The 57,671-nt window shown below is 44.3% G+C and carries 56 protein-coding genes (1 of these 56 running past the window's edge); 30 read left to right on the top strand and 26 right to left on the bottom strand.

What is annotated here, in order from left to right:
- The 9 genes from ACFQ4A_RS07685 to ACFQ4A_RS07645 form a co-directional block, all read left to right on the top strand.
- A protein-coding gene (locus tag ACFQ4A_RS07685; protein WP_382399246.1) for a hypothetical protein crosses the window boundary here: on the top strand, positions 1 to 204 show its final stretch. The gene continues 1,158 nt to the left of window position 1, outside the view; the window shows 204 of its 1,362 coding nt (coding positions 1,159-1,362); its start codon lies off the left edge, out of view; it ends in the stop codon at positions 202 to 204.
- A gap of 337 nt (positions 205 to 541) precedes the next feature.
- Positions 542 to 655, top strand: a complete 114-nt coding sequence (locus ACFQ4A_RS07680; protein ID WP_382399244.1) for an AbrB/MazE/SpoVT family DNA-binding domain-containing protein — start codon at positions 542 to 544, stop codon at positions 653 to 655.
- 281 nt (positions 656 to 936) lie between these two features.
- The gene (locus ACFQ4A_RS07675; RefSeq protein WP_382399218.1) at positions 937 to 2,208 is read left to right on the top strand and encodes an L-lactate MFS transporter; all 1,272 of its coding nucleotides are present in this window, start codon (positions 937 to 939) and stop codon (positions 2,206 to 2,208) included.
- Between the two features lie 197 nt (positions 2,209 to 2,405).
- Positions 2,406 to 5,357: a formate dehydrogenase subunit alpha gene (fdhF, locus tag ACFQ4A_RS07670; protein ID WP_382399216.1), complete on the top strand. Its 2,952-nt coding sequence runs from the start codon at positions 2,406 to 2,408 to the stop codon at positions 5,355 to 5,357.
- Positions 5,350 to 5,817 (top strand): DUF1641 domain-containing protein, encoded by a 468-nt coding sequence (locus tag ACFQ4A_RS07665; protein WP_382399214.1) that lies wholly within the window; start codon positions 5,350 to 5,352, stop codon positions 5,815 to 5,817. Before fdhF ends, ACFQ4A_RS07665 begins: the two co-directional genes overlap by 8 nt.
- Positions 5,818 to 6,021: 204 nt before the next feature.
- Positions 6,022 to 7,767: a carbon starvation CstA family protein gene (locus ACFQ4A_RS07660; RefSeq protein ID WP_382399212.1), complete on the top strand. Its 1,746-nt coding sequence runs from the start codon at positions 6,022 to 6,024 to the stop codon at positions 7,765 to 7,767.
- 148 nt (positions 7,768 to 7,915) lie between these two features.
- Positions 7,916 to 8,173 (top strand): cory-CC-star protein, encoded by a 258-nt coding sequence (locus ACFQ4A_RS07655; RefSeq protein WP_382399210.1) that lies wholly within the window; start codon positions 7,916 to 7,918, stop codon positions 8,171 to 8,173.
- A gap of 64 nt (positions 8,174 to 8,237) precedes the next feature.
- A complete protein-coding gene (locus tag ACFQ4A_RS07650; RefSeq protein ID WP_382399208.1) occupies positions 8,238 to 9,197 on the top strand; it encodes an ArsA family ATPase in 960 nt (319 codons plus the stop codon).
- Positions 9,178 to 10,161: a zinc-binding dehydrogenase gene (locus tag ACFQ4A_RS07645; protein ID WP_382399206.1), complete on the top strand. Its 984-nt coding sequence runs from the start codon at positions 9,178 to 9,180 to the stop codon at positions 10,159 to 10,161. Before ACFQ4A_RS07650 ends, ACFQ4A_RS07645 begins: the two co-directional genes overlap by 20 nt.
- 725 nt (positions 10,162 to 10,886) lie before the next feature.
- Here the strand turns inward: ACFQ4A_RS07645 and ACFQ4A_RS07640 are convergent.
- From ACFQ4A_RS07640 to ACFQ4A_RS07610, 7 genes are all read right to left on the bottom strand, one after another.
- On the bottom strand, positions 10,887 to 11,744 hold the full coding sequence (locus ACFQ4A_RS07640) for a DUF421 domain-containing protein (protein WP_382399204.1): 858 nt from the start codon (positions 11,742 to 11,744) through the stop codon (positions 10,887 to 10,889).
- Positions 11,745 to 11,823: 79 nt separating this feature from the next.
- Positions 11,824 to 12,027: a DUF1657 domain-containing protein gene (locus tag ACFQ4A_RS07635; RefSeq protein ID WP_382399202.1), complete on the bottom strand. Its 204-nt coding sequence runs from the start codon at positions 12,025 to 12,027 to the stop codon at positions 11,824 to 11,826.
- 8 nt (positions 12,028 to 12,035) lie between these two features.
- The gene (gene spoVAE, locus ACFQ4A_RS07630; protein WP_382399200.1) at positions 12,036 to 12,386 is read right to left on the bottom strand and encodes a stage V sporulation protein AE; all 351 of its coding nucleotides are present in this window, start codon (positions 12,384 to 12,386) and stop codon (positions 12,036 to 12,038) included.
- A complete protein-coding gene (spoVAD, locus tag ACFQ4A_RS07625; RefSeq protein ID WP_382399198.1) occupies positions 12,383 to 13,399 on the bottom strand; it encodes a stage V sporulation protein AD in 1,017 nt (338 codons plus the stop codon). Before spoVAD ends, spoVAE begins: the two co-directional genes overlap by 4 nt.
- Positions 13,399 to 13,878: a stage V sporulation protein AC gene (spoVAC, locus tag ACFQ4A_RS07620; protein ID WP_382399196.1), complete on the bottom strand. Its 480-nt coding sequence runs from the start codon at positions 13,876 to 13,878 to the stop codon at positions 13,399 to 13,401. Before spoVAC ends, spoVAD begins: the two co-directional genes overlap by 1 nt.
- A 19-nt stretch (positions 13,879 to 13,897) precedes the next feature.
- Positions 13,898 to 14,353 (bottom strand): YhcN/YlaJ family sporulation lipoprotein, encoded by a 456-nt coding sequence (locus ACFQ4A_RS07615; RefSeq protein WP_382399194.1) that lies wholly within the window; start codon positions 14,351 to 14,353, stop codon positions 13,898 to 13,900.
- A gap of 56 nt (positions 14,354 to 14,409) precedes the next feature.
- Positions 14,410 to 14,616 (bottom strand): DUF1657 domain-containing protein, encoded by a 207-nt coding sequence (locus ACFQ4A_RS07610; protein ID WP_382399192.1) that lies wholly within the window; start codon positions 14,614 to 14,616, stop codon positions 14,410 to 14,412.
- A gap of 269 nt (positions 14,617 to 14,885) precedes the next feature.
- On the opposite strand from ACFQ4A_RS07610, the gene ACFQ4A_RS07605 reads away from it, so the two are divergent.
- Entirely contained in the window at positions 14,886 to 15,335 is a 450-nt protein-coding gene (locus ACFQ4A_RS07605; protein ID WP_382399190.1) for a hypothetical protein, read from the top strand.
- A 42-nt stretch (positions 15,336 to 15,377) separates the two neighbouring features.
- Here ACFQ4A_RS07605 and ACFQ4A_RS07600 read toward each other — a convergent pair whose 3' ends face one another.
- Entirely contained in the window at positions 15,378 to 16,106 is a 729-nt protein-coding gene (locus ACFQ4A_RS07600; protein WP_382399188.1) for a hypothetical protein, read from the bottom strand.
- Positions 16,107 to 16,303: 197 nt separating this feature from the next.
- Between ACFQ4A_RS07600 and ACFQ4A_RS07595 the strand changes: the two genes are divergently transcribed.
- The 5 genes from ACFQ4A_RS07595 (at position 16,304) to ACFQ4A_RS07575 (ending at position 23,052) form a co-directional block, all read left to right on the top strand.
- A complete protein-coding gene (locus ACFQ4A_RS07595; RefSeq protein WP_382399186.1) occupies positions 16,304 to 17,584 on the top strand; it encodes a molybdopterin molybdotransferase MoeA in 1,281 nt (426 codons plus the stop codon).
- A gap of 26 nt (positions 17,585 to 17,610) precedes the next feature.
- On the top strand, positions 17,611 to 18,636 hold the full coding sequence (gene moaA, locus ACFQ4A_RS07590) for a GTP 3',8-cyclase MoaA (protein WP_382399184.1): 1,026 nt from the start codon (positions 17,611 to 17,613) through the stop codon (positions 18,634 to 18,636).
- 31 nt (positions 18,637 to 18,667) lie between these two features.
- Positions 18,668 to 19,090 (top strand): YwpF family protein, encoded by a 423-nt coding sequence (locus tag ACFQ4A_RS07585; protein WP_382399182.1) that lies wholly within the window; start codon positions 18,668 to 18,670, stop codon positions 19,088 to 19,090.
- A 619-nt stretch (positions 19,091 to 19,709) separates the two neighbouring features.
- Complete coding sequence (locus ACFQ4A_RS07580; protein ID WP_382399180.1) at positions 19,710 to 21,071, top strand: TrkH family potassium uptake protein; 1,362 nt, start codon at positions 19,710 to 19,712, stop codon at positions 21,069 to 21,071.
- 25 nt (positions 21,072 to 21,096) lie between these two features.
- Positions 21,097 to 23,052, top strand: a complete 1,956-nt coding sequence (locus tag ACFQ4A_RS07575) for a putative bifunctional diguanylate cyclase/phosphodiesterase (protein ID WP_382399178.1) — start codon at positions 21,097 to 21,099, stop codon at positions 23,050 to 23,052.
- Between the two features lie 93 nt (positions 23,053 to 23,145).
- Here ACFQ4A_RS07575 and ACFQ4A_RS07570 read toward each other — a convergent pair whose 3' ends face one another.
- The 4 genes from ACFQ4A_RS07570 to ACFQ4A_RS07555 all read right to left on the bottom strand — a co-directional run bounded on the left by ACFQ4A_RS07570 (position 23,146) and on the right by ACFQ4A_RS07555 (position 26,802).
- Entirely contained in the window at positions 23,146 to 24,285 is a 1,140-nt protein-coding gene (locus ACFQ4A_RS07570) for a S1C family serine protease (RefSeq protein ID WP_382399176.1), read from the bottom strand.
- Positions 24,286 to 24,312: 27 nt separating this feature from the next.
- Entirely contained in the window at positions 24,313 to 25,476 is a 1,164-nt protein-coding gene (locus tag ACFQ4A_RS07565) for a zinc ribbon domain-containing protein (RefSeq protein ID WP_382399174.1), read from the bottom strand.
- A gap of 391 nt (positions 25,477 to 25,867) precedes the next feature.
- On the bottom strand, positions 25,868 to 26,377 hold the full coding sequence (gene lepB, locus ACFQ4A_RS07560) for a signal peptidase I (protein ID WP_382399242.1): 510 nt from the start codon (positions 26,375 to 26,377) through the stop codon (positions 25,868 to 25,870).
- A gap of 68 nt (positions 26,378 to 26,445) precedes the next feature.
- Positions 26,446 to 26,802: a PilZ domain-containing protein gene (locus ACFQ4A_RS07555; RefSeq protein WP_382399172.1), complete on the bottom strand. Its 357-nt coding sequence runs from the start codon at positions 26,800 to 26,802 to the stop codon at positions 26,446 to 26,448.
- A gap of 142 nt (positions 26,803 to 26,944) precedes the next feature.
- Here ACFQ4A_RS07555 and ACFQ4A_RS07550 point away from each other — a divergent pair, with 142 nt between their 5' ends.
- Positions 26,945 to 27,103 carry a Spo0E family sporulation regulatory protein-aspartic acid phosphatase gene (locus tag ACFQ4A_RS07550; RefSeq protein WP_382399170.1) on the top strand — a complete coding sequence of 53 codons (159 nt, stop codon included), beginning with the start codon at positions 26,945 to 26,947 and terminating at the stop codon, positions 27,101 to 27,103.
- A gap of 512 nt (positions 27,104 to 27,615) precedes the next feature.
- The gene (locus tag ACFQ4A_RS07545) at positions 27,616 to 27,768 is read left to right on the top strand and encodes an FbpB family small basic protein (RefSeq protein ID WP_382399168.1); all 153 of its coding nucleotides are present in this window, start codon (positions 27,616 to 27,618) and stop codon (positions 27,766 to 27,768) included.
- A 91-nt stretch (positions 27,769 to 27,859) separates the two neighbouring features.
- Here the strand turns inward: ACFQ4A_RS07545 and ric are convergent, their stop codons facing one another.
- On the bottom strand, positions 27,860 to 28,552 hold the full coding sequence (ric, locus tag ACFQ4A_RS07540) for an iron-sulfur cluster repair di-iron protein (protein ID WP_382399166.1): 693 nt from the start codon (positions 28,550 to 28,552) through the stop codon (positions 27,860 to 27,862).
- Between the two features lie 127 nt (positions 28,553 to 28,679).
- The gene (locus tag ACFQ4A_RS07535) at positions 28,680 to 29,567 is read right to left on the bottom strand and encodes a DMT family transporter (RefSeq protein WP_382399164.1); all 888 of its coding nucleotides are present in this window, start codon (positions 29,565 to 29,567) and stop codon (positions 28,680 to 28,682) included.
- A gap of 114 nt (positions 29,568 to 29,681) precedes the next feature.
- Between ACFQ4A_RS07535 and ACFQ4A_RS07530 the strand changes: the two genes are divergently transcribed.
- A complete protein-coding gene (locus ACFQ4A_RS07530) occupies positions 29,682 to 30,005 on the top strand; it encodes a hypothetical protein (RefSeq protein ID WP_382399162.1) in 324 nt (107 codons plus the stop codon).
- A 291-nt stretch (positions 30,006 to 30,296) separates the two neighbouring features.
- On the opposite strand, the gene ACFQ4A_RS07525 is transcribed toward ACFQ4A_RS07530, so the two are convergent.
- The 3 genes from ACFQ4A_RS07525 to ACFQ4A_RS07515 all read right to left on the bottom strand — a co-directional run bounded on the left by ACFQ4A_RS07525 (position 30,297) and on the right by ACFQ4A_RS07515 (position 32,567).
- Positions 30,297 to 30,785, bottom strand: coding sequence for a YkyB family protein (locus tag ACFQ4A_RS07525; RefSeq protein WP_382399160.1), 489 nt, complete (start codon positions 30,783 to 30,785; stop codon positions 30,297 to 30,299).
- A gap of 235 nt (positions 30,786 to 31,020) precedes the next feature.
- A complete protein-coding gene (locus ACFQ4A_RS07520; protein ID WP_382399158.1) occupies positions 31,021 to 31,599 on the bottom strand; it encodes an SCO family protein in 579 nt (192 codons plus the stop codon).
- Between the two features lie 95 nt (positions 31,600 to 31,694).
- Positions 31,695 to 32,567 (bottom strand): metallophosphoesterase, encoded by an 873-nt coding sequence (locus ACFQ4A_RS07515; RefSeq protein ID WP_382399156.1) that lies wholly within the window; start codon positions 32,565 to 32,567, stop codon positions 31,695 to 31,697.
- A gap of 169 nt (positions 32,568 to 32,736) precedes the next feature.
- On the opposite strand from ACFQ4A_RS07515, the gene fadH reads away from it, so the two are divergent.
- From fadH to ACFQ4A_RS07500, 3 genes are all read left to right on the top strand, one after another.
- Positions 32,737 to 33,504, top strand: a complete 768-nt coding sequence (gene fadH, locus ACFQ4A_RS07510; RefSeq protein WP_382399154.1) for a 2,4-dienoyl-CoA reductase — start codon at positions 32,737 to 32,739, stop codon at positions 33,502 to 33,504.
- Between the two features lie 371 nt (positions 33,505 to 33,875).
- A complete protein-coding gene (gene cbpB, locus ACFQ4A_RS07505) occupies positions 33,876 to 34,325 on the top strand; it encodes a cyclic-di-AMP-binding protein CbpB (protein WP_382399152.1) in 450 nt (149 codons plus the stop codon).
- 335 nt (positions 34,326 to 34,660) lie between these two features.
- Positions 34,661 to 34,912, top strand: coding sequence for a YkuS family protein (locus tag ACFQ4A_RS07500; protein ID WP_382399150.1), 252 nt, complete (start codon positions 34,661 to 34,663; stop codon positions 34,910 to 34,912).
- Between the two features lie 75 nt (positions 34,913 to 34,987).
- Here ACFQ4A_RS07500 and ACFQ4A_RS07495 read toward each other — a convergent pair whose 3' ends face one another.
- Positions 34,988 to 35,818 carry a mechanosensitive ion channel family protein gene (locus ACFQ4A_RS07495; protein WP_382399148.1) on the bottom strand — a complete coding sequence of 277 codons (831 nt, stop codon included), beginning with the start codon at positions 35,816 to 35,818 and terminating at the stop codon, positions 34,988 to 34,990.
- Between the two features lie 205 nt (positions 35,819 to 36,023).
- Here ACFQ4A_RS07495 and ACFQ4A_RS07490 point away from each other — a divergent pair, with 205 nt between their 5' ends.
- The 3 genes from ACFQ4A_RS07490 (at position 36,024) to ACFQ4A_RS07480 (ending at position 40,252) form a co-directional block, all read left to right on the top strand.
- Complete coding sequence (locus ACFQ4A_RS07490; protein WP_382399146.1) at positions 36,024 to 36,473, top strand: TlpA family protein disulfide reductase; 450 nt, start codon at positions 36,024 to 36,026, stop codon at positions 36,471 to 36,473.
- A 173-nt stretch (positions 36,474 to 36,646) separates the two neighbouring features.
- Positions 36,647 to 38,395, top strand: coding sequence for an ABC transporter ATP-binding protein (locus ACFQ4A_RS07485; RefSeq protein WP_382399144.1), 1,749 nt, complete (start codon positions 36,647 to 36,649; stop codon positions 38,393 to 38,395).
- A gap of 15 nt (positions 38,396 to 38,410) precedes the next feature.
- Positions 38,411 to 40,252 carry an ABC transporter ATP-binding protein gene (locus ACFQ4A_RS07480; protein WP_382399142.1) on the top strand — a complete coding sequence of 614 codons (1,842 nt, stop codon included), beginning with the start codon at positions 38,411 to 38,413 and terminating at the stop codon, positions 40,250 to 40,252.
- Between the two features lie 76 nt (positions 40,253 to 40,328).
- On the opposite strand, the gene cydC is transcribed toward ACFQ4A_RS07480, so the two are convergent.
- Genes cydC through ACFQ4A_RS07460 form a run of 4 tightly spaced genes read right to left on the bottom strand, consistent with a single transcriptional unit; the run spans position 40,329 to position 46,171 of the window.
- Positions 40,329 to 42,047 carry a thiol reductant ABC exporter subunit CydC gene (gene cydC, locus ACFQ4A_RS07475; RefSeq protein ID WP_382399140.1) on the bottom strand — a complete coding sequence of 573 codons (1,719 nt, stop codon included), beginning with the start codon at positions 42,045 to 42,047 and terminating at the stop codon, positions 40,329 to 40,331.
- Positions 42,044 to 43,777, bottom strand: a complete 1,734-nt coding sequence (gene cydD / locus ACFQ4A_RS07470; RefSeq protein WP_382399138.1) for a thiol reductant ABC exporter subunit CydD — start codon at positions 43,775 to 43,777, stop codon at positions 42,044 to 42,046. The genes cydC and cydD overlap by 4 nt, the downstream gene beginning before the upstream one ends.
- 34 nt (positions 43,778 to 43,811) lie before the next feature.
- On the bottom strand, positions 43,812 to 44,825 hold the full coding sequence (locus ACFQ4A_RS07465; protein ID WP_382399136.1) for a cytochrome d ubiquinol oxidase subunit II: 1,014 nt from the start codon (positions 44,823 to 44,825) through the stop codon (positions 43,812 to 43,814).
- Entirely contained in the window at positions 44,822 to 46,171 is a 1,350-nt protein-coding gene (locus ACFQ4A_RS07460) for a cytochrome ubiquinol oxidase subunit I (protein WP_382399134.1), read from the bottom strand. Before ACFQ4A_RS07460 ends, ACFQ4A_RS07465 begins: the two co-directional genes overlap by 4 nt.
- Positions 46,172 to 46,419: 248 nt before the next feature.
- Here ACFQ4A_RS07460 and ACFQ4A_RS07455 point away from each other — a divergent pair, with 248 nt between their 5' ends.
- Positions 46,420 to 47,085: a potassium channel family protein gene (locus tag ACFQ4A_RS07455; RefSeq protein WP_382399132.1), complete on the top strand. Its 666-nt coding sequence runs from the start codon at positions 46,420 to 46,422 to the stop codon at positions 47,083 to 47,085.
- A 287-nt stretch (positions 47,086 to 47,372) separates the two neighbouring features.
- On the opposite strand, the gene rnjA is transcribed toward ACFQ4A_RS07455, so the two are convergent.
- The 3 genes from rnjA to def form a co-directional block, all read right to left on the bottom strand.
- Entirely contained in the window at positions 47,373 to 49,040 is a 1,668-nt protein-coding gene (rnjA, locus tag ACFQ4A_RS07450; RefSeq protein ID WP_382399130.1) for a ribonuclease J1, read from the bottom strand.
- Positions 49,041 to 49,043: 3 nt separating this feature from the next.
- Positions 49,044 to 49,253, bottom strand: a complete 210-nt coding sequence (locus ACFQ4A_RS07445; RefSeq protein WP_382399128.1) for a DNA-dependent RNA polymerase subunit epsilon — start codon at positions 49,251 to 49,253, stop codon at positions 49,044 to 49,046.
- Positions 49,254 to 49,923: 670 nt separating this feature from the next.
- The gene (gene def, locus ACFQ4A_RS07440) at positions 49,924 to 50,475 is read right to left on the bottom strand and encodes a peptide deformylase (protein WP_382399126.1); all 552 of its coding nucleotides are present in this window, start codon (positions 50,473 to 50,475) and stop codon (positions 49,924 to 49,926) included.
- Between the two features lie 165 nt (positions 50,476 to 50,640).
- Here def and ACFQ4A_RS07435 point away from each other — a divergent pair, with 165 nt between their 5' ends.
- The 5 genes from ACFQ4A_RS07435 to lpdA all read left to right on the top strand — a co-directional run bounded on the left by ACFQ4A_RS07435 (position 50,641) and on the right by lpdA (position 56,635).
- A complete protein-coding gene (locus ACFQ4A_RS07435) occupies positions 50,641 to 51,381 on the top strand; it encodes a YkyA family protein (RefSeq protein WP_382399125.1) in 741 nt (246 codons plus the stop codon).
- A 459-nt stretch (positions 51,382 to 51,840) separates the two neighbouring features.
- Positions 51,841 to 52,923, top strand: a complete 1,083-nt coding sequence (gene pdhA, locus ACFQ4A_RS07430) for a pyruvate dehydrogenase (acetyl-transferring) E1 component subunit alpha (RefSeq protein WP_382399124.1) — start codon at positions 51,841 to 51,843, stop codon at positions 52,921 to 52,923.
- A 3-nt stretch (positions 52,924 to 52,926) separates the two neighbouring features.
- Positions 52,927 to 53,904 (top strand): alpha-ketoacid dehydrogenase subunit beta, encoded by a 978-nt coding sequence (locus ACFQ4A_RS07425; RefSeq protein WP_382399123.1) that lies wholly within the window; start codon positions 52,927 to 52,929, stop codon positions 53,902 to 53,904.
- 22 nt (positions 53,905 to 53,926) lie between these two features.
- On the top strand, positions 53,927 to 55,225 hold the full coding sequence (locus tag ACFQ4A_RS07420) for a dihydrolipoamide acetyltransferase family protein (protein WP_382399121.1): 1,299 nt from the start codon (positions 53,927 to 53,929) through the stop codon (positions 55,223 to 55,225).
- Positions 55,226 to 55,228: 3 nt separating this feature from the next.
- A complete protein-coding gene (gene lpdA, locus ACFQ4A_RS07415; protein ID WP_382399119.1) occupies positions 55,229 to 56,635 on the top strand; it encodes a dihydrolipoyl dehydrogenase in 1,407 nt (468 codons plus the stop codon).
- Between the two features lie 800 nt (positions 56,636 to 57,435).
- Here the strand turns inward: lpdA and ACFQ4A_RS07410 are convergent.
- A partial coding sequence (locus ACFQ4A_RS07410) for a hypothetical protein (protein WP_382399117.1) occupies positions 57,436 to 57,671 on the bottom strand: 236 nt, incomplete at its 5' end.

Here is a 57,671-nt window from a genome sequence, read left to right as displayed (position 1 = left end):
TCGTCCGTTGATGCCGGAACACTCGCTGCAATCGGGCAAATGGGGTCTATCTGGACCGGCGGCGGAACGATTGTTGCGTGGTCATCATTGATTGCCATTGCCGGTTTTTGCGGTGTATCCGTCATGGATCTGGTGCGGAAAAACTTTTTACCAGTCATACTCGGCCTGTTCATGGCCGCTTTACTTGCGCTGGTTATATTCTAAAAAAATATTAAGGTACCGGCTAAAACGGTTATTGATGGAATAGGTGAACCAGCAACGACACAAAAAATCATTGTTGAGGGAGCCAACGCATGGCAGGGTAAATTGTATTAAAAACTAAACCATCAAAATAGGCATTCCTTTTTAGGGAATGTCTTTTTAATGGATCGCCGGCTGTGTCAAAGATCGCAAAAGAGGCATTCATTTTGATCAATTTTCGCAAAATGGATTCTTCTTTTGCTTGACTTAATTAATGGTACTTACATACACTTTTAGTAAAGAAAAAAACAAGTAAGGCGTGAGATAATGAACCAAAGTCAGTGAAACCCAAGAGGCTTATATAACTCAAGATCAATATTCAACACTTTCAAGTAAAGGTCAAGTGACCATTCCCTCAGAAATCAGGGAGATTTTAAATGCGGAGCAGGGGGATCAACTTGGTAAAGAGGAGTAGTATGGCGTTTTTAGTTGATACGAATGTTATAATACGTTTCCACACCAATGTTGAAAAGGTCTCGCATTCAGTCCTTAACTCACCCCATAAATGTTGAAGTTTAAAAAGAATTAATTGACAACTTTTAACTATTTATGATACATTAACCCTTAAATAATTCCGAAAATATGATTTATTTTGACAATAGTTGAGATTATCATATGTACACAGTGTCATTTCCAGATGACATATTATGTAAATGCTTACATGATATGTTAAAGGCATTTATTAGGAGGGGCAAAATGGAGAAAGTCAAAAATCGTTGGCTGATTGCTTTGTCGGGCGTTGGAATACATATTTGTATCGGATCTGCGTATGCTTGGAGTGTATTCACAAATCCGATGGCTGATGCGTTTGGCTGGAGCACAAGCCAGATTTCATTAGCATTCAGTATTGCGATCTTTCTGCTGGGATTTTCTGCGGCTTTTATGGGCAAATTTGTTGAGAAACGAGGGCCGCGTATTTCCGGTATGTTATCCGCCTTGTTTTTTGGCGTTGGCGTAATGGGTACAGGACTTGCAACGGCTTTTGAATCACTGCCTTTAATGTACTTTTTTTATGGTATCGTTGGCGGAATCGGACTCGGCATTGGCTATATAGCACCAGTATCAACGCTTGTAAAGTGGTTCCCTGATCATCGGGGTCTAGCCACAGGACTTGCGATTATGGGCTTTGGATTTGCATCGCTAATTAGTGGTCCTGCTGGAGAGGCTTTAGTCAGTTCAGTTGGTATTTCAAACACATTTTATATTTTGGGGGCAAGCTATCTGATTATTATGATGGCTGCATCACAATATCTGGCTCCGCCTCCCGAGGGCTGGAAGCCTAAAGCAATGCAGGATGAAAAATCTGACAAACCAAAGGAAGAAAAAGAGGATCTTTCACAAATGACAGCCAATGAGGCCATTAAGACAAAGCCTTTTTGGATGTTATGGACGATGTTGTTTCTTAACGTTACTACAGGTATTGCGATCATCTCTGTCGCATCCCCAATAGGACAGGAAATAACCGGCATGACAGCTGTTACGGCAGCCACGATGGTAGGGGTAATGGGACTTTTCAATGGTGCAGGCAGACTTGGATGGGCGACGATTTCAGATTATATTGGTAGACCGAATGTGTATACCATATTTTTTATTATAGGGATTATTTCATACTTTTTGCTGCCGGTTATAACATCCGTGATTTTATTTCAAATTCTTGTCTATGCAATCGTTTCGTGCTACGGAGGCGGATTTTCGTCCGTTCCGGCTTATATTGGGGATCTTTTCGGGACAAAGCAGCTGGGTGCGATACACGGCTATATTTTAACTGCCTGGGCAGTTGCTGGTGTGGTTGGTCCCATGCTGCTGTCATTAATCTATGATAATACAAACAGCTATCAGCTCGTCCTGATTATATTTGGCGGAATGCATGTTATTTCACTATTAATTTCACTTTGGATTAGGGTGATTATGCGGGAAATGAAAGAAGAAAAATTAAATGTAAAAAATACACAGGCTTCAAATTTTTAAAATCGGCGATGACCATAACTGAGCAGAATGTCATTTGCCCGATTCCGAAAATTTCAGGAATTTAATTTGTTTTTGCTTTTTCTTTTCCTTTAGTGTGTTATAATATTTAAAAAACATAAAATATAGATTAACTGGTTGGATTTAGGGTATAAATCATTTATGTAGGTTTTCATTATATTTTTCAGGGGGGGAGTAACATGCAGGATCAGGAACATGTAGTGGTTACCATTAATGGGGAAGAATACCTGGCAGCACCTGGTCAGAATTTGCTGGATTTGATTAATACAACGGGAAAATTTGTCCCGCAAATCTGTTATAATGAAGCACTTGGCCCTGTACAGACATGTGATACGTGCATGGTTATGGTTGACGGGGGGTTTATGCGTGCCTGTGGAACAACAGTGAAGGCCGGTATGGACGTAAATACCGAGCTGGAAATTGTCAATGCAACGCAAAAGGAGGCACTTGATCGGATCCTAGAAAATCATGAATTGTACTGTACCGTTTGTGATTACAATAACGGATCCTGTGAAATTCATAATACGGTTGCGGAATTCGGACTGGAGCATCAATCCCGTCCGTTTGAACCAAAGCCTTATGAGATTGACGATTCGAGTCCATTTTATCGCTATGATCCCGACCAGTGCATTTTGTGCGGACGCTGTGTGGAAGTTTGCCAGGATGTTCAGGTCAATGAAACATTGCTGATCGACTGGGAACGCGAACAGCCGCGTGTTGTCTGGGATAACGATGTTCCAATCGATGAATCATCATGCGTCAGCTGTGGGCAATGTGCCACCGTTTGTCCATGCAATGCGTTAATGGAAACATCGATGGTTGGGGAAGCCGGTTTCATGACCGATCAAGAACCAGGATTATTGCGCTCAATGATAGATGTGACCAAGAAGGCGGAAACAGGCTACGGGGCGTTAATGGCTGTCTCCGATACCGAAGCTTCAATGCGGGAAGAACGTATTGAAAAGACAAAAACCGTTTGTACATATTGTGGTGTTGGTTGCACGTTTGATGTGTGGACGAAAGACCGGAAAATCCTGAAAGTGGAGCCGCAGCAGGAGTCGCCAGCGAACGGCATATCGACCTGCATTAAAGGCAAGTTCGGCTGGGACTATGTGAATTCAGAGGAACGTCTAACGAAACCGCTCATTAGGGACGGAGAATCGTTTGTCGAAGTTGAATGGGATGAGGCGCTGGATTATACGGCCAGACGCTTTTCCGAAATTAAAGCAGAGAATGGCGCTGACGCGTTAGGATTTATTGCGTCCTCCAAAGCGACAAATGAAGAATCATACGCCATGCAAAAATTGGCCCGTCAAGTAATCGGAACCAATAACGTTGATAACTGTTCACGCTATTGCCAGTCACCGGCGACAAAGGGGCTTTTCCGGACGGTCGGACATGGCGGTGATTCCGGGTCCATCGATGATATTGCCGAAGCTGATATGGTCATCACCGTTGGATCAAATACAGCCGAGTCCCATCCCGTGCTCGCATCAAGAATTAAACGTTCACAAAAATTATTCGGGCAAAAGCTCTATGTCTTTGATTTGCGGAAGCATGAAATGGGGCAACGTGCTGATAAATTCTTCCAGCCGAAAAGCGGCACAGACCTGGTATGGCTATCAGCGGTAACAAAATATATTATTGATCAGGGCTGGGAAGACCGAGATTTCATTGACAAATGGGTGAATGGTTTTGCTGATTACAAACAATCCCTGGAAAAATTTACCCTTGATTATGCAGAAGACTTAACCGGTATTTCAAAAGATGAATTAGTTAGTATTGCCGAACAAATTGCCAGTGTTGATAAAGTTGTGATTTGCTGGGCGATGGGGGTAACACAGCACCAGCTTGGTAGCGATACGAGTACCGCCATTTCCAATTTACTACTGATTACTGGCAACTACATGCGGAATGGTACAGGTGCCTATCCATTGCGCGGCCATAATAACGTCCAAGGCTGCAGTGACTTTGGGAGCATGCCGAATTACTTTCCGGGTTATGAGAAAGTGGCGGATGATGACGTGCGCAAACGCTATGAAAATGCATGGGGTGTGGAAATCCCACCTGAACCCGGTAAGGATAACCATGAAATGATCGGTGCCATTCATGAAGGGGATCTTCGCGGGTTGTATGTACTTGGTGAGGATACGGGTATTGTGGATGCCAATATCAATTACGTGACAGCCGCTTTTGACAAACTTGATTTTTTCGTCGTCCAGGATCTGTTTTTAACCGAAACAGCGAAGCACGCTGATGTCATTCTGCCCGCTGTTCCAAGTTTGGAAAAAGAAGGGACGTTCACGAATACAGAGCGACGTTTCCAGCGGTTGTACAAAGCACTTGACCCGGTTGGTGAATCGCGTCCGGATTGGGCGATTATAACTGATCTGGCCGGGAGAATGGGGTACAAATGGGAATATGACAGCCCATCGGATATCATGGATGAATCGGCTTCACTTGCGCCGTTATTCGCCGGTGTCAGCTATGATAGATTGACAGATTATAATAGTCTGCAATGGCCGGTTGCAGCAGACGGTACAGACACACCACTATTGTTCGTTGACGGGTTTCCGTTTGACGATAACAAAGCAAGGCTGTACCCGCTGGATTATGAACTTGTGTATGACACAAACGATGAATATGACTTGCATGTGAATAATGGCAGAGTGCTGGAACATTTCCATGAAGGCAATATGACCTATAAATCAAAAGCGATTACCAGTAAAATGCCGACTGCGTTTATTGAAGTGTCTCCTGAACTAGCGAAGGAACGGGGTATTAATGAAGGAGCTGAGGTGAAGCTGATATCGGAAGCGGGCGAGGTTACCGGAACGGTGCATATTACCGACAGGGTAAGCGGCCGGGAGTTGTATTTGCCGCTGAATGATAATGGTAAAACAGCCGTTAATTATTTAACCGATAATACCGTTGATAAAGATACTGACACACCAGCCTTCAAGGAAATAGCTGTCAAAATGGAAATCATCAAGAAAAAAGGCAGAAGCCCGCTCCCGCCCAATAATTACCGGCGGGGTGATCCACAGCCGCAAATCGGTGTTCAGCCGGAGCGGAAATGGCGTCGGGACGATTATATTTTTCCGGGGAGTCAGGTGAAGCAAAATGGCTGAGAAAATATCACACATCAAGCGGGTGGAAGTCCCTGAAGAAAGCTTACACGAACAGAATCTGAGCGAGGTTGCCAAAGCGGTCAGCGACAATAAGGACGCCATTTTAAAGGGGATTGGTCTTCTGGACACACTCAATCAAAGTGGTACACTAGATATGATAGATGCTCTTGTCAAACACCGGGAACAAGCATTGGGTAATGTGATGCGGGAGATCAATCAACCGCAATACGCCACAATCCTTGAGAATCTGCCCAGATTGCTCTTTTTGCTCGGCGAACTGGATTTGGAGGAAATTGAGCAGTTTACCACACGATTGCAGCATGGTGTAAAAGAGGCAGCTGCGGCAGAGGATGCGGATAAAACGTCTTATATGGACCTGATCAAAGCGTTAAAAAACCCCGAGATTAATCGGAGTATTACGATGCTGCTGGAGTTTTTGCGCGGCATGGGAAGAGAATAGGTGTGAAAGGCCTCCGACAACTGATGTGCCAGTTATCGGAGGTTTTTTTCATGCTATAAAACAGACTTATAATTCTTAATATTTACATTTGACTGCCTTTGGAGTAGAATAGAGTTGTACTATTCAGAAAATACCATACATAGATTTTTACTGGGGACGTTTTATTGTAAAACGTCCCAAACTAAAACAAAAGGAGGCTGTAACATGAATGGTATTGTGGTAGCGGTCATTGGGCTGCTTATATTTGCATTGGGTTATCGCTATTATTCAAAATTTGTTGCCGAAAAAATATTTCGCCTTGACCCTAACTATGTCACACCGGCGCACCGCTACAAAGACGATGTCGATTTTGTACCGACAAACAAATTTGTCTTATGGGGGCATCACTTTACATCTGTTGCTGGTGCTGCACCGATCATGGGGCCCGCTGTAGCTGTCTATTGGGGCTGGCTTCCCGCGCTTTTGTGGGTTATATTGGGAACTGTATTCGCTGCCGGCGTTCATGACTTTGGCACATTGGCCCTGTCAGTCCGAAATAAAGGGCAATCGATCGGGACATTGGCCAATAAACTGATCGGACAGCGAGCAAAGATTCTGTTTTTATTTATTATCCTGATTCTTGTATTGATGGTTAACGCTGTCTTTTCTTGGGTTATAGCCAATCTGTTCATTTCTTTTCCGTCAAGTGTACTGCCGGTGTTTATCCAAATACCGCTCGCCATTTGGATTGGTTATGCCGTCTATAAGCGCAAAACAAAGATGCTTGTTCCGTCCTTGATTGCGCTTGGTGTCATGTATTTTGCGGCGATTCTTGCTAGCCGGGTCGACTTTTTACAGATTGATTTAGTGCGATATTTCGGCGGTGAAGGCAGTACCGGGCTATTCGGGCTCGGCGCCGTTAATAGTGCTTTTCTGATTTGGATTGTTATATTAATGGTTTATGTCTATTTCGCTTCGACATTACCGGTCTGGAAGCTACTCCAGCCACGTGATTTCATTAATTCGCACCAACTTGTTGTCGGGCTGGCTATTCTGTATTTGGGACTCTTATTTACCAATCCGGAAATCACCGCACCCGTCACCAATCCAGGAGCTGACACGTCATGGTTCCCGCTTCTGTTCATAACGGTCGCCTGTGGGGCGATATCGGGATTTCACGGTCTGGTAGCAAGCGGAACATCGTCAAAACAGCTCAATAAGGAAACGGATGCCCGTTTTGTCGGTTACTTTGGAGCGGTTGGTGAAGGTACACTTGCATTGGTATCCATTCTTGCAGTGGTAACTTTCTTTGGAACCAAAAATGAATTTTTGGGCGCGTACAGCAGTTTTACAACAGCTAACGAAATCGGGTTGAATACGTTCGTGGAAGGTGCAGGTGCGTTGGCGTCTGGACTGGCCATCCCGCCTGACATCGCTGCTACCATTGTGTCGATCATTGTAGTCAGTTTTGCCGCCACCTCATTGGACACGTCCGTCCGTCTGATGCGCTATATTATTTCGGAACTGGGGATTGAATATAACGTGCCGGCATTTTCCAAAATGCATGTCGCAACATCTGTCGCTGTTATTTCAAGTGCCATTTTGGTGTTACTCCCGGAAGGATCGAGAGGTTTTGGGTCAGGTGGCTATCTGCTTTGGCCGTTATTTGGCACGTCGAACCAGCTGCTGGCAGGGATCAGTCTTCTGCTCGTTTCCATCTGGCTGAAAAAACGGGGAAGCAACTATCTGATAACGCTCATTCCAATGATCTTCCTCATGTTTATGACATTGTGGGCAATGTTCAAACAGGTCTTGTTTGAATGGTCGTGGTTTGGCAGTGATCCGGCAACCCTGTTGTTTGTGCTTGGATCCATCATATTTGTGTTCGCGGTATGGATCGTCTTGACCGCTTTCAGTACATTAACGCGCACGATGGATATGCCGGATGATTTGGATGAGAACTTTAAATAATAATGAGAAAATCATGGTGGTTCGGACTTTTTGGGAAACTGACTATTAGCGTGAAGAAATAAGCCAGATTGCCGTGGGTCCAGTCGGTATACTGCTAAAGGGATCATGCAGGGGGCTGGTCCCTTTGGCTTATTAAGAGGTGATCGCATTGTTTGAACAACTTAAAAAACTGGCAGCATTTTACGAAGAAGTATTACGTATGCCACATCGCCAGGAAATTGCTAGGGAACTGCGCGATCAGGACGATTTATTTTTATTACTTTTATATTCCGAAATGATTGGTATCCCAAACCCGGTTTATTATTACACACTCGAATTGTACCCTTATATGATTGACGAGTTCCATGACTGGCATTTGCGCATGGGGATGGATAAATCGCCGCTGAATGGGATCCGCTGCTGTTAAGGGTTAGGGCTTGTTGACGTCTCTTTAGACTAAACCGAATAAAACGAGAAAGGAAGTCCTGCCAATGCACATTTTAGAGAAAAAAATCATTTTCGTCGGCGGAAAGGGCGGCGTTGGAAAGTCGACATCAGCTGCTGCATTAGCATGGCGCTCTGCCAAAGATGGCAACCATACATTGTTAATTTCCACTGATCCCGCCCACAATTTGGGTGATATTTTTGGTGAAGCAATTGGCGGCAGGATCACTCGTGTGACGACAAATTTGTCTGCGCTGGAAATTGATCCGGCTGTTGAAACGGAAAAATATATTAAGGAAGTCAAATCTAATATAAAAAACGTCGTACATGCCAGCAGGATGGAGGAGGTCCATCGGCAGATTGATACGGCCAAATCATCACCCGGTGCGGAGGAAGCCGCCTTGTTCGATAAATTGATTTCGATTATATTGGAACAGCGTGACCAATATGATAAGCTCATATTTGACACCGCACCGACAGGCCATACGATCCGGCTGCTGTCATTACCTGAACTCATGGGCGTCTGGATTGAAGGCATGCTAAAAAAACGGCAGAAGACAAACGATAATTATTCACAATTGCTCAACGATGGTGACCCGGTTGAGGATCCGATTTATGATGTGTTAAAAGCACGACAGGAGCGGTTTTCCGGGGCGAGAGATGTTCTACTTGATGGGAATACAACGGGTTTTGTCTTCGTGATTAATCCGGAGCGCCTACCGGTTGTTGAAACGGAAAAAGCGATCGGATTACTTGATCAATACCATTTGCATGTAAAAACCTTAATTATAAATAAAGTGTTGCCAGATGATGCGGATGGTGAATTTCTTCTGCAGCGGAAAAAACATGAACAGCAGTACATGCGCATGATCAGGGAAACGTTTAAACAGCAGGAAAAGATTTATATTCCATTATTCCCTTATGACATCGTTAATCAGGAGCAGTTGGAAACGTACAGTCATTATTTTCGAGAGGAGCCAACAAAACATGAAAGCATTCGTACATGAATATGGACAATTGACACTAAAGGATATGAATGAGCCATTTGCCGATCACGGGCAAGTGGTTGTTTCCCTCCGGACCGCCGGCCTGAACCGGCGGGATGTAGCAGTGCCAGGCCGCAGAGGAGACGATGCTGGTGCATTGATCCTTGGTTCGGATGGAGCCGGCGTGATTGAGTCCATAGGGGAAGGCGTAGCTGAATTTAACGTGGGGGATGACGTCATCATCAACCCGTCACTTGGCTGGTATGAAAATAGTGATGCGCCACCGAAACAGTTTGATATTCTGGGGATGCCTGATCACGGGACGTTCACCGAAAAAATTGTGTTACCGGCAGAACAAGTGGAAAAGAAACCGCCCCATTTATCATGGGAGGAGGCTGGCGTACTTGCCTTGTCAGGTTTGACCGGGTATCGTGCCTTATTCACGAAAGGTGCGATACAAGAAGGTGACACGCTGTTTATGCCCGGTGCCGGCAGTGGCGTGGCAACCTATCTGATTCAATTTGCCAAACATAATGGTGCACGTGTGATCGTAACGTCCCGTAGTGAGGCAAAGCGTAAGCAGGCGATCGAGCTTGGTGCTGATAGAGCGTTGGATACGAACGGCGATTGGCCGGTAGAACTTGAGGAAGAAACGCTTGATATTGTCATCGACAGTGTTGGACGGGCAACGTTTAATCGGTCACTGGACGTGCTGAAAAAAGGAGGTCGCCTCGTCACATTTGGTGCGACAACTGAGGACACGGTAGAGTTGAATCTGCGCAAGTTTTTCTACGGCCAATACAAGCTGATCGGCTCAACGATGGGCAGCCAGGAAGAACTTCGTGCCATGCTGGACCTCGTTAACAAGCATGAAATACGTCCGGTCGTGGACAAGACGTTTACCCTGGACAAGGTACAGGAAGCTATGGATTATTTGCAAGCGAATAAGCAATTCGGAAAAATCGCTTTACGGATCAGTGACTAAGGAATCATCAGAACCTCTTTATTAATAGGGAGCCAGGGAGTCTTTATTATAAAGGCTCTTTTCGCAATGTTCTTTAACCCCCGCAGTTGATGTAAAATGCGACGTAACTTTTGGGATGTTTTCTTCCAAGTCTATCGGGGCTGACTGCTAGTTCGTCGCTGCGGAAAAGTACTCAGTGCTCGTCACGTTAGTAGCAATTTCGGTGAGGCATACGCTCCTCGCAACTCGCAGCCTACTCGGCAGATGTTTCGCTCGTCGCTTTCCGCGGGGAACGCTTCAGCCTCCTCGCTCGCGGGCCAACACGATGTTGGTCACAAAGGCGTTGCCACAGGACGTGGCGTTCTTAGCCTTTGTTCCTTGACCGCTCGCTGCGGGGTCTTCAGACTGTTCCTTTCCCGCAGGAGTCTCGCATTTTTCCGCAGCTCAGTGTCGTGTTCTGTCTTAGTGAGAGAAAACCCGCTGATCACTGATTTTATGGGGCTCAACACTCATTATGCAGAACGTCACTCCCAGCGGAGGAAATACGCGGAGACTCCTGCGGGAAAAGTGGCCAAAGTGAGACCCCGCAAGGCGAATGCCTGAGGAGGCTCACGGGTCACCCGCGGAAAGCGAAGCGTATTTCCGGAGCGGTGTCATTGCACTCAAAATATATTCTATGTCGTAATATATGGTTTTATAAACACAGTCTTTATAAAAAATCAACTAGCATATGAAAAACACCGTAACTATCGTAAATATGGCGTTATTTTATCAATGGCCTGCTGCATTCGCTTACTGTTATTTTGATACAGCTGTTTGGAATGCTGATTTTCTGTTGCCAGCGCAAATAAATCAAGGTCAGCCTGACATTTTTTCATTGTGGCTAGCAGCAGCGGTTTTTCGGTCGGTTCGGCGACCGTCAATAGATCATCGTACAAATCAACGGTTAATTGGCCATCACTGTCCACTTGTCCGAGAAATACATTTTCAATACTGACGTTCATTTTGGCTAGTTCTGTTTCCAGCCAGTCGGTGTTCAGTGAAGCATTTGCCAAAGGTTCCAACAGTGCTTTTCCATCCATAATCACTGTCTGGGGTTCTTTTTCCGGTGCCACTTTTTGGCCGATAACTTTCGGCGTAATGGGTTGGTTTTCCTTTTTTGGAAGTATATTCACTTTTCCGGTCGGTTCGAGGACGGCAAATTCAACATCGGTTGCATTGAAGACCTTATTGTTGCGTAATTCTTCAAGCAGGTCGTCTGTGGTGAATCGTTCTTTCTTTAAGTTGTCTTCCATAATTTTTCCGTTTTGAATTAAAACGGTTCCTTTACCCTGAGTAATATTACGGAAACGTTTGCTCTTCAGGGCTGTAAATTCCACCGCTAACGGAATTAGTAACCAGACAGCCAACGCAAGCAACCCATAAGCAGCGTTCGTTGTCACATCGGTTGCATGAATGGCGACAATACTACCGATGACAATTCCTGTAATGTATTGAAAAATATCCAGTTGTGACATTTGTTTTTTGCCAAGTGCTTTGGTTATTAAAAATAAAACAATTAAAAAGACGACTGAACGAACTAAAATTTCTACCCAGCCAGGCATAGTATCCTCCCTTTCGTATCGCACGAATGGAATCGGCCTTAGCGGGCCGACCGCATTCAAGTTAAGTTTCTGTTATGTTTCAGCTTTTATATTGGGGTTCTTCTTTGGTCAGATACAACACCTGATTTTCCAAATCATTTTGGACGGTATTCATGATCGTTTGCACGTCTTTGAAAGCTTTTTTCGCTTCCTGGTCCTGTGTTTTATTGGCCAGGGTTTCAAGGGTTGCTTCGATGTTTTTGACAGATGCGAAACACCCTTTCACTTGTGAACTGACTGTCATGGTTTATCCTATCCTTTCGGTTTAAAAATAATCGCCCCAATCACCCCGAAAATAATCGCGGCTGAAATACCGGCGCTTGTTACTTCGAATATTCCTGTTACAACACCGATGATTCCGTGTTGTTCGGCTTCCTGCATGGCACCGTGCACAAGCTGGTTGCCAAAATTCGTAATCGGAACGGTTGCTCCGGCACCTGCGAAATCAATTAACGGATCATATAATCCCAGACCGTCTAAGATGGCCCCGGAAATGACAAAAATGGTCAGGGTAACACCTGGATTTAGTTTGAAAACGTCAAACAAAATCTGTCCGATGACACAAATAATGCCACCGACAATAAAGGCCCAAAGAAATATCATGGTTTATCACGTCCTGACTCAATTGAAACTGCGTGTGCAATACAGGGGATGGCGTCATTTTGCTGGACACTTAAAGGCGAATGGAGTGCCCCTGTCGCAACAACAAGAATACGGTCTAACTGCTGTTCCTTGATTAACTTTAAAAAATGCCCATAAACCGCAACAGCTGAACTGGCTGTCCCGCTTGCACCGGAGAGAACCGGTTGTCCCTCCCGGTAGACGGTCAGACCGCAGTCCTTATAGATGTCTTCAGTGATACCGATGTTTTTTTTCTGTAAAAGATCCAATGAAACCTCACGACCGATATGACCAAGATCCCCAGTAATAATTAAATCGTAATACGTGGGGTCGACATCGCGCTCTCTTAAATGGGTTTCAATCGTATCCACTGCTGCCGGAGCCATTGCTGCTCCCATATTAAATGGATCGGATATCCCCATATCGACAACTTTGCCGATGGTTGCTGATGTTACCTTTGGACCTTCACCGCTTTTGGCAACCAATGCACATCCGGCTCCTGTCACTGTCCATTGAGCGGTTGGAGGCTTCTGGCCGCCATATTCGGTCGGATAACGGAACTGTTTTTCCGTTGCCGCATTATGACTGGCGGTTCCGCTCAAAATATAATCCGCTCCGTTTCCATTAATAATAAATGATGCCAATGCCAGGCTTTCCATTGATGTGGCACAAGCACTGAATAGTCCGAAGTAGGGGACATCAAGTGTTTTGGCCGCGAAATTGCTCGGGGTTATTTGATTAATTAAGTCCCCACTTATAAAAAATTTGACGTGCTCTTTTTGAATCAGGCTGTTTTTAATGGCTATCTGGCTGGCTTCTTCCATCATGGTTCGCTGTGCTTTTTCAAACGAAGACTGTTTCAGCCACATATCATCATGTAAAATATCGAAAGCTTCCGGGATATTCCCGTTGGCTTCAAACGGTCCGCCAACAGTCCCTGTTGACGTGATGACAGGCTGGTTATTAAACATCCATGTACGATGCCCGATTAACATTATAGGCCACCCCACTTAATCAATATCGCTTTTATTAAGGCAATAACAAATGCCGAAAAAACCCCATACACGATGACGGGCCCGGCCAGTTTGAACATGTTGCCGCCGACCCCTAATATAAACCCTTCGGATCGGTGCTCGATTGCTGCTGAAATGACAGAATTCCCAAACCCGGTTACCGGGACAGTTGAGCCGGCACCCGCGAATTGACCAATACGATCATAGACACCAAAACCGGTTAAAAACATGGTGATGAAAATAAGGGTGGCGACAGTCGGATTGCCGGCTGTCTGTTCGGTAAAACCAAAAAAATAAACATACATGGTGGAAATGATCTGGCCGATAAAACAAATAAAACCACCAATCAGAAAAGCCTTGATACAATTTTTAAGTAGTGGACGTTTGACTTCCCTATGTTTGGCAAAAGCCTGATATCTTTGCGCATTTGGCGGTAAATTCTTCTTTTTCTTATCTGCCATACATATCTTCACGCTCTCTTTATGTTTTATCTTTCATCAATTTAATGAGGCGATCAACCTCTTTTTTCAATTTCTTTTTGGATATATCGTTTTTGCTAATTTTTTCTTCCAATTTTTCAATGTCAAGTACCAGCTTTTTATCGGCGGAAACGTCAACCTTCAGATTCGGAAATTCGTTGTCCATTTTCTTCTGAACGTCTTTCTGGATGTCAGCTAATCGAAATCGCTTATGATGTTCAATTTCAAATGCCAGGATCAATTTCTTTTCCGTATTAACCGCCGTGACTGCTGTTACGCCATTACGTTGACTCAGACTTTCTTTAGCCTGGTTTGAAGCAGTCTGGTCTATGGGGCTATTGGTGGATACCATATTGAAATTGACGTTTTGCTTATTTTCTGTTGTATTCTGATTGGACGTACAGCCGATTAGCAAACAGATGAATCCGAGCGCCAACACGGTTCTTAAGGCTTTCATTTCCAAAATTACCCCCAGTTGAAAGAGGCTGGCTGATGTGCCAGCCTCATGATGATTTAAAATCCTTTATACTGTGGTTCTTCCTGTTCAATTTGCTGGACGCGTGGTTCAACATCTTGCAGGATGGTCTGTGTTTGCTGAGCTGCATTCTCATACATTTGCTTTGCCTGTTTGTTTTGTGTCTCCAGTGCGAATTGTTCAAAACTTGCCTGAGCACTTTTTAGGCCAGCGATTGTCTGTTTAACCTGTGATGATACGGTCATGGCGGTTCCTCCTTCTGGGTTGGAAAGTGTACTTTCATAACCAAGTGGCTATCATAATTGGAAGATGTCATGTCATGTTGGACATGTCATCTCCTGTGCACTTCACTCTTTATAATTTTATTTAATGCCAATAATTATGCTTACTATTTTTTACCTTTTTGGTACCGTTCTGGTTTTCCTGATAAAATACGCAAAAACTAACATTTCCCTGAAATATTATGGAACTTTTTGGCGGAATTATTCGTCATATATATAAAGGGGAGAGAGGCATGAAGAAAAAAACGGTCATCATGATAGGGGCTGTTCTGGCGGTCAGCCTGGCAGTGACAGCTTATTGGCTGTATGGACAGGCAGAAGCTGAATTAGCCAATAATATAACCAGGGAGATACGGCAGGAGGATTTTATTTTACATATACGGGCCGAGCGTATTGACGAGGGCTTTCAAGTTTTCAGGTCTATTCAGTATTTCGGGGATGATACGGTAGAAATAACCCACCAGACGCCACTTGTTTCCGTATCATTTAAACAGCAAAACCACGATTATACGGGCAGTACGGTTGCGCACACGCTGAAAACAGGGAGCAGTTATTATCCGCAAAATGCGAAAACCTTTGCCCTCCCGAAGAAAGGTGTTTATACATTATTTTGTGAAGCCAGATTTTCTGTAAAAGGTGAACAAAAAACGATCACCCATGAAGAGGAATTGGTCTTCCAATAAGCAGCATCCAATGGGAAGGATACTGCTGCTACTGCATTCCGTTCATTCTTTCGGGTTTAACGTCAGCTCGATCGTTTTTGTCGGTTTTTCCGTATTTGCCCACGCCATTATCTTTTCGGCAGAAGGTTCCGATATATCGGGAACTGTTGCAGTAAGATTTCTGTTGTCTGTCCATTCTACAAACTGGATTGGCCATGTATACGAAAGTGCAAATGAATCCGCCTGTAGATGGTCAGGGGTCATCGGTTCCCATTTTTCTAAGTCAATCACCACAATATCGGAAAGTGGTAGATGTGATGGTGATTCCTCTCTGGTAAAGTGAAACATCACGTTTGTTCCGTCCGGTGACAGGACCGTCTGAGACAGTTCCGCCAGATCAGCAAGCAGATAGGTTTTATTTTCTTCCGTCCGATCCATCAATAAATAAGAACATGCTGTTTCCCGGCAGGAAAATGCCAGCATATAAAGGTTTTTGTCAGTGGCTTGAATCGGGTCCAGGGTCATCTGGCCGATCGCTTTTTGACGATTCGGGACAGCCTGTAAATAGCTGTCAAGAATAGGCACCATCTTGAGATTGACCATGATTTTTTCTTCCGGAAGGGCAAATTCAATAAATTCCTCAACCTCTTCTTCATCATCCGTTTGCTGTTCAACGATTTCCGGTTTCTGTTCGGGAGCGTCAGGCGGCGCATCTGATTTGACAATCACCGGTTCCTCCGTGCACGCTGTCAAAATAACCAGAATGATAATAGCCAAAAATTTTTTCCCCATGTCAAGCCCCCCTGCGATTATAGATTGTTAAAGCCATTATACAATAAACGGAAGTTGACAAAAGACCAGCACCGTAAATTCCTGTCCAAAAAAATCCTAAACATGTCATGACAGGGGAAGCCCTGTATATCAATTTATGGTCATTTTTGTTAAACTGTAGATAAGGAAATGACTTGTTACGGAAGGTTTGATGTACAATGGCAGAAATAAGGAAACCAATTCCGGTGGAAGAAGCGATCAGTCGCGTGTGGCAGAATCGATTGGAGGGTGACGTGGAATATGTGTCGATAGAGGGCTGTGACAACAGGCGGATCGCCGAGGATATTGTGGCGAGCCATCCCGTTCCACCTTTTCCGAAATCGCCTTATGACGGGTTTGCGCTTCGTTCAGCGGATACACATGAAGCCAATCGGAACAATCCAGTGACGTTTGAGGTCGTTGAGCATATCGGAGCGGGCCAGGTACCGGTAAAACACTTACATAAGGGTGAAGCAATCCGCATCATGACTGGTGCCAAAATACCCGAGGGCGCGGATTGTATTGCAATGTTTGAAGTATGTCAATCCTACGAACAACATAACAAGGCTTATATGTCTATCAAACGAACGATGGAATCAGGTCAAAATATTATCCAGGAAGGTTCAGAAGTGGCCACGGGCGAGAAGCTGATTGAACAAGGTACCCTTATTAACCCTGGTGTGAAGGCGGTCCTGGCCACGTTCGGCTATAGTCAGGTGAAAGTCGCCAAAAAACCGGTCATTGGAATCATTGCAACAGGCACCGAGCTACTGGATGTCGACGAGGATCTTGAACCTGGAAAAATCCGCAATTCTAATGCGCATATGATTGCCTCTCAGATTATCCGTGCCGGAGCGGAATACAAATATTTTGGCAAACTGGCAGATGTATTGGCGGCCAGCTATGACATGATCACAAAAGCTTTGGCGGAAGTGGATATTCTGATCACAACTGGTGGTGTTTCAGTTGGTGATTTTGATTTAATGCCTGCCATTTACGAAAAACTCGGGGCTGACGTTCTGTTTAACAAAGTGGCCATGCGACCGGGGAGTGTCACAACCGTGGCAGCAAGCGGCGACAAACTGCTGTATGGTCTATCAGGCAACCCTTCCGCATGTTATGTCGGCTTTGAATTGTTTGCCAGGCCGATTATACAGCACAGCCTACGTAACCCCAATGTATTCCTGAAACGGATTAGAGCAACATTGGCAGATGATTTCCCTAAGCCGAATCCTTTTACACGGTTTGTACGCAGCTACATCACCTATGAAAATGGTGACGTCTTTACCAACCTGGCAGGCATGGATAAATCCAATGTGGTGACGTCACTGGCACATTCAACCAGTTTGATGGTGCTACCGGGTGGAACACGGGGCTTTAATGCCGGCGATCAAGTGGACGTGATGCTTCTGGATGATCAAGAAGGTCAGTGTGAATTCGGATTCACGGAAAATAAATAATCGACCATATGAAGGAGAGGTTATCTGTGACAAATGAAACGACACCGATAAAAGACCATTTCGGACGGGTACTGAAAGATCTGCGGATTTCGGTGATTGATAAATGTAATTTTCGCTGTACCTATTGCATGCCAAAAGAAATATTCGGCGAAGACTATGTGTTTTTATCCGAAAAAGAGCTTCTAAGCTTTGAGGAAATCATCAGGCTTGCCAGCGTCTTTGCCAAACTGGGCGTGGAAAAAATTCGCATAACCGGTGGCGAACCGCTAATGCGCCGGGATCTGGAGGAATTAATCGCTGAACTGAATGCCATTCCGGGTATTAAAGACATTGCCCTTACAACAAATGCCGTCATGCTGCCGAAAAAGGCAAAGAAACTAAAAGAGGCAGGGTTGAAGCGAGTTAATATCAGTCTCGATGCGATTGAAGACGAGGTCTTTAAGGAAATTAATGGGAAAGGTGTCGTTGCCCGCCCCGTTCTGAAAGGGATTGAGGCTGCCAAGGAAGCAGGGCTCGGCATCAAAATCAATATGGTTGTGAAAAAAGGCATGAACGAAAGCCAAGTTTTGCCGATGGCCCGTTATTTCAAAGGCAAAGACATCATTTTGCGCTTTATTGAATTCATGGACGTCGGCAATCACAATGGCTGGGACTTTAAAAATGTCATATCCAAAAAAGACATCATCACTATGATCAACCATGAGATGCCGATTGAACCGGCTGAAGAAAACTACTATGGTGAGGTCGCTTCCAGATATCGTTATAAAGATGGTGGGGGCGAGATAGGTGTCATATCATCGGTAACAGATTCATTCTGTGGTACGTGCACGCGGATCCGTCTGTCGGCCGACGGAAAACTGTACACATGCCTGTTCGCTTCAGATGGTTTTGATATCCGAAAAAAAATGCGTGATAACCAATTGTCGGATGTTGAACTGGAAGAGGAACTGACACATTTGTGGGGAAGACGGAAAGACCGTTATTCCGAAGAGCGCTCCGAGGAAAAGCATCAGAACCGCAGAAAAATCGAAATGTCTTATATCGGCGGCTAAACATGAATCCGTTGCCATCGGAGGTGATGCCGTGAAAACATTCAAGCTGGCTTCTTTAAAAATTATTAATAATGAGGATAATGATGTGCTGCAGCAATCGATTTCGCTGCTGGACGGTTTGATCATTAACCGGGAAGACGAGGAAAACCGTTGGGTCGTCGAGGCATATGTCAACCAGGACTATTATGATTTTTTTCAAAACCTGTACAGTCATCAAGAGGAAGTGCTGATTGAAGTAAAAATTACGAAACAAGACAACAAACCTGCCACCTTTATTACATCAATGATCGGCCTTAATAAAATCGGGGAGCAAATGAACGTGCTGTTTATCGGAACGATTGTCGATCAGCGAAAAGAAATTATTGAAAAACAGCTGAAGTCATTAATCGAACAAGGCTATCAGGGTGAAGCGCTATTGGAAACATTCAAGGAACAGATTCAGGAATTTAACTGATCAAAAAGTCAGCGTATTAATCCGCTTTAACAAGCCGGCATCCCGCTTTCGGGGTAACCTAAGGGAATTAGCCGGCTTTTATAAAAAGATAAGGAAGTGTAAAATTCTGGATGATGTTTTTCGGGTCAACACCAAAATCAATGGTTGAAATATATGGATAAATATGTTTTAGACAACTAGCTAGCGGAGGGAAAACACGGAGACTCCTGTGGGAAAGCGCAAAGTAGACCTGAGCAGAAAAAAGCGAACTTCTTTTTTCGAGGAGGCTGAGCTCGGGGCCCACGGAAAGCGTAGTGTTTTGCCGTAGCGGTTGCCTTTATCAATTTAAATCCAGTTTGTCAAACATAGATTTTGGTGAAGAGCCTGTTTTTCAATGTTGAAATCGGCTACTTCGCCGATTTTTTCTAATCCGACTTTTGACTTCTGGCATCTGAAAAGACGCGTCAGCGTTTTTTCTTAACGCTTCCTGTTACGATGTGACAAACATACTGACTGAAAAGGTTGCTTCTCCTGCAGCAATTGTCGAATTTTCAGGTCATAATGATAATTGATTGCTATAATATTATTAAGTTTTTGGTAAGTGGACCGATAATACTAATGACGATGCAAGGAGTACTTTATGGTGAACCGTTCTTTTGTGCGCTGGATAAACCAATTGTCCCCGGTACAGCTGATTTTTGTCTTTTATTTCATTGCCGTCATCCTGTCGACTGCGTTGCTGGCAATGCCGGCAGCTCATCGTGAGGGAATTGATCCCCCATTTATTGATATTGTGTTTACAGCCGTCAGTGCGCTCAGTGTCACCGGGTTAAGCACGGTAACGATTGCTGAAACGTATAGTACGGTCGGGATCACGATGCTTGCCGTCATTCTTCAATTGGGTGGCGTGGGCGTCATGGCGGTCGGAACATTCATATGGGTGATCATCGGCAAAAAAATTGGCATCAGGGAACGCCGGTTAATTGTAGCGGACCAGAATCAGACAACGTTTGCCGGAATCGTTCGACTCGTCAAGGAAATATTGCTTGTTATTATGGTCATTGAACTGATTGGTTTTCTGATTCTCGGGACTTACTTTCTGCAGTATTTCCCTACGGCTGCAGAAGCCTATTTTCAGGGGTTTTTCGGAGCCATTAGTGCGACGACAAACGGCGGCTTTGATATTACCGGGCAGTCGCTGATCCTGTTCAAGGATGATTATTTCGTTCAGTTCATCAACATGCTGCTGATTATATTCGGGGCCATTGGCTATCCGGTTTTGATCGAACTGAAGGCGTTTTTATTTTCACGAGGCGATGATGGAAAGGCGTTCCGGTTTACGTTATTTACAAAGGTAACCACGCTGACTTTTCTGGCATTGATTCTTGTCGGTACACTGATTATTATGCTGCTGGATGTCGCTGATTTTTTTGCGGATAAATCGTGGCATGAAGTCCTGTTTTATGCTTTGTTCCAGTCCGTTACTACTAGAAGTGGTGGGTTAAGCACAATGGATGTCAGCCAGCTGACCGAACCGAATCATTTATTCATGTCAGCGCTTATGTTTATCGGTGCTTCGCCAAGCAGTGCCGGCGGCGGGATTCGGACAACCACGTTTGCATTGGTGATGCTGTTTATTTTTTCCTATGCAAGAGGTAAAGGAGAAGTGCGCCTGTTTAATCGCGAAATATATGGAGACGATCTGATGAAAGCTGTCACCGTGACCTTAATGGCGGTTATATTCGTGTTAACTGCAACGATTATCGTGTCAATCGCGGAGCCATTTGATGTGACACAGATCCTGTTTGAAGTCACCTCAGCTTTTGGAACTGTCGGCTTGTCACTTGGCATAACGGGTGACCTGACGACATTTAGCAAGATTGTTCTCATGTGTCTGATGTTCATTGGAAGAGTAGGCATTCTCACCTTCCTGTTTATATTCAAAAATAATAAAAAAAGCGGGAAATATCGTTATCCAAAAGAGAAAATTATCATTGGCTAACCGTTAGCCATTAGGGGAGATGTTCGTGTCCACTAAAACAAACATACCGATTAACCATCAAATTTTGACAAAACTGAAAGAAGCCATTTTATTTGTCCGGCAGAATGGTGACATTATACGCGGTAATAAGGCTGCTTATTCTATATTGCAGGCAGATGATAGATATGAAGGGTCTGTTTATGACTATCTTGATTTCGGCCTGCTCCAGGGGCATGATGAAACCCATTTGTTAATGGCGTTAAAGCATCGACACGGGGAATTGGTGGAAGTGAAATCGATTCGTACAAGTGATGATATATACTGTCTGATCATCCGTGACCTTTCGCTTAGCAATCAAACCGATGACGTCAAGCAATATATTAACAGCTATGTCTATGCCAGCTCGGAAGGTATGGTCATGTATGAGGGGGACCGTATTATCGATTGTGACCAGGCATTTGCGGATCTGTTCGGCTATACGGACGAAGAGATCAAAAGTATCACCTTTTCCCGGCTGGTCGATCGTTGGAACTACCATCAACTGGCTGACGTTCATGACCATCCGGATGGCCCGTATGAGCTGACAGGCATCCGAAAGGACGGATCAGTCTTTCATTTCGAAATGAGGCATCACCGGTACCATAACCTCGGCGACATGGTTAATGTAGCGGTTATTAAAGATATTACGAACCGGATTGAAAATGAAAAGCGGATTGAATACATGGCTTATTATGATGAGCTTACCGATTTACCGAACCGGAATTTTTTCAACAAAGTTCTCAAAGAAGCCATTGTTGAGGCACAAGAAAATGAAGAACTGCTGGCAGTTTACTTTATTGACCTGAATTATTTTAAAGAGGTTAATGACACGCTTGGCTATGCCTTCGGTGATAAATTATTGCAAGCCTGCGGTGAACGGCTTAAATCGTTTCTAAATACGAATCGATTTATTGCGAGAATGAGCGGTGATGAGTTCCTGATTCTACAACGATGTTTGAAAGATGAATCGGCTGTTGCTTCATTTGCTGAACAGCTGATGGATGCCTTTGAAAAACCGATTAAAATTGATGATTACGAAATGTTTACATCGATCAGTATCGGCATCAGCGTTTATCCCGAAAATGGAAAATCAGCAAACGATCTGATTAAACACGCCGACTCAGCCATGTATGTTATCAAAGACAAACATGGGAGTAACTATAATATTTTTGAGTCGTCCATTTCGGAAAAGTTCAAAGCGATGCTAACGATGGAAAGTGAACTGCGGAAAGCATTAAAATATGACCAGTTTGAACTCCATTATCAGCCGCAGAAGTGCCTTACTTCCAATAAGATTGTCGGTGTGGAAGCATTGCTGCGCTGGAAGCATCCTGTAAAGGGGTACATACCGCCGGGTGAGTTTATTGGTCTTGCCGAAAAAACAGGACTGATCATCGATATCGGTGATTGGGTTATGAACGAGGCCTGCCGGGAGAATAAAGCATGGCAGGATAAAGGATTCCAGCCTATGACTGTTAGTGTTAACCTGTCTGCCAAGCAATTTTATCAACGAGAATTAGTTGACAAAGTTAAGAAAACGCTGCAGAACACGGGCCTTTCGCCAGAGTATCTGGAGTTGGAAATAACCGAGACGATGGCCATGACCAATGAAGAAAATATCCTGGAAACGATGTACCATTTGCGTAAGCTAGGTGTGACAGTTTCAATTGATGATTTCGGAACAGGGTATTCATCATTTAAATACTTGAGTGTTTTCCCGGTCACGAAATTAAAAATTGACAAGATGTTTATCAATGAGAATCAAAAGCAGAATCAAGCGATTGTCAAATCGATTATTCACATGTCGCATTCCCTGGATATGAAAGTGATCGCCGAGGGTGTTGAAACAATTGAGCAGCTAAGGTTTCTCACAAAGGAAAAATGTGATGAAATGCAAGGGTTTTATTTCAGCAAACCGTTGCCACCGGAAAAACTGACTAAATGGTTCCGCACAATAGGCTGATATTTCCCGGTTAGAGTGAACGGCCGACCGGCCACCTGCAGGATCCGGTCCGGAAGACGTTAAAGACCCTGAGCCGGGTTCTGGTTTTCCCGGTTACTCATCGTCTCTTGTGATGTTCAGGATTTTTAGTTGATCGTTTTCATGCCCGATTGTCAGTTCATAGGTGATTTGTTTTTCTTCTGTTTTTTCCTCTTCCGATGACTTGGACTTCACGGTTACGGTAGCTGTTACCGTGACCTGACCGTCTTCTGTTACAGTGCTGGATAAATCGGAATATTGTAGATCAATAAAATGAATGTATGCTTCCCGGAAATCGGGATAGGACTGGGCTGACTGCATAGAGCTGCCCAATAATGTATAGGCGCCGACATAATCCCTGATACTGATACTTTCAAAAAAATAATCAGCCACGTATTCCGCATCTTCAATAAGCTTGTCGGGCTTGGCCGTACCCGTTATATCATCAGTGCTTTTAAATTCCAGATCTTCATTTCGGGTTTCCTTTGACCATGTTGTAATGTCCTGATAGGCTTCATTGATTGGAATACTGAAGCCAAGGGTTCCATCATTTGTACCAACCGCATTGATGCCGATAACATTCCCGGTTTCACGATTAATTAACGGGCCTCCGCTATTCCCCTCGGTTATTTGCGCGGAAATTTGGTAGGCATTTTCATAGTTGAACCCATCAACGTCGAAATTTCTTTCTGTTCCGGATATGATGCCCAGCGTGACTGTGTTTTGAAAGCCATGTGGACTGCCCAGCGCGATGACTTCATCACCGGTTTCCGCTTTCCTCTCTGTTTCAAGTGTTAAAGTATTCTGATCAGCAAGCTCAGGAACACGAATGACGGACACATCAGTATTGTCACCCGCTCCGATAACCGCGGCAGGATAAATATGCCCATTAGCTGTCCGGACATTAACCACATCCGCATTTTTCACAACGTGAGCGTTTGTAATAATATCACCTTTACCATTATATAAAAATCCGGAACCGGTGGTGGTTTTTTCCCCATTTTGTCCTTCTATTTGGACGACACTTTTTTCAGCTCTATGGATAATCGTCTTGAGATCGGGACTTTGGGTGTCGGATTCCACTTGGTTTATCATGGGATTATTGATGGAAACGCTCTTCGCTTGCCACAGATGGTGCATGATAAATAAGACGGCAATTCCTGCGGCAACAACCAGTAACGAAACAATCACTGGCCATTTTTGCTCTTTATTCATCTGTTCACCTCATTTATGAGAAACCTATTACTGCTGGTCAGTGTACCATTTGATTTTATCCACTTCGATGCTGATATCTTCTCTTGGCTGTTCAATATCAAAGTGGGTGAACTCGAATTCACCATCGTCACCAGGATAAAGGGTATCCGGATAGACATACACGTCATTGGTTAACAATTCTTCACCATTAATTGATAATGTGTATGTCACCAGAATGGAGTTGATGGGAATGGTGGCAACACTTTTTACGTTTCCTTTTATAACGATGTCACCCTGATCATCACGCTCGACATCAGCTGTGACAAGTTCGATCGCATCGTTTTCGTTCAGTTCGCGTTCCTTTTCAGCCGTACTGATGGCCTGTTCAATCCGCTGACGCTGCGCTGTTTCAAAGGCTGTTTTTTCTTTCTCAATGGTTGTCTTCAGACTTTGCAGTTTTTCAGATTCCGGTGTATATTTTAAGCCGTCCTCGACCAATAATAAGGCATCAGAGAATTGATTATCGTTTAATTGTTCGCTGGCTTGTGAAAAGGTATAGTCAATAATCCGACTTCGTATAGTAGCTGTGATATCGGCAGCATCATCGGTCTGTATCGCATCAGCATCCCATAATAGCGTTTTTAATTCATTAATATCCGGATCCTGATCCAGCTTATGTTTGAGTTGTTCCAGTTTAATCGTGCTGCGTTTTGTCGTCAGCGTGTTAATTAATGGGGTTACAGCATCACCATTATAATGGCTTAAGTTGTTTTCAGCTTCATTGATCAGCGACAGGGCGTCCTGGAATTCCTGTTCTTCCATATGTTCTGCAGCCTCTTCCATAGTGGCTTCGATATCCTTTGCCGTTTGCACAAATCGCAGGGCTACGTCCGCCTGAGAAAAGGATTGGTCATGGTCAAGGGCGGAAGTCAAGTATTCATCTGCCTTCACGTAATCATGCTCGACAGCACTTTCTTCGGCTTGTTGATATAATTTCTGGGCCTCGCTTGTCTGGTGTTGTAAAAATATATAGTAAGAGCCGGCCAGCAGCAGTATAAATCCCAGAACGGCCATCGGGAAATACCAGTTTTTATTGACGATTTTTCGGTTTTCCAGCCGTTCGTGGACATCTTCCGGCATTTTTTTGCCGCACTTGATGCAATAGGACTCCTGCGTGCGTACATTCATACCGCAATACGGACAATGATGCATAGGTATACCTGCTTTCATTGAACATTTGACTTTTGTGCTTTTCTATCTCAAGTTTATCATATTTTGTTATATGTCCGCATACAACGAAAAAAAATCTGGTGATGACGTTTCAACTTTATTTTAGACAGGTAAATTGATATGATGGTGGGGAGGATCGATTTTGATACATATATGCTAGAAAGGGGGAAAACAGATGGAAGTATGGGATACAGCTTTCGGAATCATTTGTGTGGGACTACTTGTGCTTAATATCGGCTATTGTATATTTGATAATGAATAAAATGAGTTTCCCGCCTTCCTGTTTAACGGCGGGACTTTAAGATTAAATAGACAACAATTAATTGTTCTTATCATGAAGGTCAGACTTTAATGGCTCGTCTGACCTCCAGCTTCATTTTGTCATGGACCATTCATTTATTGGGAAAATAATGAACTCTGATTTGCCTGCAATATTTTCTTCGCTTATAAAACCAAGTCCATTTCTGCTGTCTTTACTCAGCATCCGGTTATCACCCATTACAAAATAACGGTTTTCCGGCACTTGAACAGGCCCGAATTGCCCGGTTTCAGTTTGAGCGTCATGCGTCATAAAGACTTGTTCATATTTTTCGCCGTTAATCAATAACGTCTGATTCCTGACTTCGATGGTTTCGCCGGGTAATCCTATAATCCGTTTGACATAATTTTTACGCGGTCGGTTGATGATGACAATGTCACCCCGTGCAGGGTCGTTGAATAAATAGGTGAATTTATTGAACAGAACAATTTCACCGTCTTCAAGCGTTGGTTCCATACTTTTGCCATCAACGATCGACGTCACCAAAATAAATGAACGGATCAGGAAGGCAATTAAAAGGGCTATCAGGATAGCTTTTACCCACTCCATCAAACGATTGTTCATGTCTGATTTTTCCAACTGATAACACCCTTTCTTGTTGTATGACAGTGATATGATGCACTGCGGAATCGTTATGGATGATGTATCTTCTGTTTAGCGATTTGTTTAAGTTCCCACGTCAACATTTCCCTGTATTCATCATCTGTGTCAAGATAGACACCCAGCTCAGACCACCGGGGGTATGTTTTAATCCATACGATATTCCCTGCTGCCTGGAATGGCATGTTGTTCAGCTGGAATGAAAGAGAAATGGCTGTATTTTTTCTCAATTCAATCGTGTTTTGACAATAGAGTTTAGCTCCCTGAAGACTCACATCACGTATATGTACATCAGTTGTCACTTTATGGCTGGTATCTTTTTTTGTCAGTTTTCCGGCAACAGGTTGAGCAAAGGTATAACGGTAGGATTCATTGCGTTTAAAATACATCATGGACCTCCTTCCAAAAAAGTGAACATTTTCCAAAAAATTCAATCTGAAACTTGTCAGTTTTTGTTGAAGTATGCTAAAGTTAAGTAAGCTATCCCAATGGAGGTGCTATGATAATCTCATGTGTGCTGCAGACAAGCTTTTGAACCGCATCGAATTTTTGCGCAATAAAATGACAGAAATTGCTATGGATAAGGGTTTTACAAGTCCCGAAGCGATTAAGACAAGCCAAGAACTGGACAAGTTGTTAAACCTTTATGAATCCATGAAACAAACGAACAGCCAAAAAGAAGTAAGGTGACCGTCGAAGTAGCCTTTCTTTTTTACAAAACTTCGTTGAGTCGATCGAGGCCTGGTTTGATGGTGTCCATATTAAGGCATCGGATAAGGCATACAGCCGTCACCGCGGATAGCGTCCGGATCATTTATGCCGGCAGTTAGCGCTTCACGTTCAATATACGGTGTGATAGGGGAAGCGCATGAGAGACATTTTACGGATGAATCTTGAGGATATGCCGCCAGCATTCCGGAACGAGAACATAGCCATTCCGAAAACCGATCACCGCATGTGACTTAACAACCCCATTCATGGCGACTGCCCTGTTTCACTTCAGCAAAGCCTGCCGTTGTGTATATTTCCAACCCATTCACTGTATTTTCTATCAGCCAAAATAAATCGATCGTTTTGGAACATCCCTTAGCCACACAATGAAATAGTCGTAACGCAAATGTTATAAAATGTTCAAATAATTTTGATTTAAGTGCTAAGAATTAGGGTACAATAGAATTAGCACTGATAAAGGAGTGACAACTATGCGCCCAAAATATCAGAATTTTGAAGAACTGGTTAAGCAATACGAACAAGAGCTGTGGGAAGATGAACATAAAATAAAGCAAATTGAACAACGGCTTGATAAAAAAGTGACCAGTCAACAATCAAAAAAAATGGATCAACTATCACCATAACCTATCATATCATAAAGTAGCTGGTTGAACCATTTCCAGATTGACAAAAAAGAGCGGGAGCATCCTGACATGATCCCGCTCTTGTTATGGTTTATAAACGCTTGAACAAAACATGGTTTTCCAGATGAATATGCTGGAAAGTGTCGCTTTCCAATTCGGCAAGGCGTGCATATGTGATGCGATAGGAATTGCACGCGTCACTTGGCGGCTGGAATCCATTGGTTATTTCCCGCAAGCGTTTCAATATGTTACCGGACGCATCGTGATCATCCTCGAGTCCACCATTTGCTTCCCTGATGTGCTGTAGTAGTTCATCGCTTGGATTGTCTTCATATTCTTTTATCAACGGAAATACCTCTTCTTCCTCTTTAACTGAATGTTCTTCCATATCCACTTTAAAGTCGTTGTACAGACGATGTAACGCTTTTAAATGTGGATGATTTTGTCCGTGCACACGGAAGATTTTTGAGACAAATTTTCCTAAAGCAGGAAGTTCTTCATTTAAATAGGCATGGTGCGTATGGACAATGTGGTCGATTAATTCACTCAAAGGCTTTGCATCCCAGTCAACGGTCTCATGATCTTCCTTTTGCCAATTTTGCCAGGCTTGGTTAAGCTCAGTCATGAGCATCGATTCATCAATATGACGGTCCTTAACAACTTCGCCAAGTGGCCGATCACCACCACAACAAAAATCGATGCGGCGCTGTTTAAATAAATCACTGGCTTTCGGAAATACTTTCACAATGTCAGCCGGTGTATGTTCAGCAGTAAATTCAGACATCGTATTACCTCCTATAATTGGATTGACAGAGGCTGTTCAAAAAGTCCGGTTTATCCCTTCTTTTTGAATATGCGCTCTTAGACCAATCATAACCAGCTTTTATTCAATTTGTCGTGATACATATCACTTATTCAGATAATTTTCGCCGGGAGCTCATTTGAATCATGACCACAGCCCCGATAATGCATGCCATACCGAGCATTTGTGTCAAAGAAAAACCCTCCTGAAAAATTAACACGCCGATCAATGTTGCCACTACCGGTTCCACTGTTGTCAGGATGGAAGCCTTGGATGCTTCCGTTTGATTCAGCCCGTATGTATATATGATGTAAGCAAAGGCTGTTGGTAGAAACCCCAGTCCAATGGCAAAAAATAAGACAGTTGGATCCGATAACAAGGGGAGCTTTTCCCGATACGGAAAAAATGGTGCCAATGAAATAGCGGCGACGATAAAGGTATAGGCTGTAATACTTAAACTTGTATACTTTTTCAGGGCGAACTTACTGAAAATGCTATACAGCGCATATCCAAGCCCTGATCCAAGTCCGAACAAAATGCTTGCCAATTGGAACGTTTCAAGATCCAGGGGAATTAGACCAACCACAAGCGCACTGCCGATCAAGGTGATTGCCAACGCTATTAGTTTTGGCCTTGATAACGGTTCCTTAAAGAGACCAAATGATAGTATCGTGACAAATGCTGGCCCTGTATAAAGCAAGGCAGTGGCAACCGGAATCGTCGACAAGTCAATGGCTGTAAACATGCAAAAATTGAAGAAGACGATACTGAATATGCCTGTCCCGACAAAATATGTCACGTCGCTAAAAGACGCCAGCTTTAGTTTTTTCGGTGCTGTCACCAATAAAAACAATACCATTAGAATAGCAGCAGACCATACACGAAGCGTTACGACTTCCATAGGTGTGAACCCATAGGCATAAAGGTTTTTGACATACCAGCCGATTGTCCCCCAAAGTGCAGCCCCGAGAATAATTAAAAAAAATGCCCTATTCAAGACAACCCCCCCAAACATCCTCCAATAAAGTCATTATATCAAATCACTGATATGTATAATACGGAATTGACTGGTTTATATTGAATAATACGATAATTGGGAAGGTGTTGAGACATGTTGGGTGAGGAAGTTGCCGCTTTATTGCCGGCGAAAATTGATGGGACATATTTTTGGGTGTTGGCAGGCATAACCATTCTATATATTCTGGTCCATCCATTGATCACTTGGATCATTGCCACAAAATCCGTTAAATTATTAAGCTATGTGATGACGAGTTTCCTGTTGTTGATTTTCCTGTTGGGAGGGGTTGTTCTGACAAGCATATTCCAGCTGCCGTTAGTGGAGGTAACACTGCACAGTCTAGCTGTTTTTGGCGGTTGTCTGGTTATCGTTCACGCCATCCAGCATATGTTCCGAAATAAAAAAAAGCGCGTATGAACGGATACGCACGAATGAGTTATGCCGAATTGTTTCTGCATTTGATCAGGCCATTCAATAATCATCTGGTGAGCTCTTTCGGGGGCATTGGCCTTCTCAGATGAGGCGAGGGCGACAGCTTACTCCTGTTCCTTGGGTTAGACGCTCAAAAGCATCTTTAAAGGTATGTATGGTTTTCTGCTCGAATAAAGAGTCTTTCATTGATCATGTCGGGTACATCCTTTTAATCATGCTATTGTCTTGATCATATGGGAGCTAAACATCAAAAAGCGCTTGCCGGGCAAGCGCTTTTTAACGTGACCATCGTTTGGTTTTGCTGGGTGGCCATTCCATTTTGCCCAGTGAAGAAGGCGTGAAATAAGATGATCTGTACTTTTTTTTAGACGGAATTTGCTTCTGTTTTTTGGGTGGCTGCCAGTCTATATAGCGATAGACGATTTTTTTTGCCTGTGAAAGTGACATCTTTGTTGGAGGGTTCCGGTAATTCTGGTCCAGTTCGCCTAAATGCTCAAGTTCTTTGAAGTCATCTTTCGTTGGGGGTATATGGAAAAAATACTTGTCCACCTTAACTAAAAGTGTGGAGTGCTGATTACTGAACCTGGGGTGGTTTGAGAAGTGCAAACCAATTTTTTCGGCACGTTTCTCCTTCAGCAAACGATTGATCGATTCTTTCTTTATGAAATAAAGATGCTTTGGTTCCGGAGCTGTTTTGGCGTGACGGTTTATTGTAAAGAGTGCTTTAGCCAGCTCATCAAGTGGAATGGGATCTTGCTGATGCATCCATAGAACGCCCCTTTCTGAAATCATTTTATCTGCTTGTCTCTATCGTACCGCATTGCCAGTCCCATTTCAATCACTAAGAAAAACTCGGCTTCCGCCTCGTCTTTCCAGAGGTCAGAGGCCGGAAGTCAGACTTGAAGAAATCGGCGAACAACCGATTTCACGATTAAAGACTTCTGAAATATTATACATTTTATCTTTTAAAAAAAGAGTGGGGGAGTCCCACTCCGGTAGCTTACATCATGTCCTGGATATCTTCCACAATTTTTTCCATATTCCCGGCATCCCGGCCGTCGTAGCTTTTGATCGCATTTCCCTCTGGTGTGACGACGAAAAAGCTTGTTCCGTGCATAATCTGATCTGAATCAGGGAGTTGTTCCACAGCAGATTTAAACGACTTAATTGAGAATTCTTTAATCGTTTCAAAATCATAGCCTGTTAACAGATCCCAATTCTCAAAAGTACCGCCGCGGGCTTCGACATATTCTTTCAGAGCTTCCGGGCTATCACGATCGGGGTCGACGCTGAAGGATACGAGCTGTACATCATCCTGGAGACCGGCTTCATTCAGTTGATCCTGCAGCGTTGCCATATTCGCCGTCATCGGCGGACAGACGGTTGTACAGTTTGTAAAAATGAAATCAGCGATCCAGAACTTACCATCCAAATTATTTTTGCTTACGTCTTCCTCATCCTGGTTCGTAAATGTGAAATCCTGTATCTCGTATGAGAAATCGCCATCATATTGATCACCGCAGGCACTTAAAAGGATGACAAACAATAATAATGGGAATACGGATTTAAACTTTGCCATTAAGTTATCCTCCTAATCGTCATTACCATTAGGATAGCACGTTTTCCGGTGAAAAACTATGAACAAACTGTTACGGATACACCGAAAGACGGTGGTTAGGAGGTGTGTTCCTGTTCATTTTCAGCTTGCAACGTAAATAGATTGAGTTCCGGCCTGCAAAGAAATCGGTAGGGTAGTCTGGTCGTTCCGATACCCCGGCTGACATAGAGTGTTAATGGACTGTTTGCGAATGTGTGTTTTCCGTCAACATAATTTTGTGCATGAAGCGGTGTATACAGATGACCGAAAAATGGTAAACGTACCTGTCCGCCATGGCTGTGGCCGGAAAGCTGAACATCTACCGGAAACTGGACTGTGTTATCTGCATAGTCCGGTTCATGTGCCAGAAGAAGGGTGAACAAGTCCGAATCTGCGTTAGCAAGTGTCGCTTCGAGGTCCGGCCTGCCGAGCATGACATCATCTATTCCCGCCAGAACGATCCGTCGATTGCCGGCCTCTATTTTCGTGTGTTTATTTTGCAGCAGATTGAAGTCAGCCTTATTCATCACCTGTCGAACAATATCCGTCCCGTAACCGCCATGGTCATGATTCCCATAAATCCAGTACTTCCCATAATCTGCCTGCAGGTTTCGGAGCAGCTCAATCAATTCGTCGCTCCAGTGGTATTGATCCGGTCGATCAACAAGATCACCGGTGAACAAAATGAGATCCGGGTTTTGACTGTTAATCGTATCCACAAGTTCCGCAAACTGTTCGATTGAATAATGATGACCGATGTGGGTATCAGTGAATTGAGCCACTTTAAATCCATTGAACGTTTCCGGTATCTTGTCTGAAGCCAATGTTTCATGTTTAACGGCAAGCATACCGGGTTCGATTTCCCGTGCATAGTAGTAAGTGCCGCCGCTTAGCCCCACAAGGGCGAGCATACTTCCTAGCAATTTTTTTAAAAACGTTCGTCTGTTCATAAGCGTCTGCCTTTCAGGTTTAGTTCTCTTCTAATCATATCTTATTTTTGCAGGGTACGAAATAGTCTACGAGCGGAATAATAGATGTCATAAACTGTTCGTATTTTGACTTTTATGGCAGGCGAACGTATGATGATAAATAGAGAGAGGAAACGAAGAGGGGGATACGATGCGACATCAAACGGTGATTGTGACCGGTGCATCAAGCGGGATGGGCAAAGCGATGGCCAAAAAGTTTGCCGAAGAGGGTGCTAACGTTGTCCTGACCGGCCGGAATGAAGAACGACTGAAAGCAACAAGTAAGGAATTGGAGAGCCCGGCAAATGGGCGTGTGCACCCGATTACTATGGATGTACGACAACCGGACGATGTTCAGCGGATGGTAACGGAAACCGTCGATCAGTTTGGAACCATTGATCATCTCGTTAATAATGCCGCCGGAAATTTTATCGCGCCTGCTGAAGATTTATCTGTTAACGGGTGGAACGCGGTCATTGATATTGTGCTAAACGGCACATTTTATTGCAGCCGTGAAGTTGGTCAATACTGGATTGACCATGACATGAAGGGGGCCATTCTGAATATGGTCGCTACATATGCGTGGAATGCGGGTGCGGGTGTTGCACACTCTTCTGCAGCTAAAGCGGGCGTGCTGAACCTGACACGGACGCTCGCGGTCGAGTGGGGCAGCAAGTATGGCATTCGTGTCAACGCTATTGCACCCGGCCCGATTGAACGGACAGGCGGAGCCGACAAACTATTTCAATCTGAAGAAGCTGCCACAAGAACGCTTAACTCAGTGCCGTTTAAGCGCTTGGGCAAGCCTGAAGAAATTGCGGATTTGGCACATTTTTTATTATCCGACAAAGCAGCTTATATTAACGGCGAGGTTGTCACAATGGACGGCGGCCAATGGCTTAACGCATTTCCGTTTTAATTTCAGACACGATAAAGAGACACAAATAGTGCGTGTTACGCGTTACAGGTTCGTTTGGTGAAGCGTACGCTCCTCGCAATAGCAACAATCATTACGAAGAAGCCTTCGCCAAAAATGCCGCATCCGATTATGAAGGTGTGAATTTTCATACAGGGCATCCCTCTTTCAGGTAGTTTATGCATATGATACAGCAAACCGGTCCCAAACGTATCAATGACGGTTTTCGCGTCGGGCGGTTTTATTGGATGATGGATGATTTACGCGGATGCAGAGGATAAATGATGTTCCCTTGACCCGTCCTATGGTAAACTATAAGTAAAGTCCACATACCGGCTCCTTAGCTTTTCAGTATTCGTAAAGGAGTGTTTTATATGAGTGCAACACAAGATAAGAAACTGACAGATATCGTGATTGACGATTTGATGATTCCCTCGGAAAAAGTCGCACATGTCCAGGTGAATAACCCTTTAGAACACGCTTTGCTTATCCTGGTCAAGTCTGGCTACTCAGCCGTACCTGTTTTGGATTCATCGTATAAACTGGTGGGCACTATTGGCAAGACACGGATTTTAAATACGGTTTTGGGGCTGGAACGCTTTGAAATGGAAAAGTTATTCGAAATACAGGTACAGGAAGCGATGAATACGGATATCCCATGTTTAACAAAATCGGATTCATTCATGGAAGGTTTGAAGGTAGTCATCAATTATCCGTTCGTATGTGTCGCTGATGAAGACGGCTACTTTGACGGCATACTGACTAGACGTGTCATTTTAAAACAATTGAAACGGGATTATTATACGTTTAAGTCGAACATGTAACATGCCAAGAACGGCACCCTTGCCGCCTGTCGTCGCAGAGGGTGTTTTTTCAGCCGATATCGTGTCCAATGGATGATTTAAGGTGATGGATTGCTGACGTAAAAGAGACATAATAATTTGGAATCCATTGCCAACATAAGTGATGTTCTGGCCTGGTGGGGGACGGTCATGCGGTCTTTACAAGTGCTCAAAAAAGATGGAAGAAGCGGCATTTGTAGCAGGGACCCTGGCCGTCGTGGGCGTCATTATAGCGATATCATCCTAATGGCTGTATACCTTGTCGCGTTCGGGAAAAACTAGGCAGGAAAGGACTTGATTCAGAGGAGGTATGCAGCATGGCACGGATAGGTGTCGAAGGGACGCTTACCGATATAAAGGAAGCCTTAGCCGAGATGGGACATGATGTGGTTGACCTACAATCCGAAGATGATACCGCTTATTGTGACTGCTGTGTCATTTCTGGGCAGGATAAAGATGTGATGGGCATGTCAACGGCAAGCATCGCCGGATCTGTTATCAATGCGGACGGTTACAGTGCACAGGAAGTCTCGCAAATGGTCAATGACAGATTAAATGAACAGCAATAATTGAAAAAGCTTCGGTTCCTACTTGAACCGAAGCTTTTTTGTAAGATCATAAAGGTAAAACATTTCAGGTGTGTATTAATTGTTCCGAATAGTAATTGGCTCTGGAAATGGTGTTTCAATTCCCGCATTGTCAAAGGCTTCTTTAATTTGTTTACGCATTGCACGCTCACATTCCCATTGCAGCCCATTTTCCGTCTGTCCGACAACGCGCAGCACAACATCAGAGGAACCAAAACTTTGGACTCCGATGGCATCCGGTCCATCCTTGAAACGCTCATCGTCCTTGAAACCGGCGCATACTTGCTCCAGTACTGTAATGGCGTCATCAATATTGTCATCATACCGGATACTGATATCAACAAGTGCCCGCATGTTACCGCGAGAATGGTTGGCCACCCCTTCAATATAACGATTCGGAACAAAATTAAGTGTCCCATCAAAGCTGCGGATTTTTGATGTCCGCAGTCCTATCTCTTCCACGATGCCATCATAGCCTGCCGTTGTCACATAGTCATCGATTTCCAGCTGACGCTCCAGCAGAATAAAAAAGCCGGTCACAATGTCACTGACAAGCCCCTGGGCACCAAAGCCGATGGCCAGTCCAATAATGCCGGCCCCGGCGAGCAATGGTCCAATCGGGATATTGAATACGGCAAACAGCATGAGAACAAATGCAAAAAACATCACATACGAAAAAATGTTCACGAGTAATTTTTCCAGTGTCTTCACGCGTGACGGTGATATTTTTTGACTTTCACCAGCTTTGTGCATTGTCGTTCTAATTACTTTTTTTCCAATCGGGACAAAAATGATAAATGCCAGAAGCAGCAAGCCGATTTTTAAGACAGCCGGCACCATCATTTCCAGCAAACTGTTCAAATCTACATACAAGCCAAAGATAGTCATCTGTCATTTCCTTTCTTTGATTCTGTTGGGGGTTAAGTATAACACTTCATGTTTATTTACCCCAATAATAGAGACATGAAACATAAATGGCCGTTCCGGTGTGACGGAAGCAAGCTATAAGGCATATACAATAGAGGAAACGGTTTATTGACATTGATCAGCTACAGGCTGCTTTAAATCATTCAGAGCAATGGAGGTTATAAAAATGAAATTAAGGGATCCGCTCCCTGACTTGAATGGCGCTGCAAGATGGCTCAACAGCAAGTCGCTTACTAAAAACGATTTAATCGGAAAGTATCCTGTTTTAATCCATTTTTGGTCGATCAGCTGTGATACATGTAAACAAGCGATGCCCATAGTGAATGAATTGCGTGATACGTTTCAAGGCCAATTGCGTGTGATTGCTGTACACATGCCCCGGTCGGAAGCGGATGAGGATGTCTATGAGGTAAGGCGTTCTGCCAAAAAGCACCATATGACGCAGCCGATCGCTGTCGATCATGCCCATACCATAACGAATGCCTTTCACAACAGATATGTGCCGGCTTATTACCTGTTTGATGCAAATGGTAAATTGCGGCACCGGCAAACGGGCAGCAGCGGTTTACAAATGCTTCAAAAACGGATTGATCGGGTTATCGCTGAAACAAAATAAAAACTATCTGATACCTCCCACAGGCGGAGGTATTTTTTAAGTGTCTTAACAGTTAAGAGGAATTAGCACTGCACAATTAAAAATTTTTAAAAAAGTGAGTAAAAGGTATGGCATTTTATTTCGGGAACCGTTATATTAGATATTGTGAAAAGACATCGGGGAGGGAATACATATTGGAAACCTTCAAAAAGTTAAAACACTATTACTGGCCATACAGAAAATATTTATTCACATCATTATTTTTTCTTTTGTTTGTCGTGGCTATAACGGTTGTTTATCCAATCGTTCTGCAGTTAACGATTGATGAAGTTGTGCTTGAGGAACGGTATTCATTGATTCCGTATATTGCTGCCGGGTTCTTTCTTATCATGCTTGTAAAAGGTGTTTCTTCTTTTTTTCATCAATATATGGGGGATCTGTTCGGAATAACTGCTGTCTATAAGCTTCGGGAAGCCTTGTACGAAAAACTCCAGGTTTTATCATTCAAATATTATGATAATGCTCGAACTGGCGACCTCATGTCGCGAAAGACGACAGATGTGGAAGGGTTCCGTAATTTCATTTCATTCGGTATCTCTGATCTCATAGAGATTACGATGCTGATTCTATTCAGTTTAGGGGTCATGTTTTACTATTCAATGCCGCTTGCGTTGGTTACCATGGCGGCTATGCCATTTTTAGCGGTTGTTGTCTATCGATTTGATAAACGGGTTCACCCTGCGTTCAGGGGCATTCGAAAATCGTTCGGCCGCCTGAATACCCGCGTCCAGGAAAATATCAGCGGGATGAATACGGTGAAGTCCCTGTCGAAAGAGGACTTTGAGATCGACAGGTTCTCTGATAGTAATGATAATTATCGGCAACATTATTTATTTACATCTGAAATCTGGTCAAAATACTTTCCGGTCATGGAATTTATCGGGAATATATGTGTCGTGCTTTTATTGGCATTTGGCGGGTTTCTGGTCATTAATGGTGGTCTTAGTCTGGGCGCATTAGTCGCCTTTTTCAGTCTTGTATGGTATATCATGGGGCCTTTAATGAACCTTGGATTTGTCATTAACATGTTTTCCCAGGCAAAAGCTTCCGGTGAACGGTTGCTGGAAATTTTGGAGGCAGCGGAAGATGTGACCGAAAAAGAAGGTGCTGTTGATCGGGTGGTTTCCGGCCATGTCACATTTAAAGATGTCACACTAACCTATACAGCGGATGATGATGAAGCACTTAAACATATTTCATTTGACGCGCCCCCGGGAACGGTTATTGGTCTGAGCGGGCCAACCGGGTCAGGAAAAACAAGCATCACTCAGCTGATCACCCGGTTTTATGAACCTGAAACAGGTAAGGTCCTGGTGGACGGGAGACCGGTGGACGATTATCAGTTGGCAGCCCTGCGCAAACAAATCGGGTTTGTGCTTCAAGAATCATTTTTGTTTTCCACTACGATCGGGGAAAATATCCGGTACGGCAATCCGGATATACCGGAAGAACAGATTATCGATGCCGCCAAACGGGCTCAGGCGCATGATTTTATTATGGAAATGCCAAAGGGCTACGATACGATGCTGGGTGAACGGGGCATGGGATTGTCAGGTGGACAGAAACAGCGCATTGCGATTGCCCGGGCAATATGTATTAATCCAAGTATCTTAGTACTTGATGATGCGACCTCGGCCGTTGACATGGAAACGGAATTCAAGATTCAAAAAGCGTTAAAAGAGGTTATGAAAGGACGGACCACCTTTATCATCGCGCATCGTATCTCATCATTAAAACATGCGGATGAAATCCTTGTCCTGGAAAATGGTGGAATCATCGAACGCGGCAAGCATGCTGAATTGATCCACAACAACGGGCCGTACGAACGCATTTACAACATTCAGTACCAAGACCGGGAGCACATTATGGAAACGGCAACTTAAGAAGGGGGGAGCATTATGGCTAATGCAAAACAGGCAGCAAACGAAAACCGGCGTTTAAATCGATTTTATTATACGGTTGACCATGCCGTGGAAAAACCGTTCAACTGGAAGCAGATGTGGCGTTTGCTGGGGTATTTAAAACCATATGCCAGAACGTATTTGCCCGGGGCTATTTCAGCAATGTTTGTTTCCACGGCTGTCCGGTTAATTGTCCCCATTCTGATTGGTAAGATCGCCTTTGATAGCGTCATTGCCAACGGGGATATAACAATGCTCACCTATCTTGTCATCGGTATCGCCGTTTTATATCTTCTAAGCTATGTGGGCAATGTTTTTCGGATAAAATGGGTGAATATACTCGGGCAAAATGTGATTTACGATTTGCGTCAGCACTTATTTTCCCATATCCAACGATTATCGCATCGTTTTTTTGATTCGCGATCGGGCGGATCGATTATCGTCCGGATTATGAATGATACCAACTCCCTGCAAGAACTGTTTACAAATGGGATTATCAATCTCCTGATGGATGTGGTGACACTGACAGGGATAGTTGTTATCTTACTGGTATTAAGTCCGAAGCTGGCATTGGCGATTATGGTCATATTGCCGATCATGTTTTATATTTCAACGAAACTGCGACGGAATATCCGGCGTTCCTGGCAGAATGTACGGATCCAGCAATCTCGCTTGAATTCCCATCTCAATGAGAGCATTCAGGGGATCCGTATTACCCAGTCATTCTCGCAGGAAAAAGCAAATGAAGAATATTTTGCCGGGCTGAATACGGATAATTTTAAGAGCTGGCAAACAGCAACCAAAAAGAGTGCGATGTTTGGCCCGTTTGTGGAAATGAGTAATGCGCTCGGTACCATTATTCTTATTTCCTACGGTGCCTATCTAATTCTGCTGGGCGAGGGGAGTGGTGGGATTGCCATCGGTACGTTTGTATCCTTTGGCTTTTATGTTGGCATGTTCTGGGATCCTATTTCCCGGCTTGGTCAGATGTATAACCAGCTCTTGATGGCCATGTCTGCCTCTGAGCGGATTTTTGAATTCCTTGATGAACAGCCCAATGTCGTCGATAAAGAAGACGGTGCCGATTTAACGGATATGAAGGGCGATATTACATTTGACCATGTTCAATTTTCTTACGACGACGACCGGATTGCGCTGCATGACATTTCTCTGGCTATCAAGGCAGGAGAGACGATTGCCCTTGTCGGCCATACCGGAAGTGGGAAATCAACCATCGCCAACCTGATCAGCCGTTTTTATGATCCGACAAAAGGGGCTGTTAAAGTCGACGGCTATGATCTGCGTGATGTCCGATTGAACAATCTGCGCCGCGGGATCAGTGTCGTTTTGCAGGATACGTTCATTTTTTCCGGCACGATTATGGAAAACATCCGCTTTGGGCGGCCGGATGCGACCGATGAAGAAGTGATTGAAGCATCCAGGGTTGTTGGAGCTGATGATTTTATCCAAAGGCTGGCAAACGGATATGAAACCGAAGTGGAAGAGCGCGGTAATATCCTCTCGGCAGGGGAACGGCAATTATTGTCATTTGCCAGAGCGCTGCTTGCTGATCCGAGGATTTTGATTCTGGATGAAGCGACGGCAAGCATTGATACCGAAACAGAAGTAAAAATCCAGGCTGCGCTACAGCGGCTGTTGAAAGGAAGAACAGCAATCATTATAGCCCATCGGCTGTCGACAATCAGGGAATCGGATAATATCTTTGTATTGGAAAATGGCAGGATCCTGGAAAATGGCAGCCATGACGAGCTGATGAAACAGCACGGTGAGTATTTTGAACTGGTTAAGTCCCAATTTGACATGCTTGATGCTATGTAGGGAAAAAAGAGGCGTTGACCTTGTTTTTCAGAGGTCAGATTAATTGGAATCGGCGCGAGAGCCGATTCCAATATTGTTACAGCAAATCTTTTTCAATCTGCTTCATGTCATACAGATAGCCTTTCTGCTGCATTAATTGATTAAACGTACCGGATTCGATGATGGTACCCTGATCCATGACGATAATCTGATCCATCTCTTCCAGGTTTGTCAGGCGATGACTGACAAGCACAAGGGTATCCTGTTTAGCTTGGTTAAACAGGCGCTTGTAAATCAACTGCTCAGTCAAGGCATCCACTGATGATGTCGGCTCATCCAGCAGCCATAATGGTGCATTTTTTAGCAGTGCCCGTGCGATGGCCAGGCGTTGCTTTTCCCCGCCGGAGAGGTTGTCACCTTTTTCATAGACCGGATCATCCAGGGAAACATAGTCCAGCTCGACATGGGTCAATGCGGCCTGCATTTCGGAATCGGTTAACGTATCGCCGGCAAGCAACAAATTGCTTCGGACGGTACCGAAAAAGAAATGATTTTCCTGTAGGACGACGTTGCTATGCTCCCAAATCGAGTCCGCACTTAATTGGTCAATGGCGATGCCGTCGATACGAATCGGCCCCTCGTCTGCAGGCAGCATGTTCAGAAGCAGCTGCAGTAATGTCGATTTGCCTGAACCGCTTGGCCCGACAATGGCCGTTTTGGAACCGGCAGGGAGGGTCAGATGAATATTTTTAAGTGTTTGACGGGCCTCGTGCGGGAATGTAAATGAAACGCCTTCCATACGAATCTGGAAAGGCTGACTTGATTGTAAAGCTTGCATTTGGTGGGCGTCCTGTCTTGTTTGATTTTCCCCTTGCACGACCGCAGCGAGACGTTTGGCTGCCCGTTTGCTGTCCTGAAAGTGGATGGGAAAGACAGCCATCGGTGCGGCATCTTCAAAAACTGTCAAGGATATCATGACAAGCATGGCCAGCAAAATGCCTTCCAGCTGACCATCGATGACCAGGAAAGCACTCACTGCCAGAACACACCAGGTAACGCTAAACGATACAAACGCGTTGACCGATTGACTGTACAATTTATTAATATTTTCCCGTTCCTGTTCCCTGATATAGGTGTCCGATGACTGGATCAGCTGCCGTTTTTTGTCATGAAGCTGCTGGTGGATTTTCAGATCACGGAAGCCGTGCAGAAATTCGGTTGTTTCGGTTGCCAGCAGTCCACGCTGTCTTCTGACATCACCAGCTATGTTGGCTTGTTTGATGGCAAATATAGCCGGTACGATAAAGACGGTCAACACCATACCAGCAAACAAAATGATGGCTGCATAAATGGAAAAAAACGCGGTGAACAGGATCGTACTCAAAAAGACCAACACTAAAACGATAGGCGGATAAAAGACCCGCAGAAAGAAATGTTGCAGTGTTTCGATATCGCCAACAATCCGGGATAACAAATCACCACTCCTGTATTTTTGAAAAAGCCCCGGTGCTAACGGTTCCAGTTTCTTAAAAAACGACACGCGCATATGACTTAAAATCGTAAATGTTGCCCGATGGGAAAAGTAGCGTTCGGCATAACGTGCGATGGCTTTCGTAATCCCAAGCAACTTTACGGTCGATGTCAATATAATCAGCGTATAAAAAGGTGGTGTTAGAGCCGCTTTGGATATCAAATAACCGCTTGCTGTAAATAGACCAACAGCTGTTATGCCGGCAACGAAGCCAAAGATGATCGAATAAAGGATGTCCCGTTTTTCCAGTATAATCATCTTGATGACGACGGCTAAATCTTTCATTCAGATCTTCCTCCTTGTTGAGCACGAACCATATCCCGATAAGATGATACGGTGTCAACCAGTTCACGATGGGTGCCGGAAGCTGCTAATTCGCCATTTTCCAGAAATAGGATGTTATCTGCATGCTTAATCGTATGCAGCCGATGGGCGACTGTTATAACGGTGGCGTGTCGGGCTAATTGTTTGATCGATTGCTGCAGAATACGCTCTGTTTCAAGATCAAGCCCGGTTGTCGGTTCGTCGAATAAAATAATGGATGGTTTTTTCAAAAACGCTCTGGCCAGTGCAAGCCGCTGCTGTTCACCACCGGACAGTCCGCGCCCCGCTTCGCCGACTAGGGTGTCATAATCATCATCAAGCGATTGGATCATGGCAGCTATCCCCGCCTGTTCAGCTGCACGTTCAATGTCTGCTCGACTTGCACGGACATTCGCACCAATCGTGATATTGTCGGCAATCGTTCCGGAAAAAATATAAGGTTGCTGTGAAATATAACTCAATTGGTCAAACCAGGCTTTTTCACGGTAATGTGATAGCGGAACACCATTCACGACCATCCGGCCATTTTCTACTGGTAGAAGACCGGCCACAAGGTGCAGTAAAGTCGTTTTTCCGGAACCACTCCTGCCGGCAATCGCCATTTGCCCATAAGGCGGTATGTCGGCCGTTATTCCTTTCAATACAAATTGGTCGTCCCCGTAATGGAAACCGGCGTTTTGCAGTTGAATCGCTGGCGGCGTGGCGTCAGCAGTCAAATGTTTGTCTCCCCACTGAACCGGCAGTGTGGATTCAGCCAATGCGTCCGTCACCTTCTGCGCCGCACCCATGCTACTCCGTCCATTGTGAAATGTACTGCCAAGCTGTTTCAAGGTTGTATAAAATTCAGGGGCCAGCACCAGCAAAAAGAATGCCGTAAAAAAGCTGATACGCTCATATATAATCAATTGAATGGCCAACTCAAGGGCGACGATGCCGATGCCGAGCATGGCAATCAATTCAAGCATAAATGAGGATGTGAACGCGACTTTTAAAATTTGCATGGTGGCATCCCGGAAGTTTAAGCTGCTTTGTTTAATAGCATCGTTCTGTTTGTTTGCCTGTCCAAATAGTTTAAGGGTGGTCAGGCCTTGTAACGTATCCAAAAAACGGCCGGAAAAAGCTGCCAGTTTTTCTTGCTGTTCTTCTGCTTTCGTTTTCGTCTGCATGCCGACAATCATCATAACAATCGGGATGAATGGGGCGGTAATAAGCATGATCCATCCTGTATTGGCATGCTGGGTAAACGCAGTCCCTAAAATAAGCAATGGTATGATTGATGTCCGGATCAGCTGAGGTATATAGTCGCTGAAGTAACTGTCCATGTCATCCACGGCGTCCAGCAGTGTGCTGATTTTCCTGCCGGATTGTCCCTGCATCGAATGCATGAGGGGATTACCAGCAAACTTATCCAACAGGGACCTTCGATAGGTCGCTTTCACATTTGCAGCCATCCTGATACCGATGCGGTCGTTTGCATAAGAAGAACCCGTCCTAATCGCTAGGACAGCTAATAATCCCACCAGCATCCAAATAATATCCGAAAACACAGCCTGTTTCAGAAATACCCGATCGACAATGGTAACGAGAAAATAGGCCTGCAGAATAATCGATAGGGCGGTTATGAACGACAGGATCAACTGGCCTGTCATATGCCATTTATACATGAATGTCATGTTTCGTAAGCTGTTCATCGCTGCTCAGTCCTCCGGAAAATATCGCTAAAAACTATTTCTTGCCTTTGACGTAATCAGCATCGAACAAAAAGAGTTTCATTAACAAAATTAATGAAGGAATCAATAAGAGTAATCCGCCGATAAACGCTGTCACAAGCGCTATACCCATTGATTCATGTGTGGCACTGTCATAAACCGTGATAAACGGATCAAGCAGGTACGGATAATGGCCGATGCCATAACCGAAAAAGGCAAAGACATATTGCAGCATCACGCTAATAAATGCCATACCGTAATATTTTCCCTGGTACAGGAGCCATGCGGTCGTCATAAAAAACCCGACCGATAATCCAAGCATCCACCATAAATCCAGCATGCTCTCATAATGACCGCGATTATGCTGGCTCAAAAAGATAAATGCTGTCAGTGCGGCGATAATTGCCGGCGTACTCCAAAACAGGGCAAATTTGCGCACCAGCTTTAACGCCGGATAATCCTTGGCACGGGAAGCATAAAATGTCAAAAAGGTCGCACTGATGAACAATACGGACACGATGGACAATGCAACAATGCTCCATGAAAGCGGACTTGTGAACAGTTCGAGATACTGCAGTGAAACCACACCGTTTTCCTCCACAATAAATCCGCCTTCAGACAGTGTCAGGGCAACTGATAAGGAAGCAGGGATCAGCAAGCCGGTAGCCCCGTATAAAAACATATAAACTGTGCTTTGTTTGGATCCATAATTTTCAAAGGCGTAAAACGAGCCACGGATTGCCAGTAGTATAATGGCGATACTGCCGGGTACCAATAAGGCTGTTCCGTAGTAATAAGCCGTTTCCGGAAAGAATCCGACAATACCGACAAAGAAGAAGACGAAAAAGACGTTTGTCACTTCCCAGACGGGTGACAAATACCTTGAAATCAGCTGATTGATCACGTGATCCTGTCTGGTGATTCTAGCATAAAAGGCAAAAAACCCGGCGCCGAAATCAATCGAAGCGACAATCAGGTAACCATACAGGAAGATCCATAACACAAAAATACCGATCATTTCATAGCTCATGATTCATCATCCTTTTCAAACGATGGATAATGCTTCTCCAATTCTTCCTCAGCCGGATTGTCCCGGAACAATTTTCTTAGTGTCACGACGCATAACGTGCCCAGCACAATATACAAGGCAAGGAAAAGGACAAACATTAAACCGATATATGGGGAGGACGTAGCGGCTTCTTCAACGGTCATATAACCCCTGATAATCCACGGCTGACGTCCTTCCTCGGCGTAAATCCAGCCGAATTCAATTGCCAGCATGGCCAGAGGGCCACTCAATACAATCAGGGAGAGCATTCCTTTGTTGTGCTCGTTGCGCTTTTTCAGTTTACTTAAAATGAAATACAACAGCGCTACACCAGGCAAAAGGAAACCGATGGTAACCATCAGGTCGAACATGTAGTGCACCCAAAGCGGCGGCCACTTATCCTCAGGGGTCTCCTCGAGTCCTGTTACTTCAGCATTGAAATCACCATAAGCAAGAAAACTTAAAAAGTTGGGGATGCGGATTTCGCCGACTGCCTCATGGGCGTCATTCAGCCAGCCGAACAGCAGTAAATCGGCCCCTTCTTCCGTTTCAAAATGCCATTCTGCTGCAGCCAGTTTTTCCGGCTGATGGACTGCCAGGAACTTTGCTGATGAATCACCGGCAATGGCTGTTAATACAGCAAATATGAACGTCAATGTCAACGTCAGTTTCAACGCTTTCTTATGGTAATCAGTCGTTTTCTTTTTCAGGATCATAAACGCCGTGATAGCAGCTAGAATAGCGGCACATGTTAAATAGGCTGATGTTAATACGTGAAACACTTTGGTTGGTGTTGCCGGGTTTAACATGGCGGCAATCGGGTTAACGGCTGCAAATGTGCCATTTTCCGTGGTAAATCCATCAGGTGTATTCATGAAGGCGTTGACTGTCGTAATAAAGACAGCGGAAAAGCCGCCGCCGATAATAATCGGCAGGGAGAATACCCAATGGATGTACTGGTTGTTAAACCGGTCCCACGTATATAAGTAAATGCCAAGAAAAATCGCTTCAAAGAAAAACGCAAAGACTTCCATGAAGAGCGGAAGGCTGATGACATTCCCTGCAACCTGCATAAAATTCGGCCATACGAGGGATAATTGCAGACCAATAGCCGTTCCGGTAACGACACCGACGGCAACCGTAATGACAAAGCCCCTGGTCCAGCGTCTTGCCAGCAGCCGGTAGTGCGGATCATTCTTTTTTATCCCAATCAATTCAGCAATCGAAATCATTAGTGGAACGCCTACACCGAGCGTGGCAAAAATAATATGAAACCCAAGTGTCATAGCGGTAAGCAATCTGCTCATAAGGACCGTATCCAATTCCACGGCAGAGCCCTCCTTCATTTGAACATGATATATAATCGAAAGGGTACTGTTTCGAACGGCGGACATAGTTTTCCCTATATAGATAGTATAAAACATAACAACCCGGTCTTACACAGGCAGCTGTGACAGGGGGGTGAAAACTTTGTAGCAGAAACGTTACAAAAAAAGCGCCCGGTTGGATGTTCGCTGGTGTCAGATGGCGTCTAATATGATAGACTAAGAGCAAATAACTGGATGGAGGAACCGGTATGAAACGTGACTATGCGGTAATCGGTTTAGGCCGTTTCGGCGGCAGTATATGTAAAGAGCTCAGCCAGGAAGGCATGCAGGTTTTGGCGATCGATGCGGATCAGGATAAAATAAATGAGTTCAAAAATATAGCATCCTACGCCGTTATTGCCGATTCGACGGATGAAGCAACACTTAAGGAATTGGGTATCAAAAACATTGATCATGTTATTGTCGCAATCGGTGATAATATACAGGCCAGCATTTTAACGACTGTTGTATTGACTGACCTAGGTATCAAAAAAATTACGGTGAAAGCCCAAAATGATTACCATGAGAAAATATTAAACCGGATTGGTGCCAATCAGGTCGTGCATCCGGAGCGAGATATGGGAAAACGTATTGCACATAATATTATTTCCAATAATATTCTTGATTATCTGGAACTTTCAGATGATTACAGTATTGTTGAAGTGAAAGCAGGCAAAAAAATGCATGGCAAAACATTGGTCGAACTGGATATCAGGGCAAATTATGGCTGTAACGTCGTCGCCATTAAGCGTGATAAAGACATTAATGTGTCCCCGGCGGCAGATGAACTGCTGAAGGAGGATGATGTCCTTATCGTGATTGGTGCTGATAAAGACTTATCCAGATTTGAAAAGCATCTGGTCATCGAGCAGTGATGAAAAGCTTTTGCATGACGTGAACGCTCCTTCTACCTTTATAATCGATCAGAAAATGAAATAGGTGGCATGAAATTTTAATTTTTTCATGCCACCTTTTGTTAATTTTATTCGATTATAGTTAAAAGTAACCGTTTATGAATTGTGTGAAATCAGCTGATTTCCATCAAGCTGATCTCAAGCCTGTAGGATGCAGGTCCGATCGGCGTTGATACAGGACGTGGTGTATTCCGCCGAACTTCCATTCCGGCCTCTGGAAAGACAAGGAAAAGACCGGGTTTTTCTTCTTAAACTTCCATAATAATCGGCAAAATCATTGGTCTGCGTTTTGTTTTTTCAAAGAGGAATGGTGCAATGGTATCGGTTATTTCATTTTTAATTTCAGACCATTGACTTGTCTTGCGTTCCATGACTTTTTCAAGATGTTTGGAAACAAGTTTTTGGGCTTCCTTGATAAGGTCCTCGGATTCCCGCATGTAAACAAACCCGCGGGAGATGATATCCGGGCCTGAAGCGATTTTGAATTGTTTCATGTTGATACTGACCACGACCATGACGAGGCCTTCTTCAGACAGGATACGCCTGTCACGTAAAACAATATTACCGATATCGCCGATGCCGCTTCCGTCAACATAAATGGAACCAGACGGGATCTTTCCGGCAATCATGGCATTGTCACTGCCTAAAGCCAGAACATCCCCATTATCCATAACAAACGAACTGGCCGGGTCGACGCCACAAGCATCACCAAGCTTGAGGTGTTCTTTCAGCATACGGTATTCTCCGTGAATCGGCATAAAATATTTCGGCTTCATCAGTCTGAGCATCAGTTTTTGTTCGTCCTGGCTTCCATGCCCGGACGTATGGATGTCACTCAATGGACCATGAATGACATCTGCTCCAGCCCGATACAGTTTATTGATCGTCCGGCTGACACTCACGGTGTTTCCTGGGATTGGTGAAGAGGAAAAGACAACCGTATCGCCAGGAATGATTTGGATTTGCCGGTGTGTCCCGTTTGCTATACGGGACAAGGCAGCCATCGGTTCACCCTGTGAGCCTGTACACAGGATGGTCACCTTATGGGCCGGGAGCCGGTTGATCTGGTTCGGCTCGATAAAGGTATCCTTAGGCGCCCGGATATACCCCAATTCCTGACCGATGCGGATGGACGATTCCATACTGCGGCCAAAAACAGCAATTTTACGATTGTGTTGGACAGCCGCTTCAACGACTTGTTGAAGGCGGTATATATTCGATGCGAATGTTGCAAAAATCACTCGGCCGTCAACTTTGCTGAAGATGTCCCGGATATTTTGCCCAACGACCCGCTCGGACATTGTAAAACCTGGTACTTCACTGTTTGTACTGTCTGAAAGCAGACAAAGTACGCCTTCTTTGCCAATTTCAGCCATTTTGGTTAAGTTTGCAGGATCGCCCACAGGTGTGAAATCAAATTTGAAATCACCGGTATGCACGATATTGCCTGGTGGTGTTTTAACCACGACGCCATATGAATCAGGAATACTATGGGTGGTACGGAAAAAGGAAACGGATGTTTTACGGAATTTAATCACATCGTCCTCTTGAATGGTATTTAACTTGGTATTACGCAATAAACCATGTTCTTCTAATTTGTTACGAATTAAGCCGGCTGCAAGTTTTCCTGCGTAGATAGGCACATTTATGTCACGCAAAAGGTAAGGGATCCCGCCAATATGATCCTCATGCCCATGCGTTATGAATAAACCTTTAATCTTATCCTGGTTTTGCGTCAGGTAAGTGTAATCCGGGATGACATAATCGATACCCAGAAGTTCGTCTTCCGGAAATTTAATCCCGGCATCGACGAGGATGATTTCATCCTGAAACTGGATACCATAGGTGTTTTTCCCAACTTCACCGAGTCCACCTAACGCAAAGACCGCTGTCTGATCATTTTTGACAAATTTCATCCGCTAAACGGTCTCCAGTGTGAAATGGTCGGATTTCTTTTCATAAGCTAAATGTGCTTCATCCAATAGCTGGATATATTCGATATTATAATTTTGGCCGGCAAGTTTACGTCGTACATCTCTTTCAGAATCAGCTTCGACATATAAGCTTTTCGTTCGTTCACGTACAGGTATTTCTTCAGGAAGTTCCTGATATAACACTTTAAAAACCATGATTATCTCTCCTATCGTGTCGGTTCTTTTGTTAAAAAAAGCGTATTCCGTTCTGTATCCCTGTTCAATTGGTTCGTTAATTCATTGCCAAATAGCCTGTATCAGCAGATTAAACAGCAGGTGAGCGTCTTTTCACCTGTATAGCCGCCTGTTCAGTATATGGCCTAACGGATTATTACAGCAAATGTGATACCTTAGAGCCTGCCAATCCACCAATCCGCAGATTGATAGCTTAACTGGTCTGAAACGTTCAGGCGTAACGGGGCGGGCTCCGGGTTTTTCCTGCATGGTTGGTTTAGTCCAGGTAATCCTTTTTAAAAGTTGTGGGTACACGTCCTCTTCCCAGAAAATCTTTCAAGCGTTTTTTCAGCTTTTCTTTCAGGCGTTTTAACATGAGACTGACATCTCCCTTCAGACATGTAAGAAAAGCAATAAAAACGTTCTACCGATCCAATCCCTCTTACCTATAGTATAATACGGTTTAAACAAATTTGAAACAAAAACACTGCAATTGTTTAAAAAAATCGGCTTATGCATTCTCCAAGATTGATTTCAGCGTGATTGATATATCGTTATTTTTTGCTTGTTTATGTAAATTTATACAGGAATCAATGAAAATAGATTCCTGTACAGCGTTCTTATCCCTACGTGTAAAGATGAACGCTCTGCTTTACCCGATTGGTTTGGAATTGTCGGGAACGGTGAACGGATTTTCCGGATTAATGTAGTCATAGAACATGACACCGTTCAAGTGATCAATCTCGTGCTGCACAACGATGGCAGCATAGTCCCGCAGCCGCAATTTGAGTTCCTGACCATCCATTCCGATGGCTTTCACCGTGACACGTGCGTTACGGGGCACATAGCCCTGTACGTCACGATCGACCGAAAGACAACCTTCCCCGGTCGACAGGTAAGCCTGTTCAACCGAATGGCTGACAATTTTCGGGTTAATGAGTCCGTAACTGCATAGGCGTCCCTTTAAGTCCTCGAAATGGACAGCACACATCCGCTTGTTAATGCCAAGCTGCGGTGCAGCCAGACCCACCCCGGGTCTTAAATGATATTGACCTGCGATGTCTTCATCTTGACTGTTTTTGATGAAGGTCAGCATGTCATTTAATAATTGTATATCGTTTTCAGTTGGAGGAACTGTTACTTCCTCAGCCTTTTCACGTAAGGACGGATGCCCTTCACGAACAATATCATTCATAGTAATCATCGTCTGACACTCCCTAGCATAGTCATAACGGTATTCTAACATAATATAATTTACTATATGATAATTTTGCTGAACGGGAAAAAATCTGTGAATGAAACCTGGTCCCTTTACGTGGTATGTTATACTGAGGGACAATTTAAACTAGTTCGAGAGGAGATATGTTTTGTGTTATGGAAAAAGTCATTATTCATTAGTTTATTTATTCTAGTTATTGTTCTGTCTGCCTGTAGTGGTACGGCCACATCCGAACAAATGTACAATCATTTGGAGGAGGCGGTTGAACTTGAGCAGACGTTTCAAAAACAACAGCAGGAAATTGTAACATTGGAACAAGAAGAACAGGAAATATACAGCCAGGTCATTGATCTGAGCATGGACGAGTTTGATAAAATCAAAGAATTATCCGCACAGGCATTGGATAATATTGAAACCAGACAGGAAAAAATTGAACTGGAAAAAGAAAGCATGGATACTTCCAAAGAAGAATTTTCCAACGTTGACGATATGATAGCTGATCTGGAGGATGAAACGGTAAGTGAGAAAGCTGATGAAATGTCCAATGTCATGATGAATCGCTATGATGCGTATGACGATCTGCACGAATCCTATGCCAAATCACTGGAACTGGAAAAGGATTTGTATACAATGCTCCAAGAAGAAGATCTTGAGCAGGAAACGTTATCCAATCATATAACGGAACTGAATGACAGTTATCAGAACGTTATTGAAGCTAATGAAACGTTCAATGAGTTGACAACTGAGTATAATACGCTGAAAAAGGAATTTTATGAAGCCGCCGAAATTGAAGTTGAATATGAGGAAGACATGTCATCGGAAGAAAAGAAAAGCGATCAGGATGATACAGATGAACCGGAAAAAGAAAAACAAACAGATTCAGATGACTAAATCATCTTTTGGGTTCTGTTTATAACGTTAGGAAAATATAAATCATGGGTGACCTTATACAAAAACCCGATGTTCGCAAAAATGTTGCGAATACCGGGTTTTTCTAATGCCTCAGTGCCACCGGTCACTAATACAGTTACCAAGACTTGTTATAACAGAGGAGCCGTTTAGATTGCATAAATCAGTGTAAACGCTGTCACCCTTGTGAAAAAATGAAAATCTAAAACAAAACAATTGACCTAATCGTTCTATGTGGGCTACACTTTAAACTGAATCATGAATTGTACCAGTGATTTTTGCTTTTTAGGTGTAACAGTTCTCCCGTTTTGTGAACATCATGATTACGGGCGATTAAATAAGGGAACATGTTTTAAAGCAAATGGGTACAGTTTCATTCATAATTCAGGAAGACTGGAAAAGAATATAAACAGTTGAACAGAAAGGAAGAGGTGAACGATTGTGAAGGATGTACTTGACAATATTGAGAGTCAGTTCGAAATGTTCCAGGTTCTTAATGAAGACGGTGAAGTCGTGAACGAAGACTGGATGCCTGACCTGCCAGATGATGACCTGAAGGAACTGATGCGCCGGATGGTTTATACAAGAGTGCTGGATCAGCGTTCGATCGCATTGAATCGTCAGGGGCGTTTAGGTTTCTATGCACCGACGGCCGGACAGGAAGCATCACAATTAGGAAGCCATTATGCACTGGAGGAAGATGATTATTTATTGCCTGCATATCGTGATGTTCCGCAACTGATTTGGCATGGGCTTCCGCTGTACCAGGCATTCCTGTTTTCCAGAGGCCATTACCACGGCAACCAGTTTCCGGAGGGTGTGAACGGGTTGAGCCCGCAGATCATTATTGGGGCCCAATATACGCAAGCAGCCGGTGTAGCACTTGGTCTCAAAAAACGCGGTAAAAAGTCTGTCGCCGTTACATACACAGGTGACGGCGGAACGTCTCAGGGCGATTTTTATGAAGGTGTCAACTTTGCGGGTGCTTATGGTGCTCCGGCTATTTTCTTTGTGCAAAATAACCAGTTTGCCATTTCCGTTCCGGTTGAAATGCAAACGAATGCGAAAACATTGGCACAAAAGGGAGTAGCAGCAGGTGTTCCAAGCTATCAAGTTGACGGTATGGATGTTTTTGCTGTTTATGCGGCTACCAAACATGCTCGTGAGCGTGCCGTGAACGGTGACGGCCCTACACTGATTGAAACGCTGACATACCGTTATGGTCCGCACACCATGGCCGGTGACGACCCGACACGTTACCGTACAGAGGATATGACGAATGAATGGGAAAAGCGAGACCCGCTTGTCCGCTTCCGCAAGTATCTTGAAGGCAAAGATCTCTGGTCGGAAGAGGAGGAAAATAAAGTCATTGAAGATGCCAAAGAAGCCATTAAAAAGGCCATCAAAGAAGCGGATGATTATCCAAAACAAAAAGTGACGGATTTAATCAGCATTATGCATGATGAACTTCCAAACAACCTGCAGGAGCAAATGGAAGAATATAAAGAGAAGGAGTCGAAGTAAATCATGGCACAAAAGACAATGATTCAAGCCATCACGGATGCCATGCATCATGAACTGAAAAACGACGAAAATGTACTAGTTTTCGGTGAAGATGTTGGCCAAAACGGCGGCGTATTCCGTGCTACAGAAGGATTACAGGATGAATTCGGGGAAGACCGTGTATTTGATACGCCACTTGCCGAATCGGCAATCGGCGGCCTCTCGCTTGGTTTGGCACTGCAGGGATTCCGGCCGGTACCTGAAATACAGTTCATCGGCTTTATCTATGAGGCAATGGATGCCATTAACGGGCAAATAGCACGTATGCGTTATCGCTCAGGCGGTAGTAAATCCGCTCCGATTACCATTCGCACGCCGTTTGGAGGTGGCGTTCATACACCGGAACTGCACGCGGATTCTTTGGAGGGGCTTATTGCCCAGCAGCCCGGGATCAGAGTTGTTGTACCATCAACCCCGTATGATGCTAAAGGCCTCTTGATTTCATCAATCCGCAATAACGATCCGGTATTTTTCATGGAACATATGAAACTTTACCGTTCATTCCGCGGCGAGGTGCCGGATGACGCTTACACGGTTGACCTTGATAAAGCAGATGTTAAGCGGGAAGGCAAGGACGTCACCCTTGTTGCCTATGGGGCAATGGTGCATACAGCGCTGAAAGCTGCGGAAGAATTGGCGAAAGACGATATTGAAGCGGACGTAATTGATTTACGTACGATTTCACCGATTGATACCGAAACAATTGTTGAATCGGTTAAAAAGACAAACCGTGTAGTCATGCTGCAGGAAGCCCAGCGTCAGGCAGGGGTTGGCTCACAGGTGATCTCGGAAATTCAAGAACGGGCCATCCTGCATCTGGAAGCACCGATTATGCGCGTAACGGCCCCGGATACCGTTTATCCGTTTTCACAGGCAGAAGAAGTATGGTTGCCGACGCATAAAGACGTCATCGACAAAGTGAATGACGTCATCAATTTTTAAAGAATGATTGGAGGTTACAGGAATGGCATATAATTTTAAACTTCCTGATATTGGTGAAGGCATCCATGAAGGTGAGATCGCCAAGTGGTTTGTTAAAGAAGGCGACGAGGTTCAAGAGGATGACGTGCTATGTGAAGTTCAAAACGATAAAGCCGTCGTCGAAATCCCATCACCAGTTGAGGGAACAGTTACGAAAGTCCATGTTGATGAAGGCGAAGTAGCGGAAGTAGGCAACACAATAATCTCGTTTGATGCAGAAGGCTATGAATCTGATGATGAGGAAGCGGAAGAAGCGGAACAGGAAGCAGCGGAAAAAACCGAAGAAGAAGCCAGTGAAGTATCAGATGACAAAAAAGGCAGCGATGAAGCTGCTGAGCAAAAGCCTGATAAAGAACAGCCATCCGCTGATGATAAACGTGTCATTGCCATGCCATCAGTCCGTAAATATGCCCGGGACAACGATGTGAGCATTCAGGAGGTTCAAGGTTCAGGCAAAAATGGCCGCATCCTAAAAGAAGATGTTGACGATTACTTAAGTGGTGAACAAGAGGCCGGAGAACCCGCTGAAGCAGATGAAGATACACAACAACCTGCCGCAGCACAGACCTCTAAAGGCGATTATCCTGAAACCCGCGAGAAAATGAGCGGCATCCGGAAATCAATTGCCAATGCCATGGTGAATTCCAAAACAAAAGCACCACATGTCACCCTGATGGATGAAGTGGATGTTACCGAACTCGTGGCACATCGCAAGAAATTTAAAGCAGTCGCCGCTGAACAGGAGATTAAACTGACTTATTTGCCATATGTCGCAAAAGCGTTGATTTCCGCATCGAAAAAATATCCGATTTTAAACGCTGCGGTGGATGATGATACAAGTGAAATCGTTCATAAGCAATATTACAATATTGGTATTGCTGCCGATACGGATAAAGGTTTGCTGGTACCAGTGGTGAAAGATGCAGACCGTAAATCAATTTTCACCATTTCACAAGAAATCAATGAATTGGCAGAAAAGGCGCGTAGTGGTAAACTTGCACCTGAAGAGATGAAAGGCGCTTCCAATACGATTACCAACATCGGATCCGCCGGTGGTCAGTGGTTCACGCCGGTATTGAATTATCCGGAAGCTGTCATTCTTGGCATCGGACGCATTCAGGACAAACCAATCGTCCGTGACGGGGAGATCGTTGTGGCGCCGGTATTGGCCGTATCCCTCAGCTTTGATCATCGGATTGTTGATGGTGCCACGGCACAACTGGCATTGAATCAAATTAAGCGTCTGTTGAACGATCCACAATTAATTATGATGGAGGCGTAAGCTATGGTAGTAGGAGATTTTCCAATCGAACTTGACACACTAGTGGTTGGAGCAGGACCTGGCGGCTATGTGGCTGCCATCCGTGCTGCTCAAACCGGTCAGAACGTGACAATCGTGGAAAAGGGTGATTTAGGCGGTGTCTGCCTTAATGTTGGTTGTATTCCGTCTAAAGCGCTGATTGAAGCAGGCCATAAGACACAGAGTGCCCACGGAAACGAAGAAATGGGCATTACAACCGAAAATGTTTCCGTTGATTTTTCCAAAGTCCAGGAGTGGAAAGGAAAAGTCGTCAACAAATTGACCTCAGGTGTCGAAAGTCTGCTGAAAGGCAACAAGGTTGATATTGTCAAAGGTGAGGTCTACTTTGTTGATAAAAACACGGTTAAAGTGATGGACGAAAAAAATTCTCAGACATACACATTCAATAACTGTATTATTGCAACAGGCTCAACGCCGATTGAGATTCCGAATTTCAAATTTTCTGATCGTGTGCTTGATTCAACCGGCGCTTTGAACCTTCAGGAAATTCCAGAAAAAATGGTCGTCGTCGGTGGCGGTTATATCGGGATTGAACTCGGTACGGCCTATGCCAACTTTGGCACCGAAGTAACCATTCTTGAAGGCACAAAAGAGATTCTCGGTACATTTGAAAAACAGCTTAAACAGCCTGTCAAAAAAGGCTTGAAGAACAAAAATGTCAACGTTGTAACCAAAGCGATGGCTAAAGGTGTCGAGGAAACTGATGACGGTGTTAAAGTTACGTATGAAGTAAATGACAAAGAGGAAGTAGTTGAGGCGGACTATGTGCTCGTAACAGTTGGGCGCCGTCCAAACACAGATGATATTGGCCTTGAGCAAGTCGGTATTGACGTTACTGATAAAGGACTTATTAAAACTGATAAACAAGGGCGTACCAATGTCGATAACATCTTTGCGATTGGTGACATCGTTGAAGGCCTACCGCTTGCTCACAAAGCATCATATGAAGGAAAAGTGGCAGCCGAGGTTATCGGCGGTGAAAAATCAGAAATTGACTATCTTGCCATTCCTTCGGTTGTCTTCTCTGATCCGGAGCTTGCCAGTGTTGGTTATACGGAACAGGAGGCGAAGGATGCAGGTTATGACGTGATGGCATCCAAATTCCCGTTTGGCGCAAATGGCCGTGCTTTGTCATTGAATAATACGGAAGGCTTTATGAAGCTAATTACCAGAAAAGAAGACGGACTGGTCATTGGTGCCCAGGTTGCCGGACCAAATTCCAGTGATGTCATTGCGGAAATTGGGCTGGCCATCGAAGCCGGTATGACTGCCGAGGATATTGCGCTCACCATCCATGCTCATCCAACACTTGGCGAAGTAACGATGGAAGCAGCAGATGTGGCATTGGGTACACCAATCCATACGATGTAATAATCAAAAATGAAAACGCGGTTGAATGAAGCCCCGATAATAATAACGCCACGTCCACGAAAACTGGACATGGCGTTATTATTTTGCTTTGGTCAAGGTTTACAGCCTTTGAAATAAGGCTGTTTTCTAACACAAAACCCATATTCTGCGACGTAACTTTATCAGGAATTCCTTCCAAACTTCAGAATTTAAGTAAGTGCTGGTCCATCGCTGCGGAAAAACACTTGGTGCTCGTCACGTTAGTAGTTATTTCGGTGAGGCATACGCTCCTCGCAGGTTGAAGCGTACTCAGGGAAGCCTTGCTTTGTGCTGATTGCTCGTCGCACTGCGGAGTCTCATCTAGGCCTCTGCTCCCACAGGAATCTCCGCTAGTTTGGATTTACCAACCGTTAATTATGGCAGTAATAGTATTCGCATCACGCAACTTAACTAGTTCGGGTGAGTGGAGGGCGGTGACTCCTGCGGGAACAGCACGTGTCCGAAGACCCCGGAAGAAGCGTTCTTTGCTTCTGAGGAGGCTGAGGCCGTGCCCGCGGAAAGCATCCGCCCGAAGCGATCCCGGACGGCGGGAATGACACGTACTTATAGAAATCAACCTAGCAGCAATTACGTCGCACTTTTTCCCGCATCTAAAGGTTAGTAACCCGCCAAAATACGGCGGCTAACTGACCTTAAATGCCCGATTCTGTTCAACTAACATTCAGTGGAGAAAAACATTCCACTGAATGAAGTTTCACTTTATATCAACTGCGAGCAATTAAATTTACGAAAAGAGCTTTAAACAAAGACCTAGATTATAGTTAGTCTTCTGCTTTTTTCCCGCTGCTTGACAGCTTATCGATCATTTTTAGAACTGTTTTCACTGCAGTGGAGGTGATGGCAACCACGAAAAAGCTGTCCAGAATTGGACAGCACTGAGGAGTAAAAATTTTTCGAGATAATCCTAAAAATATGAAACCTAAAATATGGAAATTATGGTATAATATAACAAATGGGAATGTTATTATACCGCATATTTTAGGGGGGGGGTTTTGAG

The organism is Lentibacillus salinarum (assembly GCF_042679865.1).
GTDB classification, from domain to species: domain Bacteria; phylum Bacillota; class Bacilli; order Bacillales; family Amphibacillaceae; genus Lentibacillus; species Lentibacillus salinarum.
The sequence above is the reverse complement of the archived record's forward strand: the minus strand, read 5'-3'. Positions and strand labels throughout refer to the sequence as shown.

Coding starts and splice junctions, on each gene's coding strand:
- ACFQ4A_RS07675 (WP_382399218.1), top strand. CDS start 937: ATGGAGAAAGTCAAAAATCGTTGGCTGATTGCTTTGTCGGGCGTTGGA.
- fdhF (WP_382399216.1), top strand. CDS start 2,406: ATGCAGGATCAGGAACATGTAGTGGTTACCATTAATGGGGAAGAATAC.
- ACFQ4A_RS07665 (WP_382399214.1), top strand. CDS start 5,350: ATGGCTGAGAAAATATCACACATCAAGCGGGTGGAAGTCCCTGAAGAA.
- ACFQ4A_RS07660 (WP_382399212.1), top strand. CDS start 6,022: ATGAATGGTATTGTGGTAGCGGTCATTGGGCTGCTTATATTTGCATTG.
- ACFQ4A_RS07650 (WP_382399208.1), top strand. CDS start 8,238: ATGCACATTTTAGAGAAAAAAATCATTTTCGTCGGCGGAAAGGGCGGC.
- ACFQ4A_RS07645 (WP_382399206.1), top strand. CDS start 9,178: ATGAAAGCATTCGTACATGAATATGGACAATTGACACTAAAGGATATG.
- ACFQ4A_RS07640 (WP_382399204.1), bottom strand. CDS start 11,744: ATGCCTGGCTGGGTAGAAATTTTAGTTCGTTCAGTCGTCTTTTTAATT.
- ACFQ4A_RS07635 (WP_382399202.1), bottom strand. CDS start 12,027: ATGACAGTCAGTTCACAAGTGAAAGGGTGTTTCGCATCTGTCAAAAAC.
- spoVAE (WP_382399200.1), bottom strand. CDS start 12,386: ATGATATTTCTTTGGGCCTTTATTGTCGGTGGCATTATTTGTGTCATC.
- spoVAD (WP_382399198.1), bottom strand. CDS start 13,399: ATGTTAATCGGGCATCGTACATGGATGTTTAATAACCAGCCTGTCATC.
- spoVAC (WP_382399196.1), bottom strand. CDS start 13,878: ATGGCAGATAAGAAAAAGAAGAATTTACCGCCAAATGCGCAAAGATAT.
- ACFQ4A_RS07615 (WP_382399194.1), bottom strand. CDS start 14,353: ATGAAAGCCTTAAGAACCGTGTTGGCGCTCGGATTCATCTGTTTGCTA.
- ACFQ4A_RS07610 (WP_382399192.1), bottom strand. CDS start 14,616: ATGACCGTATCATCACAGGTTAAACAGACAATCGCTGGCCTAAAAAGT.
- ACFQ4A_RS07605 (WP_382399190.1), top strand. CDS start 14,886: ATGAAGAAAAAAACGGTCATCATGATAGGGGCTGTTCTGGCGGTCAGC.
- ACFQ4A_RS07600 (WP_382399188.1), bottom strand. CDS start 16,106: ATGGGGAAAAAATTTTTGGCTATTATCATTCTGGTTATTTTGACAGCG.
- ACFQ4A_RS07595 (WP_382399186.1), top strand. CDS start 16,304: ATGGCAGAAATAAGGAAACCAATTCCGGTGGAAGAAGCGATCAGTCGC.
- ACFQ4A_RS07580 (WP_382399180.1), top strand. CDS start 19,710: ATGGTGAACCGTTCTTTTGTGCGCTGGATAAACCAATTGTCCCCGGTA.
- ACFQ4A_RS07570 (WP_382399176.1), bottom strand. CDS start 24,285: ATGAATAAAGAGCAAAAATGGCCAGTGATTGTTTCGTTACTGGTTGTT.
- ACFQ4A_RS07565 (WP_382399174.1), bottom strand. CDS start 25,476: ATGCATCATTGTCCGTATTGCGGTATGAATGTACGCACGCAGGAGTCC.
- lepB (WP_382399242.1), bottom strand. CDS start 26,377: ATGAACAATCGTTTGATGGAGTGGGTAAAAGCTATCCTGATAGCCCTT.
- ACFQ4A_RS07555 (WP_382399172.1), bottom strand. CDS start 26,802: ATGTATTTTAAACGCAATGAATCCTACCGTTATACCTTTGCTCAACCT.
- ACFQ4A_RS07545 (WP_382399168.1), top strand. CDS start 27,616: ATGCGCCCAAAATATCAGAATTTTGAAGAACTGGTTAAGCAATACGAA.
- ric (WP_382399166.1), bottom strand. CDS start 28,552: ATGTCTGAATTTACTGCTGAACATACACCGGCTGACATTGTGAAAGTA.
- ACFQ4A_RS07530 (WP_382399162.1), top strand. CDS start 29,682: ATGTTGGGTGAGGAAGTTGCCGCTTTATTGCCGGCGAAAATTGATGGG.
- ACFQ4A_RS07525 (WP_382399160.1), bottom strand. CDS start 30,785: ATGCATCAGCAAGATCCCATTCCACTTGATGAGCTGGCTAAAGCACTC.
- ACFQ4A_RS07520 (WP_382399158.1), bottom strand. CDS start 31,599: ATGGCAAAGTTTAAATCCGTATTCCCATTATTATTGTTTGTCATCCTT.
- ACFQ4A_RS07515 (WP_382399156.1), bottom strand. CDS start 32,567: ATGAACAGACGAACGTTTTTAAAAAAATTGCTAGGAAGTATGCTCGCC.
- fadH (WP_382399154.1), top strand. CDS start 32,737: ATGCGACATCAAACGGTGATTGTGACCGGTGCATCAAGCGGGATGGGC.
- cbpB (WP_382399152.1), top strand. CDS start 33,876: ATGAGTGCAACACAAGATAAGAAACTGACAGATATCGTGATTGACGAT.
- ACFQ4A_RS07500 (WP_382399150.1), top strand. CDS start 34,661: ATGGCACGGATAGGTGTCGAAGGGACGCTTACCGATATAAAGGAAGCC.
- ACFQ4A_RS07495 (WP_382399148.1), bottom strand. CDS start 35,818: ATGACTATCTTTGGCTTGTATGTAGATTTGAACAGTTTGCTGGAAATG.
- ACFQ4A_RS07490 (WP_382399146.1), top strand. CDS start 36,024: ATGAAATTAAGGGATCCGCTCCCTGACTTGAATGGCGCTGCAAGATGG.
- ACFQ4A_RS07480 (WP_382399142.1), top strand. CDS start 38,411: ATGGCTAATGCAAAACAGGCAGCAAACGAAAACCGGCGTTTAAATCGA.
- cydC (WP_382399140.1), bottom strand. CDS start 42,047: ATGAAAGATTTAGCCGTCGTCATCAAGATGATTATACTGGAAAAACGG.
- cydD (WP_382399138.1), bottom strand. CDS start 43,777: ATGAACAGCTTACGAAACATGACATTCATGTATAAATGGCATATGACA.
- ACFQ4A_RS07465 (WP_382399136.1), bottom strand. CDS start 44,825: ATGAGCTATGAAATGATCGGTATTTTTGTGTTATGGATCTTCCTGTAT.
- ACFQ4A_RS07455 (WP_382399132.1), top strand. CDS start 46,420: ATGAAACGTGACTATGCGGTAATCGGTTTAGGCCGTTTCGGCGGCAGT.
- rnjA (WP_382399130.1), bottom strand. CDS start 49,040: ATGAAATTTGTCAAAAATGATCAGACAGCGGTCTTTGCGTTAGGTGGA.
- ACFQ4A_RS07445 (WP_382399128.1), bottom strand. CDS start 49,253: ATGGTTTTTAAAGTGTTATATCAGGAACTTCCTGAAGAAATACCTGTA.
- def (WP_382399126.1), bottom strand. CDS start 50,475: ATGATTACTATGAATGATATTGTTCGTGAAGGGCATCCGTCCTTACGT.
- ACFQ4A_RS07425 (WP_382399123.1), top strand. CDS start 52,927: ATGGCACAAAAGACAATGATTCAAGCCATCACGGATGCCATGCATCAT.
- ACFQ4A_RS07420 (WP_382399121.1), top strand. CDS start 53,927: ATGGCATATAATTTTAAACTTCCTGATATTGGTGAAGGCATCCATGAA.
- lpdA (WP_382399119.1), top strand. CDS start 55,229: ATGGTAGTAGGAGATTTTCCAATCGAACTTGACACACTAGTGGTTGGA.